The sequence below is a fragment of the Niabella drilacis genome, assembly GCF_900101395.1.
Lineage (GTDB): Bacteria > Bacteroidota > Bacteroidia > Chitinophagales > Chitinophagaceae > Niabella > Niabella drilacis.
Genome location: NZ_FMZO01000002.1, coordinates 430,526 through 488,196, shown reverse-complemented (window position 1 = coordinate 488,196; position 57,671 = coordinate 430,526). Strand labels below are relative to the sequence as shown.

Genomic DNA, 57,671 nt, shown 5'->3' with positions numbered 1-57,671 from the left:
TCGGGATCTTTGCCGACAAAATGATCAGCGTATATGCCTTTATCAGTGTAGGGCTGTTCTGTTCCACACTCTGGCCCTGTATCTTTACCCTGTCCATTGCCGGTTTAGGCAAATTCACCAATAAAGGATCCAGCCTCCTGATCTTCATGATCATGGGCGGGGGCATCGTCAGCCTGCTCCAGGGATGGCTGGCAGCACCCGAGCATCTGGGCATCCAGTATTCTTACTTTGTTGGTGTGGCCTGCTTTGCGTATCTTGCCTTCTACGCAATAAAAGCAAAAGCGGCCCTGAAGCAACAAGGCATCGATTATGATGTCAAAACCTCGGGAAGCGGACATTAAAATGATATAAATCGAAAACGATATGGGAATTTTAGACTTGTCAAGTGAATTGGCGATTGGGATTGATATAGGCGGTACCAACACGAAGTACGGCATTGTGAACCACCGGGGTGAAATTTTGGATAAGGGGGATATAAAAACAGATGCTTTCCCTACCATAGAATCATTTATTGAAGGGCTTTATGAAGCCATGAAACCGATCATCGACAAAAACAGCTCAATAGGCATAAAAGGGATCGGCATGGGTGCCCCCAACGGAAACTATTATACAGGTACCATAGAATATGCACCCAACCTGCCATGGAGAGGTGTGATCCCCATTGCTAAACTGGTAAGCGATAAGTTCGGCATTCCCTGTACCCTTACCAATGATGCCAATGCAGCCGCCATGGGAGAAATGATGTACGGCGCTGCCCGGGGCATGAAAGATTTTATTATGATAACCCTGGGTACCGGAGTAGGCAGCGGCATTGTGGCCAACGGGCTGATGCTTTATGGCCACGACGGGTTTGCCGGCGAACTGGGCCATGTTATTGTGCGCCCGGGGGGGCGTAAGCACTGGAGCACTGGCGCACATGGTTCGCTGGAAGCCTACTGTTCCGCCACCGGTATTGCCATTACCGCTAAAAAGTTAAGAGCTGAAAATATCCATTCCGCACTCAACGACGTTCCGGAGGAAAACCTCGATTCCCGCGCGGTATTTGAAATGGCGGAGAAAGGGGACGAAACAGCAATGGAAGTGTTCCGCTATACGGGCCAGATACTGGGAGAAGCGCTGGCCAATTTCATTATGTTTTCCTCACCGGAAGCCATTATCCTTTTTGGAGGGGTGATCAAAGCAGGCGATTATATTATGAAACCCACGAAAGAACATATGGAAAAAAACCTGCTGCCCATTTTTCAGAATAAGGTCAAGCTGGTATTCAGCGAGCTGAAAGAGGCGGATGCGGCCATCCTGGGAGCCAGCGCGCTTGCCTGGGAAGTTTAATGTATGAAGTTCCGGGGCTAACGGTCCAACTCGGAGCAGTCCCCGGGAACTTTAAACCTGAAACAAAAAACATGGATTATAAAATCCCTCCTGCTACCAGAATTGGGCATGTGCATTTAAAAGTTTCCGACCTACAGCGGTCTCTCGATTTTTATTGCGGGTTGCTGGGGTTTGAGGTCACTACCCTGTATGGCAGCCAGGCAGCTTTTATTGCTGCCGGGGGGTACCATCATCATATCGGCCTGAATACCTGGTACAGCAAGGATGCACCTCCCGCACCCGTAAAAGCACCCGGTCTGTTTCACACCGCCATTCTTTATCCCTCACGGAAAGACCTGGCCAATATCCTGTACCGGCTGGTACAGGCGGGCTATCCGCTTACAGGCGCAGCGGACCATGGTGTATCGGAAGCGTTGTACCTGGATGATCCGGACGGAAACGGCGTTGAGCTCTATTGGGATCGTCCGAAGGATCTATGGCCCCAACAGGCAGACGGCAGCCTTGAAATGTACACACGCCAACTGGACCTGGATCAGCTATTGGCAGAGCGGGATATTTAGGGCTCGACGTTTCATGTCTGAGGTTAGCACCATCTGCACGCCTCGGTGAAGTTTCTTCGGCCCCGGCTTTAAAGTTCAACATCAAAGCGGCGTTTCACCTCTTATTGATCACCCTTCGATTGGAAGCTTGAGATTTGGGTTGCACATTTTTCACTTGATACCCTTTACTATTACCCGTTGCCTACCGGCGCCTGTCAGATGCGGCTTCATACCTGATATGAACCTACACTTCCACATTTCCCCATCTTCAAATTCCCAGGGGAAGGTTTCTGGCTAAACGTAGCTGAAGTTTATGTAATAATAAGCCGGCATCAAAATTATTTCTTTTCACGGTCAGTGAGGACACTGACCGTGACGTGGGCCGTGGTTTCTGTCCTCACAAACCACTAGTAATTACGCATTTTAATAAAATTGATTCCGGTTCATTATAAAAGATGCTGAAAACTGATAACTGATTGACGAGCACGGGTCCGGATACCAGGAGTGGAAGAGAGTCCAACCTGGAACTTTAAACAAAAAAGAGGGCCCCCGCTAAAAATAGCAGAGGCCCGTTGTAACTACCAAACCAAACTACTCTTTTCAATATGCTTTTTAATACCGGCCGCTATTGCGCGGGTTTCCCCTACGGTCATTATACTGGTTATTGTACCGGGTGCCGGACTCCCATTTCCGGAAGATCGCATTAACGATCCGGTCAATTTCTTTTCCTGAGATCCTGCGGCTGTTCACTTCGTCCGATGCCCATCCCTGCATCACTGTTTCATCAGTACGGGCATCGACCATTGTTACCGTGATCGTTCCTTCTTTTGTAGGCACTTCATAATTATCATATCCCATAAACCGGGAAGGATAATACACATTATAAAACCGGCGACTGTATGGGTTATAGAATGTACGGAAGCCCCCCCAGCTATACCTGGAGTCAGACTCCAGCCGTGAACTTCGTTCTACCAGTACATCATAACTTAAAATAACATCCGGATTTCGGGATACCTGCCGCCATCCCATCCCTGATTCCAGGCGGCCCGAAATGGCATCACGGATCTGATTTTCCATCATTGTACTGTTACCGGAACGACCACGACGATCCTTTTTCTCCGCCCATGCAAAAGTGCGGTACCGGTCAAAATTGGCATTGCGGGAAGTTTCCACATGTGCCGATGGGCCACAGCCTGCCAGCACCAGGATCACCGCCGCCAAACTCAAAAATTTTATGAAACGGGTTTTCATTTTCTTTTTGTTTTCTACAAGTAAGACGCTGAAAAGGCCCAATAGATAACAAAGGGCTTGTAAATTATTTGTGAAAAAAAACCGGATGTAAAAGCATTCACAATCAGGCGCTAACTCCCTCTCCCTTCTGACCGGTCCGGTCTTACTTCCCGCACGGAAGAAATCCGGAGCTGCGATACCTCCCGGGGCAATACCGCTTCTGATGAGCCTGTAACAGCAGAAAAGCTGCTGCTGAAGTTTGTCGTAAGTAATACGCAAAGGCATTGCTGCTGATAATATCCCCGAAAAATATAATACAATCTGCTACTTTTGCAGCAACCAATACATTCACTGGTAATTTATAAAAAATGAAAAACCTTTTACTTTCTACCTTCCTCTTTATAGCCCTTCATTCAGGTGCACAATCAAATCTTATCATCAGCCCCAAACAGCCCCGTGCAGGCGATGTCATCAATCTTATTTACACCCCCGGAGGCGACCTTACAGGAACCGGCAAAGTACCCGAAGCCTACGTATTAAAAATGGGCTCCTCCGGTCAGGAAATGGAAGACCTGGTACTAAAAAAGAAAGACGGACGGTACACCGCTGCCATTCAAACCGACACGGCTCAGAACCTGCTGGTTTTTGGTTTTGCTATTGATGAAAAAAAGGACAACAACGCAGACAGCGGCTACCTGGTAACGCTTTATGACGGCAATAAGGTAAAAAAAGGTGCCTATGCCAGTGCTGCCCAGTTCTATAACAACATAGCAGAATGGAAATTCGGGTTGAAAACAGACGCCGGAAAAGCCCGGACCGCCTATGAAAAAGAGATAGCACTATACCCGGAAAGCAGGGAGCCCCTGGTAGTTGGCTACCTTTTTACACTTAACCGTACCGACAAGGAGAAAGCGGCAACCACTGCGCAGGCCGAAATTGAAAAAACATTAAAAGCCGGGCTTAAAACGGAAGAAGATTATACAAAGATCATAAATCTTTATGGGCTATTGCGGCTTCCCCAGCAGCAGGCTTTTTGGGGAAAGCTGAAAAAAGAAAAAATGCCCTCCGGTAAACTGACCCAGCAGGATTATTACGCAAAATTCAATGGGGAAACCAACCTGTCTAAAAAAGAAGCGGTTGTTGATGGGGTATTAAAAGCGGCAGCTTCCCAGAAAGACCCGGACAGCTACAACAGCCTGGTCAATTCTATGCAACGCCAGATCCTTACCGCGTACGCCGCAAAAAAAGACTGGTCCAACTTTAAACGGTATGCGCTCCTGTTCAGAGATGAAAAGAACAAAATAAACACCTATAATTCCGTAGCCTGGAAAATGCAGGAAGACGACGGAAATGACCTTGCTATGGCCGCAGCGCTTTCGAAGGAAACCATCGATTATGGCCGGGGAGATCTGAAAACACCGCGGGACAAAAAACCAAAGATGCAGCTGAAAAAAGAGTGGATGCAGCAAAAAGAAAACGATTATGCCACGTATGCAGACACTTATGGTATGATCCTGTATAAACAGGGAAAATACCAACAAGGGCTCCCCTATGCCCGGGAAGCCGCGCTGACGATAAGTAAAGGAACAAATACGGATAAGAACGGCACTTATGCCCAGCTTGCAGAAAAAGCGCTGCCGGCAAAAAAATACAAACCGGAACTGGAAAAATTTGTAACAGAAGGAAACGCCAATGATCCTGTTAAGGAGGTACTGAAAAGGACCTATATTAAAGAGCATGCATCAGAAACCGGCTACGAGGCCTATATCACCCGGCTGGAACTGGGCGCCAAACAAAAACGGATGGAAGAGCTCCGGAAAATCCTGAAGAATGACCCGGCTCCTCAATTTGCCCTGCAGGATCTTTCAGGGAAAAAGATAACGCTTGAAGAACTGAAAGGCAAGGTCGTTGTAGTAGACTTCTGGGCCACCTGGTGCGGCCCCTGCAGAGCCTCTTTCCCTGCTATGCAAAAAATGGTAGAAAAGTACAAAGATAACCCGGCGGTTCAGTTCCTGTTTGTGGATACCTGGGAAACGGTTGACGATAAGCAAAAAAATGCCACCGATTTTATTGCAAAAAACAAATACGATTTCCACGTTTTGATGGACAATGAAAGCAAGGTGGTTGCACAGTTCAACGTAACGGGGATCCCCACCAAATTTGTGATCGGGAAAGACGGCAATATCAAATTCCAGTCGATCGGCTTTGGTGGAGACGAGCAGCTTCAAAAAGAGCTGGAAGCGATGATTGAGCTGGCAAATTGATCTGTTTTGCTTACCTTAGTTTTATGAGCAACACTGAAAATACACAAACAAACACAGCCGCCGGCAGCCGCAGTTTCATCGGCCTTGCCATTATTGGTATCTGTATTGTACTGGCGGGCTTTATTGTAGCGGGTGCCTACAAATACAAATTCAAAACCCGGCAAACCATCCGGGTTACCGGCAGTGCCGAAAAAGATTTTACCAGCGACCTGATCGCCTGGAATGGAAGCTATAACCGTACCGATTTTGATCTAAAAACGGCTTATGCCCTGCTTAAACAGGATGAAACCAATGTAAGGAATTACCTCACCCGGAAAGGGATCCAGCCGAAGCAGATGATCTTTTCTTCTGTAAAGATCGATAAGATCTTCCGCTCCAATTATAACGAAGAAACCAAGTCCACCACCACTACTTTTGGAGGCTATAATCTTACGCAGAATGTAAAGGTAGAATCCGGCGACATTGCAAAAGTAGAGGCGCTCTCGCGCGAGATCACTGAGCTGATCGAAACGGGGATTGAATTAAACTCCCCGGAGCCCCTGTATTTCTATACAAAACTGGCGGATCTCAAACTGGACCTGCTTGCCAAGGCAGCTGAAGACGCGCGTAAGCGGGCAGAGACCATTGCGAAGAATACCGGTGGTTCTTTAGGGAACGTGGTAAAGGCTAATATGGGCATCTTCCAGATCACCGGGCAAAACAGCAACGAAGACTACAGTTATGGGGGCACATTCAACACCTCATCCAAAAATAAAACGGCCAGCATTACCGTAAACCTGGAGTGCGTGGTAAAATAAAAGAGTGAGCCCCCCTATCGGGGCTTAAAAGTAAAAAGTGAAATGCAATGCATCTCACTTTTTACTTTTATACTGTAAGTTCTATCCCCTCCTGCGCCCTCCGCCGCTTTCCGCATCATTCATACGGATCCTTCTGCCCCGGTAGTTTTTACCATCCAGAGCTTTGATCATAATACGTGCGGAGGCAGCATCTACTTCTACCCAGCTATTCATTTCTTTCATATCGATCCGCCCCAAGTTATCTTTACTCAGACGGCTCATATCCAGGATGAACTGCAGGAAGCTGGCCTTGTAAAACCCGTCCTTTGTACCCAGGTTTACAAATAACCGCTGGTATTGCCCGTTGCCGGCCCCACGTCCGCCCCTGCTGCTGCGTTCCGCAGCACGTGCGCCTTTCCGGTCATCGCCTCCCCTCAGGTTCAGGTCAACCGAATTCTCATAATATTTCAGGAAACGGTCAAACTCCAGGGCTGCTACCCGCTGCAATACTTCTTCCTTGCTGATGTTTTCAAATTTCTCTTCCAAAACGGGTACATAGGCTTCATATTCACCATGACTGATATCGGCCTTTAGCATTTTGTCAATAAAATGAAAAAACTGTTTACGGCACACATCTTTACCGGATGGGATATCGATCTTATTAAACTTCGTATTGATCAGTTTTTCGATCTGCCGCAGGCGGTAAACCTCTTTGGGGGTTACAATGGAAATTGAGATACCGCTGAGTCCTGCACGGCCGGTCCTTCCGCTCCTGTGGGTATAAACTTCGGTATCGTCCGGAAGCTCATAGTTGATCACATGCGTGATGCCCTGTACATCAATACCGCGTGCCGCAACATCCGTAGCAATCAACAGTTCCAGTGATTTCTCCCGAAAACGGGCCATTACCTTATCCCGCTGGGCCTGGGTCAGATCACCATGCAATGCTTCAATATCATACCCTTCCCTGATCAGCTGTTCTGTAATATGCTGGGCATCGGCCTTGGTCCTCGTAAACACGATCCCGTACATGCCCGGGTTAAAATCGATAATACGCTTTAGTGTTTCATACCGGTTTACATGCTGCGTCTGGTAATACTGGTGCGCAATATTGGTATTAGCCGAGTTGGCTTTCCCTACTGTAATTTCAAAGGGATTTTCCATATAGCGCTTGCTCACCTGCCGGATCTCTTTAGGCATGGTTGCGCTGAACAACCAGGTGCTCTGGCGGTTGGGGGTTTCTTTCAGGATAAACTCAATATCATCCTTAAAGCCCATATTCAGCATTTCATCGGCTTCATCCAGCACCACGTAATGAATATCTTCCAGGTTGATCGCCTTCCGTTCTATGAGGTCAATCAAGCGTCCCGGGGTGGCGGCAACGATGTGCGTGCCCCTTTTTATTTCGCGGATCTGCTGGCTGATAGCGGTTCCGCCATATACAGCCGTTACGTGCACATTTTCCTTCTTTTGTTTAAATGCCTCCAGGTCATTGGCTATTTGCAAACACAGCTCTCGTGTAGGGCAAATAATGAGCGCCTGCGGCGATGGAAAGGATTTATCGATCAGCTGCAGCAATGGCAGCCCAAAAGCTGCCGTTTTACCGGTACCGGTCTGCGCCAGCCCGATAAAATCCTTTGTTCCCTGCAATAAAACCGGTATTGCTTGCTCCTGTATCGGAGTGGGTGTTTGAAACCCGATTTGTTGTAATGACTGAAGTAATCCTTCTTCAATCCCCAACGATTCAAATGTAGCCACTAATATATTTTTATAAAATGAGTCCGCAAAGGTATGGCATTTTATGCTGTTCGAGACTTAAAGTATCGGACAGCCTCCCAAAGTGCAACGTTCAATCCCGAACAACACATAAAAAAAGCCACCCGCCTTAAGGAGGATGGCCCTGTTTTATTGCCGAATATAAATGACTTACTTTTTAGCGGCAGTATCAACCGGAGCCGCCTGGTTGGTGTCGAGGTTTACGATGGTGTCATTACTTACTGCGGGAGGAGTAACGCTGGGCGCATCAATGGGCGCCACTGCGGTTGTATCACCACTTTTTTCACCTTCTGCACTGTTATTGCAGGCAGCGAAACCTAAAGAACTGATTGCCAGAACAATAAATAATTTTTTCATTACTTTAAATTTTGAGTTACTGATTTCAGGTTAATACAAAAAATTCAAAAAGGTAACCCCTGCTCCAGCAAAAAAGTTTTTCTTAGTGCCAAAGGGTTACTATTTTTAAAAAAAAGTATTAAAAATCATACAAAGCGTGAAAGAGACGGTCTTAGAACAGGAAATATTGCTACTGAAGGGTTTAGCGCGCAATGATAAGAAGTCAACCGAAGAAATATATAAACAGCATTACAACCTCATTCAGGCTTTGGTAGTCAATAATAATGGTACAGCCGACGATGCCCGGGATATTTTCCAGGAAGCGATGGTGGTACTGTTCGAAAAGGCCAGGTCAGGAACATTTGAGCTTAACTGCCAGATCAAAACCTATTTATACTCAGTTGCTAAACGCTTGTGGCTGAAGAAGCTACAGCAGCAGAGCCGGTTTACTGAGGAGTGGAATGATGCCGGCAGCCTGGTAAGGGTGGATGATGATCTGGAGGCGCATGAGCAAAAAGATCAGGATTATAACCTGATGCATCATTCGATCCAGCACCTGGGCGAGCCTTGTAAAAGTTTATTGGAGGCCTTTTATTTTAAAAAGAAGAGCATGCAGGAAATTGCCGAAGCCTTTGGCTATACCAATTCCGAAAATGCGAAAACTCAGAAATACAAGTGCCTGATGCGGCTGAAAAAAATATTCTTTTCTCAATATAAAAAGTAGTAGGATAATGCATGAGCATGACAATATATTGTTGACCGAGGCGGTAGAACGGTATATTTCCGGGGAAATGACTCCCGATGAGCGTTTACATTTCGAAAATTTAAGAAAGGCTGATAGCGAGATCGACCAGATGGTAGTGACACATACGCTGTTTATGCAGCGCATGAACCGCTACAATGAATGGCAAAAGTTTCATGCTTCCCTTAACGAGATCCACACCGACCTCGCCACCCAGGGAACAATTGATTCACCCGCACGCAAAGGGAAGGCCAGGCTGGCTTACCTGTACAACCGGTATAAAAGAGTGGCTTCCATCGCCGCTTCTATCGCAGGCCTTACCGCTTTACTGGTTTCTGCAATTTTGTGGTCGGTTACCCCCAAGAGCCACAATGCCCAGATCGAAACCCTGAGCAAGAAATTCAGCTCCCTGGAAAACAAATCGCGCAAACAGGCTGAAGAGATCAATAGTCTGAAAAACAGCCACACCCCGGACCCCAAAACGCCGGAGATCACCTATAGTTCGAGAGGTACCAGCTTTATGATCGACAGTAAAGGATTGTTGGTGACCAATGCCCATGTGATCCAGAATGCAACAAACGTGGCCGTGGCCAGCAACACCGGAACCGAGTATTTTGCTGAAGTGGTATATACGGACCCTGTAAGGGATATTGCCTTGCTTAAGATCACCGATAAAGATTTCAAACCGCTGCCACCGGTTCCCTACGGGTTCTCCCGCAAGATGGCCGACCTGGCAGAGCCGGTATTTACCATGGGCTATCCCCGGGAAGATGAAGAGATCGCCTATACCCAGGGCTACCTGAGCGCTAAAACAGGTTTTAACGGCGATACCCTCAGCTGCCAGATACAGATATCGGCCAATCGCGGTAACAGCGGCAGCCCGATCCTGAATAATGAGGGCGATGTAATCGGCATCTTAAACGGACGCCAAAAGGACCAGGAAGGTGTGGCGTTCTTTATCCGCTCAAAAAATCTTTATAACATTCTGAATGAAGTAAAAGGAAAAGGAAAGACCGACACCACTATTCAAAGTGTAAAATTAAATACCAAATCCTCCATTATAAGTCTTAACCGCACACAGCAGGCGAAAAAGATCCAGGATTATGTTTTCATGGTAAAAGTCAGTTAACCGTTTTTAGTCATCAACCAAGACCAAAGAGGGTGTCTCTGATTGAGGCACCCTCTTTATTTGAAGATGTAAAAGCGGAGGTTCCGGTTATTTTACAAAAAAGCTTCTGATAATCGTTTTACTCCTGAAATCATCTCATAATGAACCGGAATCAATTTTATTAAAATGCGTAATTACTAGTGGTTTGTGAGGACACAAACCACGGCCCACGCCACGGTCAGTGTCCTCACTGACCGAGAAAAGAAATAATTTTGATGCCGGCTTATTATCAGCTGCAAAAGAAGAAAACACCTGATATATTTTAATCAGCATACAGGTACTCCCTGTTTTCATTTACGGGCCTGCGGCTCTTATGCCCGGGTACATGCCATTTTTTTTAACAGATCATATCCTCAAACACAGACATTAAAGTCTTTCCATACAAATCCTTATAATCAATGAGCAAAAAACGATCCCCGGTGGCGCACTACAGATGACCGGCTTAATAATGCTATGTACCCCTTACTCTTAAATTTAAAAGGGATCCACATCCGGGATCACCACTACAGACCGGTATCGTTTTTCCTGATGCAACAGGGCCACATGGTAAAGGACATCCTTCTTGCACTGTTCGATCAGCCGCGTACTTCGCGGCAGCTTTAACAGGAGCTCCATCAGGTATTGATTGCGTACTTTATTAATAAGGGGTTCCGAAGGACCGGTGATATAATTTCCATAGCGGTCCTGGAGCCCCGTGGTAAACCAGGTTGCGGCATCGCGTACCACATCCCTGATCTTATTCTTAAATGTAAGCCGGATCAACCGTGTATAGGGAGGATAGCCAAACTGTTCTCTTTTCGGCAATTCATCATCAAATAAAGCCCGGTATTCATGCTGCTGCACCCGCAAAAGCACCGGATGCTCCGGCTGGGTGGTTTGTATCAACACGCTGCCCGTGCCATGTTTCCTCCCTGCCCTGCCGCTTACCTGCTCCATCAGCTGAAAAGCCCGCTCGTTGACCCTGAAATCCGCGAAAGAGAGAATACCATCCGCATCCACAATGCCCACCAGTTCCACATGCTCAAAATCCAGTCCCTTCACTACCATCTGTGTTCCTACAAGGATATCCAGTTTCTGTTGCTCAAAGTTCTGTATCAGCTGGTCATGCGCATGTTTACCCCGCACAGCATCAATATCCATGCGCCCCACCCGGGCTCCGGGAAACAATTCCTGCAACGCCTCCTCTACCCGCTCGGTTCCAAATTGTTTCTGGATAAAATCATGACTGCCACAACTGGGGCAGGTAACCATCAGGGGATAGCTGGTACCACAATAATGACATACCAGTTTGTTATACACTTTATGATAGTTCAGCGATACATCACAATATTTACATTGAGGCACCCAACCGCAGGTATTGCAGCGCTGATAGGGGGTATAACCTCTCCGGTTCTGAAAAAGGATCACCTGTTTTCCCCGCCCAAGAGCGCCTCCGATGCTTTCGGCAAGGGGAGGGAAAAGGATCGTATCCGCAAATTCTTTTGAGCGGTAACGCCGGGTATCCATGATCCCGATCTGCGGAAGCTCAATATTACCAAACCGCTCTGTTAATAGCACCAGCCCGTACTTTCCGTTCAGGGCATTGCTGTAGGATTCGAAGGATGGGGTAGCACTCCCCAGCACCACCCTGCAATCGCTGAATAAGGATGCAAAATAGATGGCTGCATCCCGGGCATGATAACGGGGTGCCGGCTCCATCTGTTTGTAAGAAGTGTCATGCTCCTCATCACAAACGATCATCCCCAGGTCCTGAAAAGGCAGGAACAGCGAAGACCGGGCCCCCAGGATCACTTTCAGCGAGCCATCCCTCACCTTGTTCCAGATCTCAACCCGCTCATTCTGCGAAAACCGGGAATGATACACGCCTATATGTCCCCCGAAATGCCGCTGCAGCCGGCGGATGGTTTGCGAGGTTAGGGCGATCTCGGGCAACATGTAAAGCACCTGTTTCCCTTTGCGGATCTGCTCCTCGATAAGATGAATATAGATCTCCGTCTTTCCGCTGGAAGTAACCCCGTGCAGCAAACAAACATCTTTTTCCTCCAATGCGCTCCGGATGCGCTCCAACGCGGCCGTCTGTGCAACGGAGAGCTTAAAATTGATCCGGATATCCTTCGGCAGCACGCTGATCCGGTCTACTGCTCTTTTTTCCAGTACCAGGATCCCTTTATCCGCAAGTCCTTTAAGCTGGGTATCACTGGCCCCCGTTTTTTTCAACAATGCCTGTTTCGAAATGATCCCCTCCGTTTTTTGAAAATGCAGGTACCCCAATAACAATTCCATCTGCTTTTCGGCACGCTGCAACCGGGGGTCGCTGTTCAGCAACTGCTCCAGGGCGGCCTCGCTATCATAATCAGGATGCAGCAGCACAAAAGTCTCCTTTTTGGGGCTGTAGCTTTCCTTCAGCGACTCCCATACATAGCAGATCCGGCCCTGGATCAGCCGGTTCACCACGGGGTACACATGATTGCTTTCCAGGATCTGCTGCACTTCGGACAGCTTTAGCTCTTTTCTTAACAGCAGTGCTTCTGCCACCAGGAAGGCCTCCGTGTCCAGCTCCGTAAAATCATCACCCGCCTCTTCGTTAAATACCAGTATGGTTTCACTGCTCAGTTTAAAGTGTGCCGGCAGGGCCGCGGCCATTACCTCCCCCTCTGTACACATATAGTAGCGGGCCATCCATTCCCAAAGTTTCAGCTGCGATTCAAACACCACGGGCACAGCATCCAGAACGTTGACGATCTCCTTTGCTTCAAAGAACTCCGGAGGAGTGGTATGCACCCGCTTGATCACCCCTGCATATTTTTTCGATTTACCCAGGTTCACTTCCACCCGGCAGCCGGCAACAGCACTGGCCTTCAGCTCCTCCGGGATCGCCCAGGTATAGTTCAGCGGCAGTGCCAGCGGAATGATCACTTCGGCAAAGTCTGCCATCGCGGCCGGCGGATGATATGGGAGCTCGTTGTTCATACGTTCGTCACTTTATTGGGGCTCCTGCCTTATCCAGGAAACATTGTACTCAACCAGTTTTTGTTCCATCAGGGCAAAAACTTTTTGTTTTAATTGTTCGTGATCCTTTGGTCCCAGCCCGTCTACCGGCACCTCATCCAGGAACACCACCCTGCATCTGCCCGGGTTCAAGGATAACCGTTTTGTATAGGGCATACGGTCGTAGGTGTCCAGGAACAGCACCGGGCGCACCGGCGTACCGGTCTCCAGCGCCAGCTTAAAGGCCCCGTTATAAAAATCTTTCAAAGGCCGCCCGGTTTCATTAAATGTACCTTCCGGGAAAACAAAGATAGAAATCCCTTTATTGATCACCGATCGCAAGATACGGATGCTCTTTGCCCTCCCTGCGGCCGATTTGCGGTCCACGGTAACGATCGCCCGCTTATAGATAAACCCGAAAACCGGTATTGCCCCCATCTCCACTTTGCCCAGGGCACGCATCGGTTTGCGAAAAACCTTCACCATCACCGGTATATCGAGGTAAGATATATGATTCGCGATCAGGATATATTTTTTTTCTTTATCAAATGGGGCCGTAAAGGTTTTTTGCACGCGTATGCCAGCAAGGGCAAACCAGAGATCAGCCCAGGCCGTACAAAGCATATAAATCATATTCCCCCCCCTTATCCTTCCTAAAAATGCCGCCAGGATACAAAGCGGAAAAATAAGCAGCATAATAACGAGGAACACCACTGCCGCATAGATCGTATACAATAGTCGCAACATAGTTCTTAATCCCTCAAAAATAGCTGCTTATGATAAAATAATATGCGGATATTTCTCAACAGCCTCCGAAAACGCCTTATCGGGTAAATTTCCGTAATTTTGCAGCCCTTATGCACAGTGCAAAAACAGTGGCGTTCCACACACTTGGTTGTAAACTCAACTATTCTGAAACTTCCTCCATCTCCCGGTTGATGGAGCGGGAGGGTTTTGAGAAAAAAGAGTTTACGGACGTTGCAGATGTGTATGTGATCAACACCTGCTCGGTAACCGATAATGCCGATAAAGAATGCCGTCAACTGGTGCGCCGCATCCAGCGTAAAGCCCCGGAAAGCCTGGTAGTCATCACCGGCTGTTATGCACAGCTAAAACCCGGGGAAATCGCAGATATTCCCGGGGTGGATCTTGTACTGGGCGCCGCGGAAAAGTTCAATATCGTAAGACATATCCGGGAACTTTCTAAAAATGACGCGGCCAAAATATGCAGCTGCGATATTGAGGAAGTAACCGGCTTTCACAGTTCCTATTCCATTAACGACCGCACCCGCACCTTCCTTAAAGTACAGGACGGATGCGATTATACCTGTTCCTTTTGCACGATTCCGATGGCCCGCGGCAAAAGCCGGAGTGCCTCTATTGACGCCGTTATTGAAGACGCTCGCTCCCTGGCCGCCTCCGGGGCAAAAGAGATTGTGCTCACAGGTATCAACCTGGGCGATTTTGGGAAAGGCCCGGATGGCAATGCTGCTGCGGCCATTACCGGCCGCAGCGAAAATTTTTACAAACTGATACAGGAGCTGGACCAGGTTGAAGGGATCGAACGGTTCCGGATCTCGTCTATTGAACCCAATCTCCTGGGGAATGAGATCATCGAATTTGTGGCCAACAGTAAGCGGTTCATGCCCCATTTCCATATTCCCCTGCAAAGCGGAAGCAATACCATCCTGGGGGCCATGCGCAGAAGATATAAGCGGGAACTGTATGCCGACCGTGTGGGCCACATCAAAACACTGATGCCGCATTGTTGCATTGGGGTGGATGTGATTGTGGGGTTTCCTGGTGAAACGGACGCTTATTTCCAGGAAACCTATGATTTCCTGCACCAGCTGGATGTATCCTACTTCCACGTTTTTACCTATTCAGAGCGGGCCAACACCCATGCGCTTTCCATTCAGCCGGTAGTACCGGTACCCCTGCGGAATGAACGGAACAAAATACTGAGGAACCTGTCCTATATGAAAATGCAATACTTTGAGCAGCAGCACTCCGGTCAAACCCGGAAAGTATTGTTTGAAAACCATAACAAGAATGGTATGATGGAAGGCTACACGGATAACTATATCCGCATCTCCACCCCTCATCGTACCGAATGGGAGAACCAGGTCATTGACTGGAAATTATAGTTTTTGACTGTTGATGGTTTATTCCCATATTTATTTTTATTGATTCCAACCAGTTAGCTACACCCCTTTCCACATTAACATTTTCTTCTTATTTGCTGGTACAGCATGGTATTGTATTTGCTCTTTTTCTGATGAAGAAAAATACTGATAAAGCTCTTTAGACCTTTAGACATATGCCCTGAAACCGTTTACAGGACTGGCTTGTAGCCAATAACGTTTTAATATTTTTTATATTATTTATTAACAAATCCTGTATAACACAATCGACCGATCCGGCGTTTAAGCAAGTAAGTAAACCTTTATTAATTTATATTTTTTATTAAAATTTTAATCATGAAAAGAACTACAAAAACAGTAATGCTGGCGTTAGCCGCAACCGTGATCACAGGAAGTGCCTTTGCCCAGGTGGACAGTACAAAAACAGACTCTACAGTAGTGGCTACGGACTCTACCCAAACAGATAACAAAAAAGAAGATACCGATAAACAAAAAGAAGATACAACAACTACACCCACTCCGCCTCAGGCTTTTGTTGCTCCTTCAGTAAAAAGCAACACCTACGTTTTGGTTGCTACCAACAGGGAACTGATGGGCAACAGGAAAACAGCGATCGAAGCAGAAAAGCAGGAAGCCTGATTAAAAAGAATCCGGTTCGTCAAAAACCACTCTGGGAATCCAGCGTGGTTTTTTTTTATTTTGTAAGTTTGACCGAAGAATGAGAAAATTATGTCTACAAAAATAAAATGCCCGAACTGCCAGCACGAATTTCCGATAGAGGCTGCGCTTACCGATGAGCTGAAAAATGTTATTGAGAAAGAAAAAGACGGCTTGCGCAAACAAATGCAGGACTATAAGAAGAACAAGGATGAAGAAATTGCACAGCTGAAAAAAGCGGCGGAGCTCGAAACGTCCAGGGCCAATGAACAATGGCAGCAAAAACTCAATACAGAAAAACAGTTACTGCAAAAACAACTGGAGGAGCAGCTGCGCAAAAGCATCAGTAACGACTTTGAAAGCCGCATGGGTACTTTGCAAAAAGCCAACGAGGAAAATGAAGAAAAGCTCAAACTGGCCCGGCAAAAAGAGGCCGATTTTTTAAGAAAGGAGCAGGAATTCAAGACCCGCGAAGCCGAGCTGGAGATCACCGTTCAGAAAAAGCTACATACAGAACGGGAAAAACTGACGGAAGAGTTACGACGTATTGAAAACGAAAAAACAGCGTTAAAGGAAAGTGAGTACCAGCTGAAATTAAAAGAGCTGGAAACACAACTGGAACAGCAGAAGAAGCTTGCAGCGGAGATGCAGCGTAAAGCAGAGCAGGGCTCCATGCAGCTACAGGGTGAGAGCCAGGAGCTGGCCCTGGAGGAAATGCTGGCGGCGGCCTTTCCCTTTGACCTGGTTGAAGAAGTAGGAAAAGGGGTTCGGGGCGCCGATTCGATCCAGACCGTCCGCAATAACCTGGGTATTGCCTGCGGCAAGATCATCTGGGAAAGTAAACGGGCTGAAAACTTCGGGGGCGACTGGATCGAAAAATTAAAGGCCGATATGCGCAGCCAGGGTGCAGATGTAGCTGTGCTGGTCACCCGCCGCTACCCCAAAGATATGGAGCGTTTTGGCGAAAAAGAGGGCGTTTGGATCTGCAATTTTAACGAAGCAAAGGCGCTGGCCAGCGTGTTGAGGGATGGCATCATCAAAGTCTTCAATGCCTCTAAAAGCCAGGAAAATAAAGGCGACAAAATGAACCTGCTCTACTCCTACCTTACCAGCCCTGAATTTGCCGAGCAATGGAAAGCCATCCGGGAAGGCTTTTTAAGCATGAAGATCTCGATTCAGAAGGAGCGCGATGCCATGGAACGCCTCTGGAAGGCCCGCGAAAAACAGCTGGAAAAAGTATTGCTGAACGCAACACATATCCGCGGCTCCATCGATGGCATCAGCGGCCTGGAGTCGGTGGACCTGAATTTATTGGGGTATGAGGAGGAATAAAGTAAACGCCCTAACCGCTCTTTACCCGGTTCATACGGTGTCTAAAAGTTCCCCATATAATGCCTGTAATTTCTCCATCACATTTTCTGCAAAATAAGGCTTTACAATTTTCAAAGACAAAGCCCCCATTTCCTTCAACTGTTCCGGATGCTGAACAAAAGAGTCGATTCGTTCCCACAAAGCCGCTTTATCCCCGGGCTCAATCAAAAATCCGTTCCGCCCCTCCTTTACGACCTCAGGTATGCCCCCTACCCGGGTAGCAATCACAGGCTTGCCATAGCTCATAGCCTCCAGGATGGAAATTGGCAGCCCTTCATTATAAGAAGGGAGTACGTAAACATCACAGGCATTCAACAGCTCCTTTTTTTTTGAACCATCCGCCCATCCCACAAACTCGACCATATCCCGCAACTGATACTCATCAATCAATCTTCCTAGCTTTTCAATTTCACCGTTTCCTCCTATATAAAATTTTGCAGCATCTTTTAACGCATCGCGATGCACCCTGATCACCTCTATCAGGTCAAAAACCCCTTTCCGGTTGCCAATAAGGCCAAGAAAAAGAAAAGAAACAGGCAATTTCTGCAAAGAAGCGGACGCGGGGGGGCACGCGGGTTGTTCTACAATATTCTCCAGTATCACGATCTTATTAGGCACAGAGCAATGCTCATAAAACAATTTCCACTGAGGCGAAAGACAAATGATGCAATCAACGTTATTCATACAGTGCCGAAACATCCTTCTCGTAATACCTGTTTTCCGCTGATAAAAATCCTTAAGCTCAGAACCATGACTATGAAAAATAACCTTTCGCTTAAACAGGTACTTTGACAGCAGGAAAACACCATACTTCCTGTAAAAACTGCCTTTTGCCGCACCATGTATATGCACAATACGTATGTTCCTGTTCAAAAGCAATTTCAACACTACCTGGCAGCATGCATATACGTATACAGGCAATGATCCAAGCTTAAATCTTGTTTTTGCCTCGGGGTATGTAGCAACAAAATGGAACGGACAAAAATAATTGCTGTATGCATTTACCACTGCACCAATACCACCACGATAATTTTTATATGCCGGGGCTATGGTAAGTACCCGGGCGGATATCCTTGAATTGATCACTTTTTTATTTCCTTTTGGGTTGAATCACTTTTACGGCACCGCATTCTTTAACATGCTTTTTCATATTGCGTTCCCGCTCAAAACCAATCTATAATTTATTATCACAATCCTTCAGGATGCCTTTAACATCGTATACAATTGCAGGGTTCTTCTTCAGCCTTGCCAAGTCCATTTCCAAAAACTCCTTGTGTGCCACCCCCAACACAATGGCATCGAATTTATCAACGGGCAGCGCTGTTGCGCTTTCGATATTATATTCGCGAAGCACTTCTTCCGGATTCGCCCTTGGATCAACAGTTGTTATTTTAACACCATAATCTGCCAATGCCGCAATAACGTCCACTATCTTTGTATTGCGCACATCCGGGCAGTTCTCTTTAAATGTGATCCCCAGCATTAGTACTTCCGCACCATTCACATTAATCCCCTTTTTGATCATCGTTTTTATTACCTGTGCCGCAACATATTCACCCATGGAGTCATTCAAACGGCGTCCTGCCAGAATAATTTCCGGATGATACCCGTGCTCCTGTGCCTTTTGAGCCAAATAATACGGGTCTACTCCAATACAATGCCCCCCCACCAGCCCAGGTTTGAACGGCAGGAAATTCCATTTTGTACCCGCCGCCGCCAGCACATCCTGTGTATTAATTTCCAGGATATTAAAGATCTTAGCCAGCTCATTCACAAAAGCGATATTGATATCCCGTTGCGAATTCTCGATCACCTTAGCAGCCTCCGCCACCTTAATGGTCGGCGCAAGATGTGTTCCTGCTGTAATTACAGACCGGTAGACCGCATTCACTTCACGACCGGTTTCGGGTGTAGAACCCGATGTGACTTTCAATATTTTTTCAACGGTATGCTCCTTATCACCCGGGTTGATGCGTTCCGGTGAATAGCCCGCAAAAAAGTCTTCATTAAATTTCAGCCCGGATATCTTTTCCAGCACCGGGATGCACTCTTCCTCGGTAACACCGGGATAAACGGTTGATTCATATACAACGATATCTCCCTTTTTCAATACTTTGCCCACAGTTTCCGACGCTTTATAAAGCGGTGTCAAATCCGGGCGGTTATGTTTATCAACCGGTGTAGGTACGGTCACTACATAAAAATCAGCGCCTTCGATATCCGTCAGCTGGTCAGATACAAACAAACCTGTTTCACCCACATGATATGGATTTTCCCCAACCAAAACATTCCGCAGCACATCATGCTCTACTTCAAAAGTCAGATCTTTTCCCGCACGTAATTCTTCGATGCGCCTCCGGTTGATATCAAAGCCAATAACCGGATATTTTGTAGCAAACAAACGGGCCAGTGGTAATCCAACATACCCTAACCCAATAACTGCAATCTTTTTCATACTAATTATAATTGATAATATTAAGTCCTCCTGATCCGATACGCTCACGGGCAATTTATAAATTCCCTGACAGCATCGACCAGACCGGATGACGCCACTTTTCCTATGCGATGCAACGGTTTTAACGCCCCGCTAGCACCTTTTAACACCAGGGACTCCAACTGTTCCGCAGTATATGCCACATTTATATAGCCCATCGCCTCCAGCTTCTTTACAGTGGCCAGCTGATGTTCATTCCTCGTTTCTCTTAGTGAGGCCAGACGGGGGAAAACGATGATTGGCTTTTCAAACTCGAAGGCAGACAGAATCGTCCCCATGCCTGCATGACTCACAATAAAGCTTGCCTTTTTAAATAACTGTTCGAACGTCTTTGGTGGAACAAACCCCAGTACCTCCATATTCTTTACGTTATATTCCGTATCAGATAATTGAGCCACTATCTTTTCGGAAACGCTTCCCGCAAGAATATCCATTGCCTCAACAAGCCTGTCGAACGGTTCATGTGTTCCAATTGTTAATAATATCATGATAATATATTTCCCTGGTATGAAAATTTTGAACTACTTAAATCCTTCCACTGCGTAAGTGCTTTGTGAGCAAAACGCGACGCAATTTTTCCACTTAAAGAAAGGTCTTCTGCGTTGGCGATACTGTCTATCCACAGTGTTCGCGCTCCGCATAGGCGACCGGCGATTATTGCAAGGAGACCGGGCGCCGCCCCGGTAGTAATAATCACATCGGGTTTCACCTCCCGGACAACCCTTATCACCAGGAAAAAAGTGTGTAGGATCCCTAATTTATTCCAACGCGTTGCATTCTGTACAAAATAGAACGGGTGCGGCGCTACCATTTCTCTAAAATTTTCCTTTGTAGACAAAAAGGATACCGTATGCCGGTCAAATGCGGGCATCAACCTCAAAAGCTGTACCCAATGCCCCCCCGCTGACGCAACAGCAAGAATACGTTTACTCATATCTCTATTATTTTATTTGATGCAATACCAATTACTTTCCGCTCCAATCAAACCCGATAAAAAAAACGGATATACAATAAGATCATATACATGCATATTCCTTCAAATAGCCGGATGCGGTTCGCTGAATACTATACAGTTCTTTTACGTGATCACATGCTTTTTCTGCAATAGCCGCTATCCTGTTCCGGTCACCCTTAATGATCTCCTCAAGTTTTTCGGCCAGATCCGATACGTTCCCTTTTTCAAAACAACTTCCATATTTCCCATTCTCAATTACCTCCATCGGCCCCTCGATATCGGAAACCAGAACAGGCGTTTTTGCAGCCATACTCTCAACAATGGTCAGCCCAAAGCCCTCCACAAAAGAAGGCTGAACCAACAGGTCATAATCTTTCAAATGAGTGTAGATATAAGTCCTGTCTCTGAGCCCCAAAAAAGATATCTGAGCATCTAAAGAGCGTTTTTTTACCAGGTCACGCAAAAAATCAAAGGAGGCCCCTTCTCCAATAAAATCGGCATATACATCCTGTATTCCCTTTATCTTCAGGAGATATATTGCTTCTATTAAAACATCCTGCCCTTTTTTTTCCACATCCAGCCGTCCTATCTGAACAATCCTGTACGGGCTTCTTCCACCGATAACCATACCGGCTTTTTTACGCATAATGGATCCTACATCTATGCCATTGCAAACCACGATGGCATTAAAACCGGTCCGTCTTTTCAGATCCTGCGCCACCGCAGAAGAAATAGCATATATCTTTCTATATTTTCCGAAGTGTTTTGATTCTATATCAGTAATATGTAATGTTAACACAGCCTTTTTTCTTAGCCCCGGCCAAAGCAGCCCTGCTACAGGATGCGAGTGGCAATGAACAATATCATATTGATTCCTAAAGATCATCCGGTTCAGCCTGATCACCTTGAATACAGACCGCAACGATTTACTCCCGGCAGCCCGGTTAACCCGGTATAGTTGTACATTGGCAGGTAATTTAGCCACCAGCGACTCGTCTATTTCATCATTGATCACCGCAACAGAAACCTTATGCTGAAGCGATTGCTGCTGCACAATATCCACCAGCATGGTTTCTATTCCTCCCGTTCTCATCGAAAAGAGCAAATGAAGAATATTCATTTATCGATTTTATTTAGTAACATAATCAATCCTTTTTTTCGGCATCCCCGTTTTTCTACTTTAAAAAATAATACAGCGGGAGCTTCTCCCTTCCCTCCGCATCCCATATAAACAACATATGATACCATTCCGTTCTGCTGAGCATATCGGAAAAAACAGGGTATATATAGAAGATCAAACTTACTACACAAAAAAATTGCATATAAACACTATATCTTCTGTAATTTGACAAAACATAATAATAGGAGTAGCCTGATACAATTACGGAGAATAACAAAAACGCACTGCCATATCTGTCCAATATCTCTACCTGTCCGAATATCGGAGCGATGATGATACCAATGGCAAACAGGTTCGCGTCCAGATATCGGATCTTATTCCTTTTCAGCAATTGCGGAATAATATACAAAGGGAAAGAATAGGCCACTATTTTCCGGATCTGTGTGCTCCATCGCAATTCATCTCTCACGCCTATCGACCCCAATTGCCCGTTTATCAGTTCCCCGAAATTATCAGCATAAGAAGTGGACCGCTGATCAAATCCAAAAAAATTAATATACGGTTCCAAAAAACCCAGCAGCTGAATACTACCGAGGTATACAGATACAATCAACAATACCTGGGCTACGACCGGCGGCACTATATTCCTCCTCAGCCAGCACAATGCCAAACATGCTGCTATTAACGGCAGGATACCAACATGAAATAAAACGGCGACAATGCCAGACACCGCGGATTTCAGATAATTACTTTTATGCAAAAAGGCCACAAAGAACAGAAAAAAAGCAATCCCCAAATACCACCGGATATAATTCTCCGCATTATAGGCCTCTATTAAAAAAATCACCAACATATAGGGAGCCGCTCTTCTATAACTTTTCAACAAGAACACAAAGGAATATATAAGCAAAAAACTGCATAACAAAACAAAGCATTGATAAGGCAGCCCTAAATTGAACATGACATTATTTATCAGACCAAATAAAAGTTCATATCCTCCTTCTTTAAGACTCCTCCCCAATTCGTGATAGCGATCAGCGTACAAATTATAATCAATCATTCGCCCGAATCGCAATCCCATGCATATGCAATAGGAAATGATCGGAAAAGCGGCGTACTGCCAATACATTCTTTTACTGGCCGTCCTGGACATTTGCACGCCAAAATAGATCATAACGATAACGTTAAGCAGATTTATCAGCACATAAACAACTCTTACGTGATCGTACATAACCTCTATCTTTTAAATACCCCCTGAATGCATCCCCTGCTGAATAAATACGTCTTCGAATACACCAACAGCAAAAAATCGAACAGGATATAAGGCCGGCAATTCAATGCATATATATACCGGTTAGCAGACAACGAGTATATTGACACCCATCTTTTCAAACTTCTAAACAATGTGTAATAATCCGTCCTCAGTGAATAACCGACCCTGCTAAAATTCTCTATCATCCAAAACGCCAGGTAAGAGAACTCCTTAGCGCTTACGCTTTTAAAAACAATATTATTTCTGTCTCCCCTGCAATAGATATCCAATGCGTTAATAACCTCTCTTTTCCATTGCAGCAATGCCTCGGGCGGGTGTTTTGTACTGGTCAGGCTTCCGTCATTTCTCTTGTAGTACTGATACCCGCAATAATCAATGACCCGGACCGTCCTGCTAACTGTTAAATAATGCAGAATAAAAATCAGGTCTTCACTGAGATGACAATTTTCCAAAAACCGAAGATCATGCGCTTTAACGATCGAGGCCCTGCAACACTTACTCCATGTACTATTCAGTAAAGCTCCCGGCACATTCTCCAGGTAAGCAACCAGACGGTCTTTTTCCCCGCCGTATCCAAAACCGGGCTCCAGTTTCACCCCGACTGTTTTATGATTATATATGATTGCGGCCCCCTGAAATAGCACATCTGCATCCAGGTTCTCTGCATATTGCTGAAGCCAGCATGCATCCACACCGTCATCACTATCAATAAAACACAGCCACTCCCCGGTAGCGTGCTCAAGTCCCAGGTTCCTGGCGGCGCTCACACCCCCATTTTTCTTATGAAACACTTTTACGCGCCTGTCATTCTGCGCATATTCATCACAAATCCGGCCCGATGAATCGCTACTGCCGTCGTTTATCAACAACAGTTCAAAATTGTCAAAGGATTGCTTAAGAACACTATCCAGGCAGGCTTTCAGATACCGTTCAGCATTATAAACAGGTATAATTATAGAAAAAACCGGGGTCATTATTACATTACTATTTTAAATAAGTTCCAAGCATCCGGGCGGCCTTTTCCCTGTACATTTCCAACCTCCCGTTCACCTTCTGCCAATCTATTGTCTGATTTAATAATGAGGCATCGTACTCTCCTACTGATGCCAGCATACGATGTTCCAGATCAAACATCCTCGCAATGGAAGCAAATCGCGCCAGTCCTCTTTCTTTATTGCCCACAACAATAAAAGGCTTATTGAATAATATAGAAAAAGCTGTTCCATGAAAAGAATCCGTAACCACGAATTTCGCATCCATAAATCCCCGTAGCCAGGACGCCACAGGAGGATACCGTCTTTGTCTGATGGGGGCTTTTCTGTTTTGGGTCTGAGCATTTACCGTAAAACAGCGAAATCCTCCGTCAACGGCAATTTTATCCACCAGCTTTTTTTTATCCTCAGAATCATCCAGGATGTACACCATGCAATCGCCCTTACTTTGAGGTACTTGCTCCCGGGCGATTAAGGCCCCGTACTCTTCCTTTTTGATCAGCATCGTCGGATCTATAACATGCTCAGCTTTTACATCAAAATACTGCTTACACAAAGCAACCGCAGAATCTTCCCTTACGGCTACCATATCAAACTTATGTATCAGCATTTTCAGATCCGAAGTAAGCGTTGGATCAAATTGCCAGGCATCAACCCCGAAAGAAGCTGCGTATGCTATTCTCAACTTCGTTTCATCTCTTATAAAGTCCAGAAAATAACTGCTGATATAGGTCTTGGCATACTCCTTACGCCATACCTGGTCGCTTCCAACGATGTAACCATCCAACTCATACTTCCTCAATATTTCGAAATCATCTTTTCCCTTTACGGAACAGGTCCGGGGCCGGATATATTTTCCGATAAAGTGTTCGGAATGCTTGTACACGTTCCGCGACGAAAGGATCCTTTTACCTAAAAAAGGAATAGATCCGATCCCGCTCCGGACAAGCTGTTTCACCTGCGATTGCAGGGTTTTGCTGCCAGGCGCCTCACTAACCAGATTAACAAGAACAGGCTCATGCCCCATATGTTTCAGGTAGCTCATAAGAGCAAACGCCTGCAGATTCCCTCCATAGTTTCCATGTAACGGAAGCGTAAGAATTCCAATTTTCATGATATCTTAAATTTTCTCATTTTGTGGTATACCCTTGTCACAAACCTTAGCCGCTTTAAGGCTTTATTCATTTTCCTGTTAAATACTTCCAGGGAAGAGGCGGCCCGCCACTGCTCCAGGCTTTCACTCCTCGTTATCGACCGTTGCAGCTGAACGATGCTATAAGAAATGGAAATAGGTCTTAAAACCCGTTTCCGGACATACGGCAAAACGCAGCCCTGCAACTTTGCCATCCGTATTCGAAACTTCAAGCCATCCCGCCTGTGAGAAAAACTCGGCCGCTGGGATTCGATGATCCTGCTCTTCGGAGCCGGTTGAACGCAGAGATCATCTCTTTCCATACCCTCCCGGATCAATTGGTCCGCCAGCAATGTCCTGGTAATAATGATACTGTTCCCCATTCCATCTGACCGGCATTCGGGCAACCAGGCATCTCCCAGGGAAATATCAGCCAGCTCCGTTAACACATCGGTGCAAAAATCACAGGCCTTTGATTTAAACAACCCGGATCCCCACATATCTCCGACCCTCGACATCTTCATCTGGTAAAAAGCGCCCCTGCCGTCGTACGCTCCAAAGGAATAGTCAGACGCCGTGCTATTTGCATCTTTTATCCTATACTCCTGGTTACGATAGTCCCCGTCAATCCCCGAACTCTGAGCCAGAAAATCTGTAAAAAAACTGCTTTTCCAGCCACCGCAAATAATCCCGATCAAAAAAGGTATTTTATCCCGCAACTCCGGATAATAATATTGTTTTAATCTTATAGCCTTTATGAAACAAGCCACGCCTGACACGGCCACTTTTCCTTCGATATTGCCGATGTTGATAAACAGATCTTCCAATGTAACCGGAATATATCGTGTCTTCGAGGTCTCCTTTATTTCCGTCTCATTTGAAAACAATTGATAGGCATAACTGCCATTTACTTCCTTTACAATATATAAATGGTCCACAATCCTTAACTGCAGCAGCTGCTCAAAGATATATGTTGCCATTCCTCCGGAAGACGACGTGCTGCGCCAGTTCCGGCTGTACCCGATATAGGTATTTTCAAAACACCCGATCTCAGGATCGAACTGAGCGGCTTCCTTTAAATAAATACCGGCCAATTTATCCTCATCAGCTATTGCATCCTCGGGTTTTGGGTTAAAAGGACAAACCTTCATCGCTTCACCGGGCATATTCCCATGTAATGTAACGGGTTTGAGGAACCCGTACTCATCCCAATCCATTTTGATTACCTGCTCAGATTCTGACACACACAATCCGCATCCGGTACAAAACTCCCCGTTAAAAAGATTCATATTTAATATTTCTTGCGATCTTTTTCCTGGCGAACTTCCTAAGAGATGCCCGCTCCGATCTGGACAGCCCGATGAAAAAGATCAGCACACTTATAATACCTATTAGAAAAAAACTTTCATAAAGCAGTTGTATAAAACTTGCAGCCCTTCCAATACAGGCAGCTGCTACATGCAACACTCCAAAACATAAAAGAGAAACGGCAATCACAGGCCAAAGAACTTCCCTGAAAAAGGTACGGATATTCAATCCGAGCATCCGTCTGAGAAACAGTACTCTAAACACCAAAGTGATCAGAGACAACAGGATTGCAACATACAGGAAATACACAGGATCGGCGTAGGCCTTAAACATGAAGTAGTTAACCGGAAGATTAAAGATCAGGGTCATCCCAACAATCACCTGATACCATTTTATTTTACCAGTAGCCAGAGCCCCCGTGATTAACGGGTAAGAAATACTTTCAATAGTGAGGTTTACCAACATCAGGGTCACAAAAACCTCTGTATATGCCGGAGGGTTTTTCAGCCACCAGGTTAAAACAAAATGAATATTAAACACGACGGGGCATACAAGAATCAGCAGCAAAAAGAATGAGAGTTTTGCACCCTTAAACATAACATATTGCATCGTTTCCCGATCACCACGCCCGTAACTTTTATAGATCTGAGGATTAATTGCTGTTTGAAAATTCTGTACAAAACCTCCGATAGCGCCCTGTACCTGCATCATAATGCCATAAGCCGCATTAACCACGGTCCCGAAAAAGAGGTTCAATAATATATTTACCCCCTGTCCTTTTGCAACAGCGGCAATATTCCCAAAAAGGTTCCAGCCTGAATATGCCAAAAGTTCCTTGTACGCGCCCCTTTCGGCAAACAACTTAAACTTCGTCTCTTTAAAATTACGGACACAGTAAATTTTATATATGGTGGAGACCAGAAAAGCTACTACTACTAAAAGCACTGCATAGGTTTTCAGCTTGTCAAACGAAGATATAAAGAGCAGGTATACGATAATCAATTTCAGCAGCACCTCAACAATGCCTATCAGTGCAAAAGCACTCATACGCTCCCTTGCAATAATAATTGCATTAAAAGGCACCTGGGTGATGGTTATAATACTCGACAACACCGAAAACTGGTACACAAAATTAGCTTCTGCAATCCGGTCGCCCGGTATTACCAGCTTGTGATTAATAAACCAGAGACCTGCTGTTTCGGCAATTAACAAAATCACAAGGGCAATACCAATATGAATAATTAAAGCAGCATTGAACGTCTTATGCAGGCGCGCCCAGTCCTCTCTGCCAATATCTACCGCCAGGAACCGCTGTGTGGCGGATGACATGGCTCCGTTCAGGAAAACAAAAAGCGCCACCACTCCCCCAATTACGCTATAAATACCATAATCATTTACGCCCAATACATTCAACACTACCCTGGAAGTGTACAAACTTACTCCCATGGTCAAAAACATTCTGAAGTAAAGCAGCAGCGTATTTTTTGCTATTTTCTTGTTGCTATTTTCCAAAGCCACATTTAATTAATCTTCGTAAGAATCCCGTTCTGCACTTCGATGTTATTGATCAGTTTCGCCAGCTGTGGATCACATTCAATTGTTTTTTCTTTTCCTGAACCGCCATATACGCCGGCCGGTTTTAACTTCCTCCGTATAATTGCCATAGCCATATCCGTAGCCATAGCCATAACCATAACCATAGCCTCCATAATAACCTTTTCCGGATTTCATATCATTGATCAGAATCTGTATCGATTTCATCTTCTGCTGTCTTGCCAGGTTTCCAGGAATCTGCAACTGGTCCTTGTAGGTATATCCCTGGCGTACAATAAACAGGCAAACATCCGCATAACGCGCCAACAATTGTGCGTCGGTCACCATGCCTACCGGTGGCGTATCGATCAACACATAGTCATAGTGCTGCTTTGCCTCCGTGATCAGTGCCGATGCCCTGGAATGCACAAGCAACTCCGCAGGGTTGGGCGGAACTGCTCCCGCGGGCAGTACATCGATCTTTTCGTGTACCCCGGAGGGAACAATAATATCTGCCATCTTTAATTCCGGGCGTACAACATAGTTGGAAAAGCCTTTATGTTGCACCAAACCCAATTTGGGAATAATACTGGGCTTGCGTAAATCCAGCTCCATTAGCAAAACCCTTTTATCCAATAGTGCAAGGCTCATGGCCATATTCAAGGCTACAAAGGACTTGCCCTCGCCAGACATCGAAGATGTAAACAGGATGGTCTTTCCCCCATTCAGCGAGAATTCCAGGTTGGTGCGTATCGCGCGAAATTGCTCGGAGATCGCAGAACGGGACCCCGGAACCACTACTACCTGTTCGCTCCCCCTGGAATGCGAAATAGCCCCCAGTATGGGCAGTCCTGTAACAGCCTGCACTTCCTCCGTTCCGCGAACTTTTACATTCAGCAGATCTCTCAGATAAAATACGGCAACAGGGAACAACAATCCCAATAAAAGTCCAAAGGCATAAATCATCTTCCGCCTGGGCGCAAAAGGACGCTCTTCCGCTTTTGGAGAATCGATCACTTTTGAATTTGCTACATTGGCCGTTCGGCCAATTGCAGTTTCTTCCCATTTTTCCTGAAGGAAAATATACTGAGCCTGTTTGATCTGCTGCAAACGTGCCAGATCAATAAAGCCTCTTTCTATTACAGGTACTTCGTTCAGCTGGCCATTAAACCTGCTGGCCAGTTGCTGCTGGCTCCGGCGTGCCTGTTCCAGCTGCTTGCGGGTATTGGACAGGTTACTGATCATATCCTGCCGTAGTCCCGCAATTTGCCCGTCGATGTTTTTTACCAATGGATTGTCCTCGGTATTGGACAGCAGCAGCCGCTCCCGCTGCAGGATAAGCTCATTATACCGGGCAGTAATACTGCTAAACGTTGCATCCTGAGGGATTAAAGCGGAAGGCACCACGCGGGGACGGTTCTTATCCTTTAAATAATCTGAAACAATATCCACCGCTGCCAGCTGACCATCAGACAGGGCCAATCCTTTGGTAAAGTCGGCAGCCCCCTCCAGCAGGATCCTGCTTTGCTGGGATATATCCGCCAGTTTCGTTTCCTTTTTATACCCGGAAATGCGATCCTCAACTTCGGCAAGTTCTTCGGTTACTTTTTCCAGGCGGGTACTGATAAAGGCCAGCGTAGAATCAGCAATTACATTTTTATCATTCAGATTGCGCTCCACATACTTATCAATAAGCGTCCGCAATAACTGCTCACCTCTTTTGGGAAGACTGTGTTGCAACGTAAGATCAATAGTTGAAACCTGTTTATTCGTCACTTCCGCAGTGAGCGCTTCCTTCAGATCCCCTACTGCTTTACGTACCGGTGAAATTGTAAATCCATAGTGCTCCGGACCATATTGTTTTCCCGGGTTCCTGCTCACTTTCATCATCCCTGTTCCGGGCAAAAAAAATGTTTCTCCCCATCCAATATAGAACGCTGTATCTGCATTCTGAAGACTCACCCGTCCATTTTCAACAGGAATAATATCGAAGGAACTGGTCTTTTGAATAGAGTCGGGAGCCGTTCCGATAGTAATAGAATAAGGCATCTGTACAACCGGTACCCTATGTACAGCGCCCGTTTTAAAATATGAAATATAGGCCTTCTCCGCCAGTACCATTTCCCGCATCAGGTCCCCGGTTTTTAGTACCTCCACTTCATTATCTACCGAGCTTTTTGCTCCCATAAGCCCGGAGAGTTCGCTGAGGGCCGTATTTTGCAAAAGGCTGCTTCCTTTTTTATCATCGGATACCAGCAGCTTGGCATGGATTTTATAATTAGGCAGGGTGTAACGCAGATAAACAAAAGCCCCTGAAAAGCCTATGAGCCCGCATAACACAAACCAATACCAGTTAGCCCGCACACGGCCAATAAAACGCAATAAAGCCTTATTGTCACGCTGACGCGTTTCCGGCTCAAATTCATCGTCCCAATGAATATCTTTCTGCATACATCATTAATAATCCTGAAATAAATTTTCTACACCGTACCCACCCCGTACAAATGTTACCGGAACCTGGTTAATGCAACAATCAGTACCGATACGATCGAACCTACAATCGCGATGGTCTGCGTGCGTCCTGCATTGTTCGCTGCGGCCTTTGCCTTACCGGGCTCTATATATACCACATCATTCTGCTGCAGGTATAAATAAGGCGATGTAAGCGCCTGCCCATCGTTCAGATTAAAGCGTACCGATTTTTGCTTTCCGCCGGAATCACGCAGCAACAGTACGTTCTGACGATTGCCATAAATGGTAAGATCCCCTGCAAGGCCAAGGGCATCCAGTAACGTAGCCTTCTCCCCATTTATAAAATAGCTTCCGGGCCGGGCCACTTCACCCAGTACCGTAACTTTAAAGTTCATCAGCCGGACACTAACCACCGGATCTTTATAATACTTTGCGGCCTTCGTCCGGATCCATTCTTTTACCTGCTCTGTAGTATACCCGGCTACCTGCAATGAGCCGAGAAGCGGCAGTTCCACCGTACCGGCCGCGCTTACCAGGAAACCATTACCTGGCTGCGACGCTATAGCCCCCCCCGGCGCCCCCTGGGGCCTTACACCGGCGTCCGACAATATTGCAGTGCTGTTATCCAGTGTGCTGACCGTAATCCCCAACAGGTCATCCGGTTTGATCTTAAGGGCCTGGTAATCCACCGTAGGAATCATGCTTCCCCGGGCATAAACCGAACTATCCGCAGGAATATTCCTGAAATAGGGAACCTTTTGATACGTACTGCAGGCAGTAAGCCCGAGGATGAATATCCCAAGCAGCAGCGCGTTTGTGCTTCTGATCTTATACATAAATACAGTCAATATTGCCGTCGCGCATTCAGCTGCAAAATCCGGTATTACCGGACCTGAAGACACCCGGCAACCAATCTGATCGGCTTACCGTGGTTTCAGATCATTTCTTTATGCAGCTTCTTCGCGGAAGCTATTCAATAAAATAACACATGCTAAAATCGAAAACAAAGCAGTGTTTGGAGGGCATTAGTTTGTTTGACGCACCAAAAGTAATAACTTCAAACAACACTACCAACATTCTTTCCGGCTTCCGAAATAAATCAGGGAGATGTTGCCTGAAGCAATCATCTCCCTTGTGCTGTTTATTTTATAAGTTGTTATCTTCTCCGTTCCGTAGACTCATAAACCGGCTTCTTTACATTTTTCTTTTAACAACTCCAGGTTGGTAGCACCGGCCCTGGTCCCTAGTATTTCTCCCCCGGCCGCATTATCTCCCACGGTTGCCGTATTATCTACTTTCACCGCAACATCATTTACATCTTTAACCGTAGACCCCCACACTGCTCTGAAATCATATTTCTTTCCAGGATCCAGCAAAGTGGTAGAAATATACCCGTTTGTTACAATGCCTAATAATTTATATCCCGCTTGTCCATGTATTTTATAATACAGATAGAATGTCGGCAATATATTCACGCGCTGCGCCTGGTTAGGACAACGAACATACAACTGCATCGTGGTTTTAGGATTGCCGGCAACAGGCGAAGCCGCTAAACTGATCGTTTGCAAAGTAGCATTACAGGGGTCGGCGACTACAGTTTCCGAAAGCCCGTTACCATCCGCATCAAAGGTTTTTATAATAACGGCCGCCTTGGGCAGATCATCAAAGCTCAACTCTGATCCGTCAGTTGCTGTTACATTCTTTTGCATCAGTAATTTATCGGCAGCATCATTGGCCTTTGAATATACCTTTACAGTTACCGGGTGCGTAACTCCATTCTTCAGCCAGTCCGCGGTTAATTTTATTTTCAGACTATTATCACATGATTCAACAACACCTCCCGCCATGAACCAGGTAGCATGGGTGCTGGAAAAATTTACAGTAAGCTTGCCACCGGAAGATTGTACCGTAGCATCCTGCTCGTGTTTCCAAATGGGATTATTACTGGAAAAACTAAATACACTCAGCTTGTCACCGCCCTTTACTTTTTGCCCTGTCCCGGGGTGAACAAAGTCAGGGTCAAGACTGATACCCAGATCAACCGGTTTAGAAAAGTTTGTTATAGCAGTACCGTTTAATGTAAAACTCACTTCTGACATACCCCCCGGAAGAAGTGTGCCGGAAGTGGTACCATTGGCCATTTGGATCGCCGGTTGCGTTAAACCGGTTCCGCCCGGGAATATCTCGGCCAGACTTTCCGAACCGGTTTTAGGAACTACCAGGCTCACTTTCAGATCCGTTCCGGAAACCACATTGTTGTTGGCATCCCGGAACTGCGTTCCTGCCGGAATAAGGATCGTGGCGGACTCTGCAGATCCCGCGGGTGGCGGAATATTGACCGTAATATCAGATGCAGGCGTTCCGTTAGCGGCCAGTGCTACCGATGTATTTTTCACCGCCATCTCAGACGACGTTGCAGTCGTATTCAACAATACCACCTTCCGCATAGCAATTTTTTCACTGCCGGTTATCTTAACAGGTATCTGTGCGCCCAGATGGTTTGCCGCCGTAATGGCCACGCTAATGTTCAAAGGCGCCTGTTCGCTAACAATAATATTAGGATCCACCGCTAAAAACAGGAAACCACCGGTAATCTTAAATATTTTTTTTCCCTCTGCATTATAAATTTTCCCGGCATCCGGCCCCGAAACAACAACCGTTGCATTATCCAGTGATGTCCCCGCACTGCTGTTCACCTCCAGGTTCACCACGTTTTTGAAAACATTACTGCTCACCGAAATCTCCAGGTCTTTAAAGGGATTGGTGCAGGCCACAATCATACCAGCCACAGCCAGAAATACCAGTAATATAAACCCAATACGATTCTCTTTCATTATTTGCTTTTTTGTATTCTTTAAAATTTATATGCCACACCTGCCTGCACTACCGGCAGCCATCTGTAATTTTCCAGATTCTTCTGAGCCGTACCTTCCTGGGAAGTATTCTCCGACAAAAGGTTATCAGCCGTTATGTGCACTTCAGGCTTCGACAAATAGTAGGTTCCCAGGTTGGCGTTAAATACAAACCGATTCCCCAAACCCAATCCATGCAATGCAAGTCCCGCATACGGAGCTATCTTTTTCCATTGTACGTGGGCGTCCACTTTCCCGAGATCTTCCTTTTTTATGATCAGATCTCCGTACTGATAGTCGTTTTTAGGAGTGGCTGTAGCATTGGCTTCCATATTATAGAAAGCCGCCACTCCTGCATCGAGATACAACCGGCTCCATAAACCGCCTGAATGGACTCCCCCAAAAGGGCTCCAGCCCGCAATAGCCTGGATGTTACTCAGTTTCTCTTTCATTTTAATATTATATTCATTCTTACCTAAAGTACGCGTAGTTGTATACCCATAAGGGGCATGACTGGCAGCCAAACCAATGATCCAGCGGCGGTGCACCTGGTAACCTGCATTCATACCAAAACCCTGCGTGCCGGCATGAATGCCCGCGGAGAACCGCAATTCATTGCCGGCTCCGGCCCCACTTTCTTTTTGCGCCTGTGCCACTATAACGCCCAAAATGAAAAAAGATAAAATCGACAGTCGTTTCATTTGTTACTCGTCTTTAAAAAATGTTTATAGAATAATTTTTAGTACTGCTAATACGCGTTCTTTTCTCCCCGCATCATGTTCCAGACCGTTAAAAATATGATCTTGAGATCCAGCAGGAAGTTCCAGTTTTCTACATACGTAATATCATGCTCCACCCGTTTTTCCAGCTGCCACAGTTCATTGGTTTCCCCTCTGAACCCGCTCACCTGTGCCAGCCCGGTAATGCCCGGTTTAATATAGTGACGGACCATAAAGGTGCTGATCACCTCGGTAAATTTTTTTGTATGCGAAAGCATATGGGGTCTTGGTCCAACAATAGACATATCCCCTTTTAGCACATTGATAAACTGTGGAAGTTCATCCAGACTGGTTTTACGTAAGAATGCACCGATCCTGGTGATCCGGGCGTCTCCCCGGGTTGCCTGCACACTATCTGCAGCAGCGTTCACCCGCATGGTCCGAAACTTAAAGCATTTGAACACGGAGCCTCCCCTCCCCGAACGATCCTGCACAAAGAATACAGGGCCGCGGGACTCCAGTTTGATCAACAGGGCTACAATGGGGATCAGCCACGATAAAACAAATACACAAACCAGGAAGGAAAAAGCAAAATCGAAGACATCTTTTACCAGGGAGCTGCCCTCTTTCTCCAGCGGTTCGTTCCGGACGCTCAACACCGGGAAGCTTCCGATATTACGCATCACTACAGATTTCCCAACACTCAAAAACTCCGGTAAAAAGCGGGTCCGGATCATAAAATTTTCAGCCCGTTCACAAAAGCGTTTTACCTCATCCACACCCAGCGCCGACAAACTGATCACAGCTTCTGACTGGGCATGCATATTGCCCACTACGTCGAGCTGCCGGTAGCTTCCCAGGTAAGTAAGCGGTAGACTTTCCAGCTCATGTGTATGATAGTATCCTACGCAATGATAGCCCAGGTAACGTTCTTCATTCATCTGCCGCATCACCTCCTGCAGGGAATCAGAGCCCCCGATAAATACGACGTTCTGAACAATCCCTCCTTTTTCCCTGCAATACTTGCGTACAGAAAAAAAGCATAACCGGCTTAGAAGAATATAGCTGATAAAGAACAGGAGATAATTAAAAATAAACAATACAATTTCGCGGGGAAATAATACATTAAAAAGTGTGCACAGATAAACACAACAGGAGCAGATAGAATAATACACAAACACCTTTAGCGTATCGGAAAACACAACGGTCGATTCCTTGAAAAAAAGGTTGCTATAACAATTAAAATAATCAGTAACCCCACACCAGGTGATCCCCTGAAGCAACAGTGTAGACAGTATTACCTGAAGGCCAATATTGATTGACATCATTTTTACTAACAGGTAAATTGCCAGTACGGTCACATCTAAGATGATCATAGACTTTGTGATCCGCTTTACAAATGGTAAATCTAAATGTATCATTTTGCCAGTATTTCTTAAACAGTTAATGAAAACATATATACCTTCCGATCATTTGATCTTTACCTACAGTCAGACGGCCAAACAAAAAACATTACAGCCAGTATCGTAATGGCCACAAAGCTCCCCGGCACACTTTGAGCGCACCTGTTTAAGGCCCGTTACAGGCAGTAGGGAAGGTGCAGGCATACGAAAGCCGTTGCGGCACAGCGCTCCTGCATACCATTCCCCACATCATAAAATCCTGGCAAAAAATTGCGTTGGTTTTTGAGGGCTATTCAAAAATACAAATGCGCAAAATTACCAGCGTACATTAAATGTACATAGACGAACTACTCCGTTTTGTTCACCTGGTAAAGTCAATATCTCTTTATTCTAATTTCTGTATCCGGATGTTGTTGTAACAAAGAGGGCTTATTTCTTGCTACATAGCAGTATTCTTATAATGTATCCGAATACAATGCAAATATAAACCCTGCTTCAATATCGTAAAATGGTAAAAGAGTAGTATTCTCGATCCAACCTTTTATATGCTGTGGTCCACAATGCATTTGTCGCTTAGGTATTCTGAATATACCGGTTCATACTATCCTTTACCTTTTTGATCGCTTCAGACCTTGAGTTCACCTGCAGCTTTTCATATATATTCCGGATATGGGTGCGTACCGTTTCAACGCTGATAAAAAAGTGGGCTGCGATTTCCTTGTACCGGTGCCCCTTCGACAGCTGCAGCAGTACCTCATTCTCCCGCAATGAAAGTTTCTCGGACTGCAGCCCGGGTGCGGGAGCGGCGAAGAGCCGATCAATAACTTTTCTTGCAACCATGCTATTCATAGGAAATCCCCCGTTATATACGTCCTTCACAGCTTCAGCCACTGCGGCAGTATCCGTATCCTTAAGAAGGTATCCGGATGCACCGGCATTCAACGCACTGAAAATGGCAGTATCCGCATCATCGTTTGTCAGCGCGATACATTCCATTTTTGAATAGCGCCCCTTCAACAACCCCACTACTTCCACACCCGAAATACCCGGCAAATGAATATCAAAAAGCAGTACATCAACCGGCTGCTTATCTATCCCGGAAAGTGCCGACTCTCCATCCTTAAACGTACTTACCAGCTCTATCTCAGCCTCCCTGTTTAACAAAGCAACAAGTGCATTACCGGACAGTTCCTCGTCTGCTAAAACGGCTACTTTTATCCTTCTCATATTAAACAGTATTATACAAATGCAGCATTATCATTTCAGACAAACAGCAAAAGGATCAAAAAGAAAATTTACTGAAAGCGACAGGACCATTCCTGAACGCCGCATCCCTGCGGCAAATTGTAAGTTCACGCATATATTTTGGTTGCATTTTATTTATCTATATCATAACCGGTTTGCGCTTCGTAATATCGAAAACACAAAGCATCGGGAGGGCCTTAACCATTCAGTTTCCGAAACGTCCTGCTATTAAAGGGCAGTTAAAGACGGTCGTTTGGAGCAACTGGTCATTGCCGTATTTTATCGAAACAAACCACCCGCTCCTCTGCGCAGATCAACCAAAAAAACTATGGATCTACCCGGAAGTCCCGCATTAAGAATTATTCAAAATGCGTCTTCTGCTTTTATGCATCTTTCTATCGGGGTAGCTACGCAGTATTGAGGGCTATAGTCATCTTATATAAAGCCTTAGATAATGAACCGGTATACCTGGTTGCGTCATCTTCGACCTTTTGACTGGTGGCAAATTTAGGTCAATATTTTCAAAAATACAGGTAGTAAAATAGTAGTAACTACTACTTAATTACCATTATTGTAATTTTCATACCGCCAAACCCGCGTCAATTAAGGCTTCCGCCTATATCCATGCAGATATGCCCTATATGTTTTTACCTTGTTGTACAACAGGATCAGGGCACTTTATCAAATGACACAATTGTAACGGCAGCCTGACCGGGGTTTGCAGTAGCCTTTAAATAGATCCGGCCATCGGAGGTGCTGTTATAAGTGGCCCCGGGAGCAAGCAGGCTCCTCATCGCTTCATTTACCTTGCCGGCATAGGTAGATTGTGTGCTGGCCGTTATGGCCCCGTTCAGCCTTCCATAATCGAGCTCTTTTTTACTGGCCACAATTGCGATCTGGTCCCGGGTACCCTGGTTATCGGCTTCCAGGGACTCCGACTTCGGAAATAACCGGTATCCGGTAATACCGCAATAAGGTGAATGTTTGGACACGGTTTGCCCCGGCTTCAGGTAGGGAAACAATACATAACTGCTACCATCAGTTTCCTGTCCAAAAATATAGATATAACATTCTGTTGTATTCTTTACCTCCATCTTAAAACGGGTACCTGCTTTTATGGGAGCCACTGTCTGGAAGGTATTGGCGCCTGCTGCTTTTAATTTAATATACTGCCTGGTACTGTTATCCACCAGCCCCACATTGCATTCCAGCGGCATCGCCGCCACATTGGCATTTTTGGGCAGCGGATCGATGCCATAGGCTTCCCGTACATAATTCTGAAAGTCGCCATAGCGTATCCAGGCGATACCATTGGATCCCCATTGCGGTGTCCAGCTGTTCATGATCTGAAAGGCACCGCCGTATTTGCGGTCGTCGTACCCGATCACACACATAGCATGCCCCCCCATACCCACCTGGGCCTGATCCATTCCCTGTGGCTGCCACAGGTCCTTCCCCATCATATCCTGCATAAAGCTCTGCCCCACCATCATGCCGATCACAACCGGCGCATCCTTGGCCAGGTGCTCTTTTATAGCCCGCACACTGATCTGGTTTAAATTATCACCCTGTGTAAGTCTTGTAAAACCATGGATGGTGTGCTGGCGCCCTTCCTGTACCACTGCACCATCGGGTGTTCTGCTGCAATCCTGATCGTCATAAGGATAGTTGCGCAATGCAACGCCACCGTTTGCTTTCATCGCCTCCATGGCCCGTTGTATATACGAGCCCTGGCAATCGGCTCCCAACCGGATCTGGTTATACAGGTATGAGGGGCTGAACGCAATATTATTGGGGTCCTGCCCGGTTGCCGCAGCCGTCAGGATCGTTTGTGCCGCATAGGCACTGCTCCAGGCCACACAACTTCCCTGCTGCCCCTGGTCGCCCCGCTTTGGTGCAAAACGCAGAAGGGAAACAGCTTCCGGCAGCGGATTTTTCCCGTTATTCTCCTCCAGACCTTCATAAATATGGGCCTTATTAAACTCATTGGGATTGTAGCTGTACCCGCTTTGAGAAAACAGCTGTTGTGCGGCATCACTCAGGCCGCCGATATTACCGCAACCGCCACGTCCACCCAAAAAATAAACAGCGGCGGCAATTACAACCAATACAATAATTCCCTTTCCCCTGAACAGCCCCAGCAGTAAGGGCAGGAGTCCAAACAGTCCGCCTCCACCGCCGCCCGGACCAGAACCACCTCCACCGCGGTCATCATTAAAATCATTATCCCCGCTGTTCGGATCATCCGTCATTCTGATTGGCATAAGCTAAATTTTGTATAAAAATAGTGCGCAGTTTGGAAATAAGCAGCATAAATTTGGTCTTCAGCTATCAAAAAACAGGAATCAGCTAAAGGTGAAAGGCTGATAAAACGAGAGGCTGGATCATACCAGCTTGACCTTTCCCCCGGTTTTTACAGCTTTGTAGATCGCATCAATGATCACCAGGTCACGGAGGCCTTCCTCTCCATCTACAGGGATTACCGGCTTCCTGCCATCAAGAATAATGGCAGCCATCTCATCCATCTGAACCGCTTGTTGCGGACGGTCAGTTGTCAGCTCCAGCGGGCCTTTGTTGGTACGTCCTTTAATAGGTCCGTAACTGGATGCGGGCTGCAGCTCAGCAAACCCTTTCTCACCGTTCAGGAAAAAGCGGTCAAGGTTATTCATATTATAAGAAGAAAGGCAGGAAGCGGTTACCCCGCCGGGGAATCCCAGCTGAAACGTAATTGTTTCATCTACGCCTTCTTTAAATTTTACCCGGTCGGTCTTCGTCTCCTGTGCCGTTACCCATACCGGCTCTTCCCCTACCATATACCGGCAGCCATTTAACGCATAAATGCCAATATCCATAAGAGCCCCTCCTCCCGCAAGTGCTTTATTAAGCCTCCACTGCGTGGGATCACCGATCCGGAAACCGGACAGTCCCTGAAAAAACTTAACCGCCCCTAGCTCTCCTGCCATACGCATCCGGTGTATTTCCAGTGTAAGTGGTTCAAAATGCATCCGGTAGCCCACCAGCAATTGCTTCCCCGCCTTTTTACAGGCAGCCACCATTTCCCGCCCTTCTTTTGCATTCAGTCCCATCGGTTTTTCGCAGATCACATGTTTCCCCGCTGCTGCACAACGGATCACCTGATCATGATGCAATGCATTGGGGGTAATGACATAGACCGCATCTATATCCGGGTTATTTTTGACGGCATCAAAACTTTCATAATTATACCGGCTGTTTTCCGGTACTCCGTATTTTTCGCCCCAGCTTTTCAGTTTTTCGGGTGTACCACTGATAAGACCTGTGATTTTTGCGCGCCTGGATTGTTGCATAGATTCCGCAACACGGCTGGCATATCCCCCCAATCCCATTAAGGCCACCCGCAGTACCGGCCCCCCGGCTACCGGTGCTGCTGTTAAAACAGACCGGGCATTCAACCCATTGAATGCATAAACACCCAGGGCTGATAGCCCCATTGTCTGAAGGAAATTCCGGCGTGTACTCATGTAATCATCGTTTAAAAGATTCGGAAAACCACAATATCGCCGGTGGACTGAAGGGCCAGGGCGATTCGTTATCCCGTTATATTTTTTGCAAGCTTTAAGGCTTTTTTCAGCTGTTCTTCCTGGGTCAGCTTCGTATTATCAATTACAACGGCATCTTCAGCCCGACGTAACGGGCTTACTTCCCGGTTGGAGTCGATGTAATCACGCATCTGTATATTCTCAGCCACTTCTTCAATCGTTATATTGGGATTCTTTTCCACCAGTTCCCTGAATCTTCTTTCAACACGCACCGCGTTGTCCGCGGTCATAAATATTTTCAGTTCGGCTTTGGGGAAAACCACCGTTCCGATATCCCTTCCATCCATAACAATGCCTTTCTTCTTCCCCAGCTTTTGTTGCTGCGCCACGGCAAATTCCCTGACGGATCTTATAGCTGCCACTTCGCTCACTTTTTCGGCAACAATAAGGTCACGGACGAGGTACTCCACATTTTCGTCGTTAAGGTAGATCTCCACATTTTCATTCTGTTCGTTCAGCCGGAAATCCAGTTCAATGTCTTTTAAAGCCTTCTTAACTGCTTTCTTTTCATTCCAGTCTACATGATTCCGCAGAAAATAAAGGGTAATGGCCCGGTACATCGCCCCACTATCTACATAGATATACCCCAACTCCTTGGCCATCTGTTTTGCCAGAGTACTTTTTCCACAACTGGACCACCCGTCTATCGCTACAACAATTTTTTTCATCTTACCAATTGTACCTCCTGAAAACACAGGATCCCACCAGAATAAATTCACTGGCAAGATACAATTTTATTAAAGGAAAATTGTGGCTTTTAGAATAAATTTGCATCCGGTACTACATTTAAAATCTTATTCGTATATTCAGACAAACCTTCTACTATGATCGTAAAACAGATCTCCTATTTTTTTTCCGCATGTATGTTCCTGTTCCTGATATCCTGTAATGACGGAACAGATAAAACACCTCCTGCGGGCACAGACGCCGACAGCGTTGCTACAACCAGCGGGGTAGTTGTACGGGAGCTTCCGCATGTAAAAACGGAGCCGGTTGAATATGAAGACGGGATCAAGACTTTTACCAGTATAATGGCTTATGACAGCGCCAATGCGGGCAGAAAACCTATTGTACTGATCATCCCCGAATGGTGGGGAGTTACCGACTATATAAAGGAGCGTGCTAAACAAATTGCGGAACTGGGCTATTTTGCACTGGTTGTAGATATGTATGGCAATGGCAAGATACTGGATAACCCTAAAGATGCCGGCAGCGAGGCCATGAAATATTATAAAAACCCACAGCTGGCACAGGAGCGTTTTGATAATGCGCTGGCCATCGCAAAATCCTACCCGCAGGCAGACACCTCAAAAATTGCAGCCATCGGGTATTGCTTCGGAGGTTCAATGGTATTGAATATGGCGCGTCTTGGCGAAAACCTGAAGGGTGTTGTAAGTTTTCATGGCGGACTGGAGAATAACGGCATCACAGCCCGAAAGGGGAGCATCATACCCTCCATCCTGGTTTTGAATGGCGATGCTGATTCTTTTGTTCCTGTAAGCACTGTTAATGAGTTTAAAAAGGAAATGGAGGCGGCCAATGCCAATATGCAGTTCATAGGGTATCCGAACGCCAAACACGCTTTTACAAACCCGGGAGCAACCGCCACCGGCGAAAAATTCAAGATGGACATCAAATATGATGAAGCCGCCGACAAAGCTTCCTGGGAGGAGATGAAAAAATTCCTGGAAAAAGTGTTTTCCTGAGCAGGCGCCTGGAATTTGAAGCCAGGCGGGGCTTGGGGCAATAGACAATGGTGAATAGGCGATAGATCTCCGAATACGAAACGAACTTAAACTTCAGACGTTGAACTGAACCCGGAATTTAAAACTAAGCAAGATACGCTCCTGTAACCTTATCTCCATCCACTTCCACATAGATATGATCCTGTAGCGTGGTGGCCAGGGAAATACCTCTATAATCCGGTGTAATGGGAAATAATGTATGGGTCCGCTCCACCAGTACCAATGTCTGGATCCGGGCAGGATGGTAATCCAGGAACGGCTTTAGCGCATAAAGCAGGGTTTGGCCGCTATTGGTCACATCATCAATCAGGACGATCACTTTACCGGTAAAGTCCATCTCCCTGCTAAGTGTTACCGCCTCCGGTTTCTTCTTATTCAGCCTCAGGGTCAGCAATTCCGTAGGGATCCTGCTATTTTTCTGGATCCGTTGCCGGATATTTTTAGCCAGCACCACACCATTCTCCTCGATCCCCACTAAAATCAGGCTTTCCGCCCCCAGGTTGTTCTCAACCAGTTCCAATGCCAGCCGCTGCAGCTTCTTCTCCACCGTCTCTGCATTCAATAAATATTTTTTCACCTGCTGTCTGTTTGATTTTTACGTTCAAAATGCCTTTACTTATAAAGGAAGCCGTAAATTAGCACTTTGTAACTGAATGCTCATGCAAATTGCTCAACAAATTTTATTTGTCCTTTTATTTATTCTCGCTGTTGTATTTTTCTCAAAAAAAATAAAGCAGATACGCCGCAACATCAACCTGGGGCGGGATGAGGTCATCAATGACCACCCGGATCAGCGCTGGCGGAATGTTTTGCTGCTGGCCCTGGGACAAAAAAAGATGTTCCGGAACCCGCTGGTAGGCGTGCTGCATTTTTTTGTCTATGCCGGGTTTATCATCATTAATATTGAGGTCCTCGAGATCATCCTGGACGGGGTGTTGGGTACCCACCGGCTGTTTGCCGGCCTGCTCGGAGGTTTTTATACGTTCCTGATCAATGCGTTTGAGCTCCTGGCACTGGCGGTACTGACCTTCTGTGCCGTTTTCCTGATCCGGAGAAATGTGCTGAAGATCCGGCGGTTTTTAAGCAAAGATCTCAATGGCTGGCCCCGCAGTGATGCCAATTATATCCTGATCACAGAGATCGTGCTGATGGCGCTGTTCCTTACGATGAATGCCAGCGATACCCTGCTGCAATCCCGCGGGGCCACCCATTTCACCGGAAATTTTATCGTATCACAACATCTTCAGCCGTTGATCAGCGGACTTTCTGATGGGGCACTGGAATTGCTGGAGCGGGCCTGCTGGTGGCTGCATATTATTGGCATCCTGGCTTTTTTAAATTACCTGCCCTACTCCAAACACCTGCATATCCTGCTGGCATTCCCCAATGCCTATTATGCACGGCTTACTCCCATGGGAGCAATGGAGAATATGCCTTCCGTGCAAAACGAGGTATTGTATGCCATGCAGCCCGAGCTGGCACCGGCCGATGCGGCCCCTCCTGCCCGTTTTGGGGCAAAAGACATTACCGACCTGAGCTGGAAAAACCTGCTGGATGCTTACAGCTGCACGGAATGCGGGCGTTGCAGTGCCGCCTGTCCTGCAAACAGCACGGGCAAACTGCTGTCTCCCCGTAAGATCATGATGGATACCCGTGATCGTGCCGAAGAGATCGGGAAAAGCATCAACCAGCATAAAGAGTGGAAAGAAGACGGTAAAAGCCTGCTCCACGACTATATTTCTGTAGAAGCATTAAGAGCCTGTACCACCTGTAACGCCTGCGTACAGGAATGCCCCGTGAGCATTAACCCGCTCGACATTATTCTTCAGCTGCGCCGCTACCTGGTAATGGAAGAAAGCAATGCCCCGCAGGAATGGAACAACATGTTCAGCAATGTGGAGAACAACTTTGCTCCCTGGAAGTTCAGCCCCGACGACCGGGATGCCTGGGCACAGACGATGTAATTGTCCCACTCCTCCCCCGTTCCATGATCCGGAAATGCCTCATATCGCTGCAGGGGCACCAACGCAACTGCTCATCCGAACGTATTATTTTCTGATGCTCTAAAATATTATCCGCCATAACTCATATTTAAAAACAAGTTATGGCGGATAATTAGAGGCACGCATGAACGAAACAATCATGGCAGGGAAGAAGAAATCCGCACACTGCAACGGCTGCTGGAATCCCGGGAACCGGAGCTGCTGGCCATCTATGGAAGGCGAAGAGTTGGTAAAACCTTTCTGGTCAAAACATTCTTTAAGCCCCATATGATCTTTAGCTGCAGTGGTCAGCTTGAAGGAAACACAGCGCAGCAACTGCTCATTTTTGCAAAACAGCTGGCTTCAGCTTTCCACAGCGAAAAAACAAAACGCCTCCCTCAAGCTGGCAGGAAGCCTTTTATCAATTGCGGGATTGTATCGATACACTAAAAGAGAAAAAGAAAAAAATCATTTTCTTTGATGAGCTTCCCTGGCTGGACAGCCACAAATCGGGGTTTCTTTCCTCCTTTGGTTATTTCGGGAACATGTACGCTTCCCGCCGGGACGATCTGCTGGTGGTCATTTGCGGCTCCGCTGCCTCCTGGATACAAACAGGGACCCACACAGATCCCGGGGCCCAGATCGACCTGCTGATTGACCGGGCAGACCGCCGTATTAACATCTGTGAGATCAAATTTTCCCGGGCTGAATTTTCGATTGATAAACGCTATGCCGCAGAACTGGCAAATAAGTTAAACGTATTCAGGGAACGCACCCGAACACGCAAAATGGTGTTCATTACCATGATTACAACCAATGGTGTAAAGCAAAATGATTACTATACCAATCTTGTTGAAAATAACCTTACGATGGAGGCACTGTTTCAGTAAGCCTGAACGCCCCGTCAGTCTTTCTGCTCCGTTTCATGCAGCCTGGCGCTGATATCTTTCTTTTTTACAAACATCCGCCAGGCCTGGATCAGGGCGGTAACCACAAATACCCCCCCGATAATATAGTTCATCACTGACTGATTGTTCTGGATCTTATTAGCGATCAGCCGGCCACCAAAAATAAATATACAGTTTCCCAGCAAGGTACCCAGACCAATTCCCACAATATAAAAATTATAATAAGACGCTTTAGGTTTCAGCACATTCTTAGTAAATAATACTGTGCTCCACCCAAACCAGAACGGGATCTGCACCGGGTTTACAGCGCTCATGGTAAGCCCCAGCAAATAAGAAGGCAGGTTATTGTTGAGTATGATGTTTTTTCCCTGTGAAGGATGCATGGCTGCATACAGGCTGGAAACAGCAAGCGCTACGATGATGAGCAGCGTCAGCCATTCCAGCAACCGGAAGATCTTTTCCTGCTTACGCACCCAATCCATCGCCACCAGCGAAAGACGTACATAAACCATCTCCGCAGTTAGCGATCCCAACGAAAAGAGCAGGGCATTTTTTACCGTTTGACTGATCGCTATCTGCATGGCTGCAATATTTAACGTTCCCAACGGCAACGATCCCAGGAAACTGACCAGCATCCCGGTAAAAAAAATACGTATCAACCCTCCGCGCTGTTGTTCAGTCACAGTAGATCATTTAATTTTTGCCGGCAAGCATCGGCACAAATGAAAAGTTATCAAATAATTCCTCGTTTACGGTTCCGTCAGCCTGTTTATGAAGCCGTCGCATCTGCTGTACATTGCCGGCCCCTACCGGGATCACCATCATACCTCCCGGCTTCAGCTGTTCTATCAGCTTTTGAGGAATCTCCGGAGCCGCCGCCGTGATGATCACCCGGTCAAAGGGCCCGTAAGTAGGCAATCCCTGGTAGCCATCTCCATAAAAAAATTTTATGAACGGGAACTGTTTCAGATAGGTGAACTTCTTGTTTTCCTCGAACAATTTTTTCTGACGCTCTATAGTAAACACTTTTAACCCCATTTTGGCCAGTACTACAGCCTGGTAGGCACTGCCGGTACCAATTTCCAGCACTTTCTGCCCGGGCACAGTTTCCAGCAGCTGCGACTGGTACGCAACCGTATACGGCTGTGAGATCGTTTGCCCCTCCCCTATGGGAAAAGCACGGTCTTCATAGGCCACATCATCAAAGGCTGAATCCAAAAAGAAATGACGGGGAATGGCGTTCATAGCTTCCAGCACCGTTTCATCTGTGATCCCCTTCTCCTTAATTACATCGATCAGCTTTTTCCTTAATCCCTTATGCCTGTATGTGTCTTCTAACGTCCTCCTCATAAGTGTGCAAATGTAAAAAAGCGTACGCTATTTGTTACAGATATCTGCTAAATCTTATCCCCATCAACCAGAAGAAACCAGATTCCCTGTTGCGTTCTGCACCGGTTATCCGTTGGCAACGGTGAAATGTGCATGGTTTATGTAATTTTACAACAATGCGCATCTATCAATAAACGTTTTTATATGAAAATTCAGAGCGGCGGCATATTTTTATTACTGAGCATCCTGTTTACCTGTATGAAATCAAACGCACAAACCATCAAAAACTACGAAGCAGACTGGAAGACCGTTGAAAATCATATCAGCAAAGGGCTGCCTGCATCTGCACTCAATGCGGTAAAAGAGATCTACAAGCGGGCAAAAGCGGACCGCCAGGATGCGCAACTGGTAAAAACACTTGTTTATATGAACCAGCTCCAGAACGAGAACCGTGAAAATAATGAACTGGCCAGTATCACAGAACTGGAAAAGGAGATAACGGAAAGCAAAGGCCCCGTAACGGCGCTGCTCAACAGCTACCTGGCCGGGGTATACCAGTCCTACTTCAACCGCAGCCGCTACAAGCTCTATAGCCGTACGAATACCTCTGGTTTCCAGAAATCTGATCCGGCCACCTGGACCATCGACGACTTTACACAAAAGATCAGCGGTCTTTACCTGCAATCATTAAAGGATGAAATACTGCTGCGCCAGGTACGACTGGCAGATTACGACGCTCTTATCGAAAAAGGGAATGCCCGGTATTTACGTCCCACGCTGTACGACCTGCTCACCTTCCGGGCACTGGATTATTTTAAAAGCTCAGAACGGTCGGTGACCCGGCCGGCTTATGCATTTAAGATCAGCCAGGAGGAGGCATTTGCACCGGCGGCAGACTTTGTTACCGCCCGGTTTAACACCCGGGACTCATCGTCTTTAGCCCTTAACGCCTTGCAGCTCTATCAAAAGCTGCTCCTGTTCCACCTCCGCGATACAAAACCAGATGCCCTCATAGATGCAGACATCAGCCGCATCCTGTTTGTTTATCAGAATGCGGTTCACCCCGATAAAGAAACGCTGTACTACCAGGCCCTGCAAAAAATAGCGGAAAAATATACTACCCTCCCGGCGGCACAGCAGGCCCGGTTCCTGATGGCGCAATGGCATTACAGCCAGGCGCAGTTGCCCAACAACAATAAAAATCCGGAGAACCGGGATATGATGCGCGCGCGCAATATCCTGGAGCAAATCGTAAGCAACCCGGAAAACAGCGAAGGCCGCGTAAATGCAAACAACCTGTTACAACAGGTTAAACAACCCGAATTCAGCTTCCAGATGGAAAGGGTTACGCTGCCGGATGCACCATTCCGGATACTGGTATCTTACAGGAACATACCCCATATTTACCTGCGCGCCATAAAAGCTACAGAGGCACTAAAGGCTTCGATAACAGATCGCGACGGGAAAGAACGATACTGGAACATGCTGAGATCCGCAAAACCGGTAAACGAATGGCAACAGGCCCTGCCGGCAGCTGATGATCATAAACACCACAGCGCAGAGATCAAGGCCGATGGCCTCCCTGCCGGGGAATATTATATCGTCACATCGCTCAGCAAGGATTTCTCAGAAGAAAAAAACATTCTTGCATTTCAACTGGTGTATATCTCCAACATCAGCTATGTGAATAATAAGAATGACTATTTCGTTCTGAATCGCAGCAGCGGTCAGCCCCTATCGCAGGCCCATATTACCGTGTGGCAAAAAGAATACGACTATAAATCAAGCTCATACAAAAACATTGAAATTGATGAGGTAATCTCCGATAAAAACGGGCATTTTTCTTTTAACGCCCCGGATCCAGAAACCCAGGCAAAGATCAGAAGAGGCGGCAGTTACCTGCTGGATATTACCTACGAAGGCGAACGCTTTTTTATGGATGAAGCCTATAATGGCTATTATTATTATAATGATTATGAAACCATAGACCGGAAAAAACGAAATACCGTTTTCCTTTTTACGGACCGGAGTATCTATCGCCCGGGGCAAACGGTATATTTCAAGGGCATTGCGGTAAGTTATGACCCGGTGGCAAAACGATCGGCGATCCTTCCCTCCTTCAAAACAACGGCCACTCTTTATGATGCCAATCATCAGAAAATTTCAGACCTGGAGGTTACAACCAATGAATTTGGCTCCTTTAGCGGAACATTCAGGCTGTCGGAGGGAGGTTTGAACGGTAATCTCAGTATTTACACCACCCTCGGCTCCACATCTTTTAAAATGGAAGAATACAAACGTCCTACCTTCCATACGGATTTTGACAAGATGAAGGGTACGTATCAATTAAATGACACCATCCGGGTTACCGGTATCGCAAAAGCTTATGCAGGGAATGCCGTAGATGGTGCAAAAGTCAGCTACCGTGTGGTACGCCAGGCAAGATTCCCCTACCCCTGGATCTTAGCCCGCTACTGGTGGCCCGTCAATCCACAGCAAACGGAGATTGCACAGGGCGAAACCACAACCGGCGCTGACGGAAAGTTCACTGTAAATTTCAATGCCCTCCCGGATCTTACCATTGACCCGAAGATGGAGCCCGTATTCGATTACAGGGTTTATGCAGATGTAACCGATATAAACGGTGAAGTGAGAAGCGGTGAAAAAAGGATCTCCGTAGGTTACAAATCATTACTGTTAAAGACCACCATCCCGGGACGGTTAACAGCGCAGCAGCTAAGGACCTTATGGATCCGCACGGAAAATATGGAAGGCGGATTTGAAAAAACCGATATCCGGGTGACCATAACCCGTCTTACACCCGAGCCCCGGTTATTGAGAAGCCGTTTATGGGAACAGCCTGATCAATTCGTAATGAACCGGAAAGACTATATAACTTATTTTCCGAATGATATCTACAGTAACGAGCAAGACCCTGCAAACTGGCCGCAGGATAAAGAAGAACAATCCCAATCAGGGCCAACCGACTCAACCGGAAAATTCATTCTTGCTGCTGCAAACACTCCTCCGGGCTACTATGCAATAACCATCACCACAAAGGATAAAGACGGTAAGGAAATAAAAGATATCCGGTACGCAGAGGTATACGAACCAAACCAGCAACGCCCGGCCTACCCGCAATACCTCTGGACAATTGCACCGGATGCCATCGAACCAGGTCAAAAAGCTACGATCCGGATCGGCAGCTCAGCACCGGATGTCTTCCTGGTACAGGGACTATACAAGAGGAAAACAGCCTATACCTATACTACACTCCGGGGTGAGATTAAAAAATTTGATTTCAGCGCAACGGAGGCGGACCGGGGTGGCTATGGCGTCAGCTATATGTTTGTCAAAAACAACCGTATTTTTAACAGCGACCATACCATCATGGTTCCCTGGAGCAATAAGGCGCTCAACATTACTTATGAAACCTTCCGCGACAAAACCCTGCCAGGTGCAGCGGAAAAATGGAGTGTACAACTGAGTGGTCATAAAGGAGACAAAGTTGCTGCAGAGTTGCTGGCCAGCATGTACGATGCGTCTCTTGACCAGTTCTCCCCCCATCAATGGCAGCTCCCGGCTATTTGGAACACAACATACCATCACAGCAACTGGAATACAGGATCCAACTTCAGTACCGTATATGCCCTTGTTAAACAAACCCTCCTTTTCGATCACCAGAGTTTTGACAAGCAGTACGACCAGTTATTTAAACCGTTCTTTGAAGGAATGAATGCGAATGGATGGGGCGGCCCGATTGGAGGAGTAGCCATGAACCAGGCAGCCCTGGATGAAGTAGTGGTGGTCGGTTATGGCAAACAGAAAAAAAGTGCTATTACCGGATCTGTAAGCCGCATGCAGGCACTGCCTGCTCCGGTGGCAGCTGCTGGCAAAGGGATCGTGGAAGAAAAAAAGCAGGCAGCGGAGGTTGAGCAGGATCAGCCAGAACCAGCACCCGAAACACAGATCCGGAAGAATTTTAACGAGACCGCCTTCTTTTTTCCCGATCTCAAGACCGATGCCAAAGGCAATATCCGCTTTAGTTTTACCATGCCCGAGGCGCTCACCCGCTGGAAGTTCCAGGCCCTGGCACATACCAAGGACCTGGCCATGGGTTATTCATCCAAAGAGATCATTACCCAAAAAGAATTGATGGTTCAGCCCAATATACCCCGGTTCCTGCGGGAAGGAGACAAAATGGAGCTGAGCAGCAAAGTAGTCAACCTCTCCTCAAAAGAAGTAACCGGCATTGCCACCCTTCAGCTATTTGACGCGGCAACCAATGAACCGGTAGACGGCTGGTTTAAAAATGTTATCCCACAGCAATATTTTACCGTAGCAGCAGGGCAAAGTGAGGCTGTTAGTTTTCCTGTTGAAGTCCCTTATCAGTTCAGCAAGCCGGTTACCTGGCGGATTGTTGCAAAAGTGACCGGAGATAAAGGAGCTGCTGCTTTAAGCGATGGCGAAGAAAACATGCTTCCCGTACTTACCAACCGTATGCTGGTTACCGAAACCCTGCCGCTACAGGTTCGTGGCTTCGGATCTAAAAAATTCAGTTTCGACAAACTGCTCCGGAGCGGCAGCAGCGAAACACTTACCACACAGGCGCTCACTGTAGAGTACACCTCCAACCCGGCATGGTATGCCGTACAGGCATTGCCTTACATGATGGAGTACCCTTATGAATGTGCCGAACAGACCTGGAACCGCTACTATGCAAATTCGCTGGCAACCCTCATTGCCAATAGCTCGCCGAAAATCAAGGCGATCTTTGACACCTGGAAAGCCCGCGACACTGCAGCATTGCTGAGCAACCTGCAGAAGAACCAGGAATTAAAGGCCGTGCTGCTGGAAGAAACACCCTGGGTATTGCAGGCGCAAAGCGAAACACAACAGAAAAAGAACCTTGCGCTCTTGTTTGACCTGGTGCGCATGAGCAGTGAGCTGAACAAGGCATACAATAAACTCAGCCAGCTGCAAAGTTCCAACGGAGGCTTTGTCTGGTTTAAAGGCGGCCGTGACGATCGGTACATAACCCAATACATCCTTACCGGCATCGGGCATCTCAAAAAAATAAATGCGACCGAAAAATCGCAGTCGCAAAAACTGGACAATATTGTAAGCAGGGCCATACCCTACCTCGACGGGAAAATAAAAGAGGAATACGACGCGCTTATCCGGCAGGATGTAAAACTGAATGAATATATTCCTTCCTATTACGTGATCCAGTACCTGTACATGCGCAGCTTCTTTGACCAGATCAACATTGCGCCCAATAACAGGAAGGCCGTTGCTTATTTTACCGAACGGAGCGCCCAAACATGGAGTAAAGCCAACAAATATATGCAGGGTATGACAGCCCTGGCCCTGTACCGCAAAGGAGATGCGGCTACCTCCAAAGCCATTTTAAGATCATTGCAGGAAACAGCCGTCAACAATGAAGAAATGGGTATGTATTATAAAGATGCCGGCCGCAGTTGGTGGTGGTATGACGCACCTATCGAACGGCAGGCATTGATCATTGAAGCTTTTGAAGAAATTTCAAAAGATAAAAAAACGGCTGACGATCTAAGGACCTGGTTGCTCAAAAATAAACAGACCAACCATTGGGAAAGCACGAAAGCTACAGCAGAAGCCTGCTATGCTTTATTGTTACAGGGAACCCAATGGCTAACCATCAGCCCGGAAGTAACCATTGACCTTGGGGGACTTAAAGTAGCATCTGCACTGGAGAAAACAGAAGCCGGTACCGGGTATTTCAAAAAGATCATCCCCGGGGAAAAAGTGCGTCCGGCAATGGGGAATGTTAATGTATCGGTAACAGCACCAGCGGGCTCACCCACCCAGGGAAGCACCTTACCCACCTGGGGGAGCCTTTACTGGCAGTATTTTGAGGACCTTGATAAGATCACGTTTGCTGAAACGCCCCTGAAGCTCAATAAAAAACTATTTATTGAGACCAACAGCGACCGGGGGCCGGTATTAACACCCATAGCCGAGGGCGTTGTGGTAAAAGTAGGTGACAAGATCAAGGTTCGTATTGAACTGCGGGCAGACCGGGATATGGAGTATGTGCACATGAAGGATATGCGGGCCAGTAGTTTTGAACCCACTAATGTGCTCAGCTCCTATAAATGGCAGGGCGGACTGGGTTATTATGAAACTACAAAAGATGCCAGCACCAACTTCTTCTTTGGTTACCTGCCCAAAGGGACCTACGTTTTTGAATACAGCCTGTTTGCCACGGTAGCCGGCAATTTCAGCAATGGCATCACCAGTATCCAATGTATGTACGCGCCGGAGTTTACTGCACATAGTGAGGGAATAAGGGTCAGCATAGCAAAGTAAATCAGACCGGTACTGTGAATATTTTTAATAGGTGAATAGTACAATAGAACGAACACCGGAATATAGAAAAAAAATATGCTGAATCTGAAAAAAATGCATCATATTGCTATCATTTGCAGCGATTATGAGCGTTCAAAAAAATTTTACACAGAGATCCTGGGATTTGCGATACTACAGGAAGTATACCGGGAGGAACGGGATTCTTACAAGGCGGATCTTGCCCTTAACGGTCAATACCTTATTGAGCTGTTCTCTTTTCCAGCACCACCGGTACGCCCTACAAGACCTGAAGCCAGGGGGCTCCGGCACATTGCCTTTGAGGTAACGGACATAGAAGCGGCTCTTCATCAGCTACAGACAAACGGCATCCCCGTTGAACCCCTTCGGTTAGATGAATACACGGGCAAGAAATTCACGTTCTTTTTTGACCCCGACGGGTTGCCGGTCGAACTCTATGAGCAGTAGCGGCATATTATTAAAAAATCAATAACCAATCATGCTAATGCAAAAATTATATTTACTGGCGGCACTCTTCGCAATCACCTATGACGCTGATGCCCAAAAGATAAAGGTCAATGTCGGTCCTGAGTTCCTCCACTCCTTTAATCATGACCCCGGTTTTTGGGGTGCCGGCGTTTCTGTACAGGGCGAAGTATGGGTAAAGGAACGGTTGGGCCTGGGGTTAAATACAGGCTTTTTAAGATTTGCCAGCACCCGGCCCCTGATACCAGCAGGTACCATCACCTATAATGCGATTCCGGTACTGGCCGTGATCAAATATCCCCTGCCCCTTGTTAAAAACTTATACGGACAGGATGCCATGGGTTATACCTTTGCCACCGATGTGCATTACCGCAATAACGGTGAAAAGGTACCAGGAGGCTTTACCTATTATTTTTCCCTGGGATATGAATTCGCCAAACATTTTGACGTGGCGATAAAGGTTGGCCGTTCGCGGTTTGATAAAAAGGACCGCCCTGTCAATGTGAACGAGCACAATTTGGGGCTGAAACTGGCTTATGTTTTTTAAACGGTTTCTCACTGTTAATCCATACCAATGATGAATAACGATCTGTATCAGGAAGACATAAAACAAATAAAACAGCAATATGCCTGCCTTGATCTTACGGACGATCAGGCAGCATTCCTGCTACGCCATCAAAATGAGCCATACCCTACCCATACCGAATATTACCTAAACACATGGGAACATCACGACTATGAGGATCATATATTTCAAAAGATCCTTAATACGGCGCAATTCGATCATTACCTGGAAAGGCGCGAAGCCCGCTTAGCCACTCACATAGCCTTCCTGAAGCAGCAGGATGAAGAGATAAAGCGTAATATTGAGTATAAAAAGCAGCTGCTTTCCTACTATTGCCACACATATGTTCCGCAACTGCTGCAGACCCGGTTACAATATCCCAACCCTTTTTTTGCTCACAGGTCAAAGATCCGGTACATTAAGGAAGAATACAGCAATTGCTGCAAAGTATGGAAGTTACGCGTTACGAGCCAGCATTTCAGAAACTGCCGTAACTACAGTCCACAACTTTTTGAATTGCACATGCTCGATTTGCAGTTGCTCAATATCATGCCCGATTACCAGCAATTTAAGGCGGACGCTGATATGCCAACACAAACGACACTCACCTTCCTTCTGGATAAATCCCGGTGCTATTTAGCCGATTTCATCAGTTTTTTTGATCAAAAGGAAGCCGAGGAAACCAGGACAAAGAAAGATGCTGCCATTGCGGTTTTTGGAAAAGCTGCAACAAGTGGCTGGCATATAGAACCCTTGCCCGAATCTAACGAAGAACGGAGCAACCGGCTGCTGTTTCTGCTTTTAATGATTGAAAAAGTTCCGGACAACGGGCAGGCCAACTCCTGCTATTGATCCGATCCCAGCTGTTTCCGGAAATCAATGTTCAGCAGGTACTGTTCCTCAACCGGTATGATCTTCCTTGAGTTTTTGTTTATATCCTTTCCTTCTTTTGTCCACAGGAACGGGTAAAAATTAAACACCTTGTCGCCTTCCAATTTTGCCACTTCATTTCTCCAGCCCGTCCAGCGATGGCCTTCATAGAACCGCTCCAGGTCGCTGTTAAAACAAAAATTCAGAAAATCGGTATAGCCGATATCCAAGGGTTCATATTCCAGGTTATCCGGAGAGAAATAATATATTTTTCCCGCATCTTCACCCAGTGCCCCGCCATTCAGCAGGAAGAATCCGCCAACAGCATCATCCGCGATCAATAAAAATGAAGGAGGTACACCGTAGTCTTTAAATGCTTTGCCCTTGTTCCAGCCCGGCAAGCTGCGTTTTAGTTTTGCACTCCCCGATCCCAGGATCCGGATCCAGCCATCATCGATCAGCAAGCCGCCGGTTTCATAAACTACGGCCCCCATGGGGGAACGCGTTGTTACCTGCAGTTTTACCAATGCGTCTTTTGCGTTGGCGGAATCTGCCGGTAAAACCTCTACCTTATTTTTTGCATTTTTGATCCAGTCCTGAACCAGGGGCCAGGCGGGATCGGAAGTATTGATCAGTTCATTAACAGGTTTCATATTTTTTTGAGCGGTTGTGGTTTCCGTAATCATGATTAGTGCCACCACCAACAGAAGCCGCGTAACATTATGTGTTTTTACCATAAGTGTACATTATACGATTGGATTACTGTCTTTATCTGGTGCCGGCACTAAAATAGCATATTTATCTTGTTGAAAAAACACATCATCATCTACCAGGCCAGGTCCTGCGGAACGGCGATATTCCACCGGCAGTTTCAATTGCCTCGGGCATCCGGGCACTTTATTACACCACCACACATGCATATTTCGATCCGCCTGTCAGGTTTCACTAAACGAAACCGCAACCGTATCCCTGCCCGCCAGATCACCGGTGGTAAACGGAGGCGTGCAATACGGCCGGGCTGGATGTTCAAGCAGCAGCGCCATTTCAGTGGAAAAACCAAGTTGATACCCCATCTGATCCACAGTTGTCATAAAAACATGATCATATTCCCGGTCAGCATCCGGAACAAACAAGAGCACCTGTTTGCCGGCGCTTTCTGCAGTCATCCACAGATCCGTTAGCCGGGTGGTGGTCCAGCCCATGGCATAAAAGCGCCGGTTATATCCTTTGGGGTAATTCAGATAATTTATAAAAGAGCAAAAGATGTCAAACGAAACATCATACGGAAAGGTTATGGCAAACTGCTGGTCCGTTATTCTTGTCACCACTGGTATCACCTGCAGCATTTCCCGGTTATGCCACCCGCAAAAATCCCGGATGATTCGTTTTATGAGGTCTTCATGCATCCCCTCCGCAACAATCAGTTTATCATTGGGAACTTTATCTTTAGGCAACATCCCGTCAGAGGCTTCTCCTTGCTCTGCCCTATCCCGCATGCGCCGGGTCCTCAACTCCAGCCGGTCAAAGATCAGCAGCAAGGTAATCATCAAGATGATGGCCAGGATCAGGTAGGGATGTTTCATATAAACGATACACTGTTTTGGTAAAATTACTGTTATCCCATCAACTTCTGAATGGATAGTGAAAACAGCAGACGAATCACCTTTTTCATTATCGGATACTTTGCAGTTCAATTTCAACCGCGAGGAACGTTAGGGCTTCGCAAAGGCCACAAAGGCATCCAATAGCACCATCCCTTCATTGCGGGCTTTGCGGATTCTTGGCGCACTTTGCGTTAAAAAACAACGAACAAATCATCTTTTATTACCGGATACTTTGCAGTTCATTTTCAACCGCAAGGAATGCAAGGGTTCCGCGAAGGCCGCAAAGGTATCCAATAGCACCATCCATTCATTGCCGACATTGCGGATTCTTGGCGCACTTTGCGTTAAAAAACAACGAACGAATCACCTTTTCTTTATCGGATACTTTTGCAGTTCAATTTTCAACCGCAAGGAACGCTAAGGTTCCGCGAAGGCATCCAATAGCACAATCCCTTCATTGCGGGCTTTGCGGATTCCTTGCGCACTTTGCGTTAAAAAACAACGAACGAATCATCTTTTATTACCGGATACTTTGCAGTTCATTTTCAACCGCAAGGAACGCCAAGGTTCCGCGAAGGCATCCAATAGCACCATCCATTCATTGCCGACATTCCGGATTCTTGGCGCCCTTTGCGTTAAAAACAATCCGAAAAATGTGATGCACCCCGTATTACACTTAATACCGATATTGAGCAACAAAAGGCATCACTTTCCATTCTTCCAGTTCCACCATTTCAGTTTATCAGCTTCCCGCATATGCGGAGGAGTGTCTGTAAAATAAACCGCGCAACGGAACACATAGAGCAGGCATCGGTCCTGTGTGCAGCCGGCAAACCGGTTCGACTCATTGTAAAGCCGCTCAGGATCCCGGCCTTTCAGATCTTCAATGCGGCGGATGCCAATATTATATAAATCGGTGGCAATCGATTTTCCGACCCCTGGTATCCGGGTCAGCTCTTTTATGATCGATGATCTTTCCATTGTTATTGCAAAATATTGTCTCAATAAAATCGCTGTGCGAAACCTTCCAGCGCTATTTCTTTATGTAGGGCTCCATGAAAACCCGGTCCTTATTAGCATTGATGAAATCCATACTCCTTTTAAAGTCTGATCGGATATTAAGAGTGAGATACTTTATCCAGTCAAAAACGGTTTCCTCCCGGTAATAAGCATACAGTGCCAAAGCATATCCCCAGTCTCGTTGTTTTAAGTACCCCTGGCTACGGTGTCCATATCCCTCAAATGATTTATATTCTTTAAAAGCTGCATTTGCGCTGAAGATGCCGAACCCAAAGATCACCGTTGTAAGATCGGTCAGCTCTTCATCATTAAAATCCAGTCTTTTTTCGCCCAATATTTTTATATGTGAGAATTCATGCGCAATGGTAGCCACCAGGCTTTCCGGATCGTTCAGGTTCCTTTTCTCAATCAGGATGTC

The 57,671-nt window shown here is 46.5% G+C and carries 49 protein-coding genes (2 of these 49 running past the window's edge); 17 read left to right on the top strand and 32 right to left on the bottom strand.

Annotated features, from left to right (window positions below):
• The 3 genes from BLS44_RS05460 to BLS44_RS05450 form a co-directional block, all read left to right on the top strand.
• Window positions 1-341, top strand: the end of a protein-coding gene (locus BLS44_RS05460; RefSeq protein WP_090389020.1) for an MFS transporter. 1,150 nt of this gene lie to the left of the window's left edge; 341 of the gene's 1,491 nt are visible here — the last part of the coding sequence; the start codon falls outside the window, past its left edge; its stop codon occupies window positions 339-341.
• 22 nt (window positions 342-363) lie between these two features.
• Complete coding sequence (locus tag BLS44_RS05455; RefSeq protein WP_090389019.1) at window positions 364-1,329, top strand: ROK family protein; 966 nt, start codon at window positions 364-366, stop codon at window positions 1,327-1,329.
• Window positions 1,330-1,400: 71 nt separating this feature from the next.
• The gene (locus tag BLS44_RS05450) at window positions 1,401-1,889 is read left to right on the top strand and encodes a VOC family protein (RefSeq protein WP_090389184.1); all 489 of its coding nucleotides are present in this window, start codon (window positions 1,401-1,403) and stop codon (window positions 1,887-1,889) included.
• Window positions 1,890-2,480: 591 nt separating this feature from the next.
• Here BLS44_RS05450 and BLS44_RS05445 read toward each other — a convergent pair.
• Window positions 2,481-3,119, bottom strand: a complete 639-nt coding sequence (locus BLS44_RS05445; protein WP_090389183.1) for a DUF4136 domain-containing protein — start codon at window positions 3,117-3,119, stop codon at window positions 2,481-2,483.
• Between the two features lie 347 nt (window positions 3,120-3,466).
• On the opposite strand from BLS44_RS05445, the gene BLS44_RS05440 reads away from it, so the two are divergent.
• Complete coding sequence (locus BLS44_RS05440) at window positions 3,467-5,362, top strand: TlpA family protein disulfide reductase (RefSeq protein WP_090389018.1); 1,896 nt, start codon at window positions 3,467-3,469, stop codon at window positions 5,360-5,362.
• Between the two features lie 23 nt (window positions 5,363-5,385).
• Complete coding sequence (locus tag BLS44_RS05435) at window positions 5,386-6,159, top strand: SIMPL domain-containing protein (protein ID WP_090389017.1); 774 nt, start codon at window positions 5,386-5,388, stop codon at window positions 6,157-6,159.
• Window positions 6,160-6,240: 81 nt separating this feature from the next.
• On the opposite strand, the gene BLS44_RS05430 is transcribed toward BLS44_RS05435, so the two are convergent.
• Both BLS44_RS05430 and BLS44_RS05425 read right to left on the bottom strand, forming a co-directional pair.
• Window positions 6,241-7,896, bottom strand: a complete 1,656-nt coding sequence (locus BLS44_RS05430; RefSeq protein ID WP_090389016.1) for a DEAD/DEAH box helicase — start codon at window positions 7,894-7,896, stop codon at window positions 6,241-6,243.
• A 168-nt stretch (window positions 7,897-8,064) separates the two neighbouring features.
• Window positions 8,065-8,271, bottom strand: coding sequence for a hypothetical protein (locus BLS44_RS05425; protein WP_090389015.1), 207 nt, complete (start codon window positions 8,269-8,271; stop codon window positions 8,065-8,067).
• A 136-nt stretch (window positions 8,272-8,407) separates the two neighbouring features.
• Between BLS44_RS05425 and BLS44_RS05420 the strand changes: the two genes are divergently transcribed.
• Window positions 8,408-8,974, top strand: coding sequence for an RNA polymerase sigma factor (locus tag BLS44_RS05420; RefSeq protein WP_090389014.1), 567 nt, complete (start codon window positions 8,408-8,410; stop codon window positions 8,972-8,974).
• A gap of 7 nt (window positions 8,975-8,981) precedes the next feature.
• Window positions 8,982-10,121, top strand: a complete 1,140-nt coding sequence (locus BLS44_RS05415) for a S1C family serine protease (protein WP_090389013.1) — start codon at window positions 8,982-8,984, stop codon at window positions 10,119-10,121.
• A 513-nt stretch (window positions 10,122-10,634) separates the two neighbouring features.
• Here the strand turns inward: BLS44_RS05415 and priA are convergent.
• Both priA and BLS44_RS05405 read right to left on the bottom strand, forming a co-directional pair.
• Window positions 10,635-13,130, bottom strand: a complete 2,496-nt coding sequence (gene priA / locus BLS44_RS05410; RefSeq protein WP_090389012.1) for a replication restart helicase PriA — start codon at window positions 13,128-13,130, stop codon at window positions 10,635-10,637.
• Window positions 13,131-13,142: 12 nt separating this feature from the next.
• Window positions 13,143-13,895, bottom strand: coding sequence for a lysophospholipid acyltransferase family protein (locus BLS44_RS05405; RefSeq protein WP_090389011.1), 753 nt, complete (start codon window positions 13,893-13,895; stop codon window positions 13,143-13,145).
• Window positions 13,896-14,005: 110 nt separating this feature from the next.
• Here BLS44_RS05405 and mtaB point away from each other — a divergent pair, with 110 nt between their 5' ends.
• From mtaB to BLS44_RS05390, 3 genes are all read left to right on the top strand, one after another.
• Window positions 14,006-15,295, top strand: coding sequence for a tRNA (N(6)-L-threonylcarbamoyladenosine(37)-C(2))-methylthiotransferase MtaB (gene mtaB / locus BLS44_RS05400; RefSeq protein WP_090389010.1), 1,290 nt, complete (start codon window positions 14,006-14,008; stop codon window positions 15,293-15,295).
• Window positions 15,296-15,628: 333 nt separating this feature from the next.
• A complete protein-coding gene (locus BLS44_RS05395) occupies window positions 15,629-15,931 on the top strand; it encodes a hypothetical protein (protein WP_090389009.1) in 303 nt (100 codons plus the stop codon).
• Window positions 15,932-16,021: 90 nt separating this feature from the next.
• Window positions 16,022-17,281 carry a DUF2130 domain-containing protein gene (locus BLS44_RS05390; protein WP_090389008.1) on the top strand — a complete coding sequence of 420 codons (1,260 nt, stop codon included), beginning with the start codon at window positions 16,022-16,024 and terminating at the stop codon, window positions 17,279-17,281.
• Between the two features lie 30 nt (window positions 17,282-17,311).
• Here the strand turns inward: BLS44_RS05390 and BLS44_RS05385 are convergent, their stop codons facing one another.
• The 19 genes from BLS44_RS05385 to cmk form a co-directional block, all read right to left on the bottom strand.
• Window positions 17,312-18,406 (bottom strand): glycosyltransferase family 4 protein, encoded by a 1,095-nt coding sequence (locus tag BLS44_RS05385; RefSeq protein WP_090389007.1) that lies wholly within the window; start codon window positions 18,404-18,406, stop codon window positions 17,312-17,314.
• 88 nt (window positions 18,407-18,494) lie between these two features.
• Window positions 18,495-19,775, bottom strand: a complete 1,281-nt coding sequence (locus BLS44_RS05380; RefSeq protein WP_090389006.1) for a nucleotide sugar dehydrogenase — start codon at window positions 19,773-19,775, stop codon at window positions 18,495-18,497.
• 44 nt (window positions 19,776-19,819) lie between these two features.
• A complete protein-coding gene (locus tag BLS44_RS05375) occupies window positions 19,820-20,302 on the bottom strand; it encodes a glycosyltransferase (protein WP_090389005.1) in 483 nt (160 codons plus the stop codon).
• Window positions 20,299-20,748: a glycosyltransferase family protein gene (locus BLS44_RS05370; RefSeq protein WP_090389004.1), complete on the bottom strand. Its 450-nt coding sequence runs from the start codon at window positions 20,746-20,748 to the stop codon at window positions 20,299-20,301. Before BLS44_RS05370 ends, BLS44_RS05375 begins: the two co-directional genes overlap by 4 nt.
• A gap of 82 nt (window positions 20,749-20,830) precedes the next feature.
• Window positions 20,831-21,889, bottom strand: coding sequence for a glycosyltransferase family 4 protein (locus tag BLS44_RS05365; protein ID WP_090389003.1), 1,059 nt, complete (start codon window positions 21,887-21,889; stop codon window positions 20,831-20,833).
• 55 nt (window positions 21,890-21,944) lie between these two features.
• On the bottom strand, window positions 21,945-23,018 hold the full coding sequence (locus BLS44_RS05360; protein WP_262492842.1) for an EpsG family protein: 1,074 nt from the start codon (window positions 23,016-23,018) through the stop codon (window positions 21,945-21,947).
• Window positions 23,019-23,125: 107 nt separating this feature from the next.
• Window positions 23,126-24,136, bottom strand: a complete 1,011-nt coding sequence (locus BLS44_RS05355; RefSeq protein ID WP_090389001.1) for a glycosyltransferase family 2 protein — start codon at window positions 24,134-24,136, stop codon at window positions 23,126-23,128.
• Window positions 24,137-24,146: 10 nt separating this feature from the next.
• Window positions 24,147-25,268: a polysaccharide pyruvyl transferase family protein gene (locus BLS44_RS05350; RefSeq protein WP_090389000.1), complete on the bottom strand. Its 1,122-nt coding sequence runs from the start codon at window positions 25,266-25,268 to the stop codon at window positions 24,147-24,149.
• On the bottom strand, window positions 25,265-26,575 hold the full coding sequence (locus tag BLS44_RS05345; RefSeq protein ID WP_090388999.1) for a Coenzyme F420 hydrogenase/dehydrogenase, beta subunit C-terminal domain: 1,311 nt from the start codon (window positions 26,573-26,575) through the stop codon (window positions 25,265-25,267). Before BLS44_RS05345 ends, BLS44_RS05350 begins: the two co-directional genes overlap by 4 nt.
• Window positions 26,562-28,112 carry a lipopolysaccharide biosynthesis protein gene (locus tag BLS44_RS05340; RefSeq protein WP_143019665.1) on the bottom strand — a complete coding sequence of 517 codons (1,551 nt, stop codon included), beginning with the start codon at window positions 28,110-28,112 and terminating at the stop codon, window positions 26,562-26,564. Before BLS44_RS05340 ends, BLS44_RS05345 begins: the two co-directional genes overlap by 14 nt.
• A gap of 75 nt (window positions 28,113-28,187) precedes the next feature.
• Window positions 28,188-30,578 carry a GumC family protein gene (locus BLS44_RS05335; protein WP_090388997.1) on the bottom strand — a complete coding sequence of 797 codons (2,391 nt, stop codon included), beginning with the start codon at window positions 30,576-30,578 and terminating at the stop codon, window positions 28,188-28,190.
• 56 nt (window positions 30,579-30,634) lie between these two features.
• Window positions 30,635-31,435, bottom strand: coding sequence for a polysaccharide biosynthesis/export family protein (locus BLS44_RS05330; RefSeq protein WP_090388996.1), 801 nt, complete (start codon window positions 31,433-31,435; stop codon window positions 30,635-30,637).
• Window positions 31,436-31,777: 342 nt separating this feature from the next.
• Window positions 31,778-33,433: a hypothetical protein gene (locus BLS44_RS05325; RefSeq protein ID WP_090388995.1), complete on the bottom strand. Its 1,656-nt coding sequence runs from the start codon at window positions 33,431-33,433 to the stop codon at window positions 31,778-31,780.
• A gap of 20 nt (window positions 33,434-33,453) precedes the next feature.
• Complete coding sequence (locus BLS44_RS05320; protein WP_090388994.1) at window positions 33,454-34,152, bottom strand: hypothetical protein; 699 nt, start codon at window positions 34,150-34,152, stop codon at window positions 33,454-33,456.
• Between the two features lie 47 nt (window positions 34,153-34,199).
• The gene (locus tag BLS44_RS05315; protein ID WP_090388993.1) at window positions 34,200-35,591 is read right to left on the bottom strand and encodes an exopolysaccharide biosynthesis polyprenyl glycosylphosphotransferase; all 1,392 of its coding nucleotides are present in this window, start codon (window positions 35,589-35,591) and stop codon (window positions 34,200-34,202) included.
• A 555-nt stretch (window positions 35,592-36,146) separates the two neighbouring features.
• Window positions 36,147-36,800, bottom strand: a complete 654-nt coding sequence (locus BLS44_RS05310) for a response regulator transcription factor (protein ID WP_090388992.1) — start codon at window positions 36,798-36,800, stop codon at window positions 36,147-36,149.
• A 686-nt stretch (window positions 36,801-37,486) separates the two neighbouring features.
• Window positions 37,487-39,082, bottom strand: a complete 1,596-nt coding sequence (locus BLS44_RS05300; RefSeq protein ID WP_245729108.1) for a C1 family peptidase — start codon at window positions 39,080-39,082, stop codon at window positions 37,487-37,489.
• A gap of 120 nt (window positions 39,083-39,202) precedes the next feature.
• Window positions 39,203-40,318 (bottom strand): Gfo/Idh/MocA family protein, encoded by a 1,116-nt coding sequence (locus BLS44_RS05295; RefSeq protein WP_090388989.1) that lies wholly within the window; start codon window positions 40,316-40,318, stop codon window positions 39,203-39,205.
• A 68-nt stretch (window positions 40,319-40,386) separates the two neighbouring features.
• Window positions 40,387-41,064 (bottom strand): (d)CMP kinase, encoded by a 678-nt coding sequence (gene cmk, locus BLS44_RS05290; RefSeq protein WP_090388988.1) that lies wholly within the window; start codon window positions 41,062-41,064, stop codon window positions 40,387-40,389.
• A 156-nt stretch (window positions 41,065-41,220) separates the two neighbouring features.
• Here cmk and BLS44_RS05285 point away from each other — a divergent pair, with 156 nt between their 5' ends.
• Complete coding sequence (locus BLS44_RS05285) at window positions 41,221-42,102, top strand: dienelactone hydrolase family protein (RefSeq protein ID WP_090388987.1); 882 nt, start codon at window positions 41,221-41,223, stop codon at window positions 42,100-42,102.
• Window positions 42,103-42,226: 124 nt separating this feature from the next.
• Here the strand turns inward: BLS44_RS05285 and BLS44_RS05280 are convergent, their stop codons facing one another.
• Window positions 42,227-42,718, bottom strand: a complete 492-nt coding sequence (locus tag BLS44_RS05280) for a phosphoribosyltransferase family protein (RefSeq protein ID WP_090388986.1) — start codon at window positions 42,716-42,718, stop codon at window positions 42,227-42,229.
• Window positions 42,719-42,794: 76 nt separating this feature from the next.
• Between BLS44_RS05280 and BLS44_RS05275 the strand changes: the two genes are divergently transcribed.
• Window positions 42,795-44,105, top strand: coding sequence for a 4Fe-4S dicluster domain-containing protein (locus tag BLS44_RS05275; protein ID WP_090388985.1), 1,311 nt, complete (start codon window positions 42,795-42,797; stop codon window positions 44,103-44,105).
• Between the two features lie 138 nt (window positions 44,106-44,243).
• On the opposite strand, the gene BLS44_RS26920 is transcribed toward BLS44_RS05275, so the two are convergent.
• Window positions 44,244-44,459: a hypothetical protein gene (locus tag BLS44_RS26920; protein ID WP_245729106.1), complete on the bottom strand. Its 216-nt coding sequence runs from the start codon at window positions 44,457-44,459 to the stop codon at window positions 44,244-44,246.
• A gap of 89 nt (window positions 44,460-44,548) precedes the next feature.
• On the opposite strand from BLS44_RS26920, the gene BLS44_RS26915 reads away from it, so the two are divergent.
• Window positions 44,549-45,013 (top strand): hypothetical protein, encoded by a 465-nt coding sequence (locus BLS44_RS26915; protein ID WP_245729105.1) that lies wholly within the window; start codon window positions 44,549-44,551, stop codon window positions 45,011-45,013.
• A 14-nt stretch (window positions 45,014-45,027) separates the two neighbouring features.
• Here the strand turns inward: BLS44_RS26915 and BLS44_RS05260 are convergent, their stop codons facing one another.
• Complete coding sequence (locus tag BLS44_RS05260; protein ID WP_090388983.1) at window positions 45,028-45,714, bottom strand: LysE family translocator; 687 nt, start codon at window positions 45,712-45,714, stop codon at window positions 45,028-45,030.
• A gap of 10 nt (window positions 45,715-45,724) precedes the next feature.
• Entirely contained in the window at window positions 45,725-46,381 is a 657-nt protein-coding gene (locus BLS44_RS05255) for a protein-L-isoaspartate(D-aspartate) O-methyltransferase (RefSeq protein ID WP_090388982.1), read from the bottom strand.
• Between the two features lie 183 nt (window positions 46,382-46,564).
• Between BLS44_RS05255 and BLS44_RS05250 the strand changes: the two genes are divergently transcribed.
• The 4 genes from BLS44_RS05250 (at window position 46,565) to BLS44_RS05235 (ending at window position 54,611) form a co-directional block, all read left to right on the top strand.
• Window positions 46,565-52,711, top strand: coding sequence for an alpha-2-macroglobulin family protein (locus tag BLS44_RS05250; protein ID WP_090388981.1), 6,147 nt, complete (start codon window positions 46,565-46,567; stop codon window positions 52,709-52,711).
• A gap of 75 nt (window positions 52,712-52,786) precedes the next feature.
• On the top strand, window positions 52,787-53,176 hold the full coding sequence (gloA2, locus tag BLS44_RS05245; protein ID WP_090388980.1) for an SMU1112c/YaeR family gloxylase I-like metalloprotein: 390 nt from the start codon (window positions 52,787-52,789) through the stop codon (window positions 53,174-53,176).
• A 37-nt stretch (window positions 53,177-53,213) separates the two neighbouring features.
• On the top strand, window positions 53,214-53,741 hold the full coding sequence (locus BLS44_RS05240; RefSeq protein WP_176954318.1) for an outer membrane beta-barrel protein: 528 nt from the start codon (window positions 53,214-53,216) through the stop codon (window positions 53,739-53,741).
• A 27-nt stretch (window positions 53,742-53,768) separates the two neighbouring features.
• Entirely contained in the window at window positions 53,769-54,611 is an 843-nt protein-coding gene (locus BLS44_RS05235) for a hypothetical protein (protein ID WP_090388978.1), read from the top strand.
• On the opposite strand, the gene BLS44_RS05230 is transcribed toward BLS44_RS05235, so the two are convergent.
• The 4 genes from BLS44_RS05230 to BLS44_RS05215 all read right to left on the bottom strand — a co-directional run.
• Window positions 54,605-55,282: a DUF2625 domain-containing protein gene (locus tag BLS44_RS05230; RefSeq protein ID WP_090389181.1), complete on the bottom strand. Its 678-nt coding sequence runs from the start codon at window positions 55,280-55,282 to the stop codon at window positions 54,605-54,607. The two genes, BLS44_RS05235 and BLS44_RS05230, sit on opposite strands and share 7 nt — an antisense overlap.
• Window positions 55,283-55,564: 282 nt before the next feature.
• Window positions 55,565-56,212 (bottom strand): hypothetical protein, encoded by a 648-nt coding sequence (locus BLS44_RS05225; protein ID WP_090388977.1) that lies wholly within the window; start codon window positions 56,210-56,212, stop codon window positions 55,565-55,567.
• Window positions 56,213-56,938: 726 nt separating this feature from the next.
• A complete protein-coding gene (locus BLS44_RS05220) occupies window positions 56,939-57,214 on the bottom strand; it encodes a helix-hairpin-helix domain-containing protein (protein ID WP_090388976.1) in 276 nt (91 codons plus the stop codon).
• Window positions 57,215-57,266: 52 nt separating this feature from the next.
• Window positions 57,267-57,671: the 3' portion of a hypothetical protein gene (locus tag BLS44_RS05215; protein WP_090388975.1), read on the bottom strand. The gene runs 378 nt beyond the window's last position; only the last 405 of its 783 coding nucleotides appear in the window; its start codon lies off the right edge, out of view; its stop codon occupies window positions 57,267-57,269.

What these genes read in the sequence shown, in the direction of transcription:
- cmk (WP_090388988.1), bottom strand. Translation starts at nt 41,064, where the DNA reads ATGAAAAAAATTGTTGTAGCGATAGACGGGTGGTCCAGTTGTGGAAAA.
- BLS44_RS05275 (WP_090388985.1), top strand. Translation starts at nt 42,795, where the DNA reads ATGCTCATGCAAATTGCTCAACAAATTTTATTTGTCCTTTTATTTATT.
- BLS44_RS05315 (WP_090388993.1), bottom strand. Translation starts at nt 35,591, where the DNA reads ATGATACATTTAGATTTACCATTTGTAAAGCGGATCACAAAGTCTATG.
- BLS44_RS05220 (WP_090388976.1), bottom strand. Translation starts at nt 57,214, where the DNA reads ATGGAAAGATCATCGATCATAAAAGAGCTGACCCGGATACCAGGGGTC.
- BLS44_RS05380 (WP_090389006.1), bottom strand. Translation starts at nt 19,775, where the DNA reads ATGAAAAAGATTGCAGTTATTGGGTTAGGGTATGTTGGATTACCACTG.
- BLS44_RS05285 (WP_090388987.1), top strand. Translation starts at nt 41,221, where the DNA reads ATGATCGTAAAACAGATCTCCTATTTTTTTTCCGCATGTATGTTCCTG.
- gloA2 (WP_090388980.1), top strand. Translation starts at nt 52,787, where the DNA reads ATGCTGAATCTGAAAAAAATGCATCATATTGCTATCATTTGCAGCGAT.
- priA (WP_090389012.1), bottom strand. Translation starts at nt 13,130, where the DNA reads ATGAACAACGAGCTCCCATATCATCCGCCGGCCGCGATGGCAGACTTT.
- BLS44_RS05320 (WP_090388994.1), bottom strand. Translation starts at nt 34,152, where the DNA reads ATGAAACGACTGTCGATTTTATCTTTTTTCATTTTGGGCGTTATAGTG.
- BLS44_RS05255 (WP_090388982.1), bottom strand. Translation starts at nt 46,381, where the DNA reads ATGAGGAGGACGTTAGAAGACACATACAGGCATAAGGGATTAAGGAAA.
- BLS44_RS05330 (WP_090388996.1), bottom strand. Translation starts at nt 31,435, where the DNA reads ATGTATAAGATCAGAAGCACAAACGCGCTGCTGCTTGGGATATTCATC.
- BLS44_RS05355 (WP_090389001.1), bottom strand. Translation starts at nt 24,136, where the DNA reads ATGACCCCGGTTTTTTCTATAATTATACCTGTTTATAATGCTGAACGG.
- BLS44_RS05435 (WP_090389017.1), top strand. Translation starts at nt 5,386, where the DNA reads ATGAGCAACACTGAAAATACACAAACAAACACAGCCGCCGGCAGCCGC.
- BLS44_RS05440 (WP_090389018.1), top strand. Translation starts at nt 3,467, where the DNA reads ATGAAAAACCTTTTACTTTCTACCTTCCTCTTTATAGCCCTTCATTCA.
- BLS44_RS05250 (WP_090388981.1), top strand. Translation starts at nt 46,565, where the DNA reads ATGAAAATTCAGAGCGGCGGCATATTTTTATTACTGAGCATCCTGTTT.
- BLS44_RS05360 (WP_262492842.1), bottom strand. Translation starts at nt 23,018, where the DNA reads ATGTATTGGCAGTACGCCGCTTTTCCGATCATTTCCTATTGCATATGC.
- BLS44_RS05390 (WP_090389008.1), top strand. Translation starts at nt 16,022, where the DNA reads ATGTCTACAAAAATAAAATGCCCGAACTGCCAGCACGAATTTCCGATA.
- BLS44_RS05295 (WP_090388989.1), bottom strand. Translation starts at nt 40,318, where the DNA reads ATGAGTACACGCCGGAATTTCCTTCAGACAATGGGGCTATCAGCCCTG.
- BLS44_RS05425 (WP_090389015.1), bottom strand. Translation starts at nt 8,271, where the DNA reads ATGAAAAAATTATTTATTGTTCTGGCAATCAGTTCTTTAGGTTTCGCT.
- BLS44_RS05350 (WP_090389000.1), bottom strand. Translation starts at nt 25,268, where the DNA reads ATGAAAATTGGAATTCTTACGCTTCCGTTACATGGAAACTATGGAGGG.
- BLS44_RS05455 (WP_090389019.1), top strand. Translation starts at nt 364, where the DNA reads ATGGGAATTTTAGACTTGTCAAGTGAATTGGCGATTGGGATTGATATA.
- BLS44_RS05450 (WP_090389184.1), top strand. Translation starts at nt 1,401, where the DNA reads ATGGATTATAAAATCCCTCCTGCTACCAGAATTGGGCATGTGCATTTA.
- BLS44_RS05310 (WP_090388992.1), bottom strand. Translation starts at nt 36,800, where the DNA reads ATGAGAAGGATAAAAGTAGCCGTTTTAGCAGACGAGGAACTGTCCGGT.
- BLS44_RS05415 (WP_090389013.1), top strand. Translation starts at nt 8,982, where the DNA reads ATGCATGAGCATGACAATATATTGTTGACCGAGGCGGTAGAACGGTAT.
- BLS44_RS05225 (WP_090388977.1), bottom strand. Translation starts at nt 56,212, where the DNA reads ATGAAACATCCCTACCTGATCCTGGCCATCATCTTGATGATTACCTTG.
- BLS44_RS05235 (WP_090388978.1), top strand. Translation starts at nt 53,769, where the DNA reads ATGATGAATAACGATCTGTATCAGGAAGACATAAAACAAATAAAACAG.
- BLS44_RS05365 (WP_090389003.1), bottom strand. Translation starts at nt 21,889, where the DNA reads ATGAATATTCTTCATTTGCTCTTTTCGATGAGAACGGGAGGAATAGAA.
- BLS44_RS05395 (WP_090389009.1), top strand. Translation starts at nt 15,629, where the DNA reads ATGAAAAGAACTACAAAAACAGTAATGCTGGCGTTAGCCGCAACCGTG.
- BLS44_RS05345 (WP_090388999.1), bottom strand. Translation starts at nt 26,575, where the DNA reads ATGAATCTTTTTAACGGGGAGTTTTGTACCGGATGCGGATTGTGTGTG.
- BLS44_RS05230 (WP_090389181.1), bottom strand. Translation starts at nt 55,282, where the DNA reads ATGAAACCTGTTAATGAACTGATCAATACTTCCGATCCCGCCTGGCCC.
- BLS44_RS05445 (WP_090389183.1), bottom strand. Translation starts at nt 3,119, where the DNA reads ATGAAAACCCGTTTCATAAAATTTTTGAGTTTGGCGGCGGTGATCCTG.
- mtaB (WP_090389010.1), top strand. Translation starts at nt 14,006, where the DNA reads ATGCACAGTGCAAAAACAGTGGCGTTCCACACACTTGGTTGTAAACTC.
- BLS44_RS05375 (WP_090389005.1), bottom strand. Translation starts at nt 20,302, where the DNA reads ATGATATTATTAACAATTGGAACACATGAACCGTTCGACAGGCTTGTT.
- BLS44_RS05405 (WP_090389011.1), bottom strand. Translation starts at nt 13,895, where the DNA reads ATGTTGCGACTATTGTATACGATCTATGCGGCAGTGGTGTTCCTCGTT.
- BLS44_RS05325 (WP_090388995.1), bottom strand. Translation starts at nt 33,433, where the DNA reads ATGAAAGAGAATCGTATTGGGTTTATATTACTGGTATTTCTGGCTGTG.
- BLS44_RS05240 (WP_176954318.1), top strand. Translation starts at nt 53,214, where the DNA reads ATGCAAAAATTATATTTACTGGCGGCACTCTTCGCAATCACCTATGAC.
- BLS44_RS05300 (WP_245729108.1), bottom strand. Translation starts at nt 39,082, where the DNA reads ATGCCAATCAGAATGACGGATGATCCGAACAGCGGGGATAATGATTTT.
- BLS44_RS05335 (WP_090388997.1), bottom strand. Translation starts at nt 30,578, where the DNA reads ATGCAGAAAGATATTCATTGGGACGATGAATTTGAGCCGGAAACGCGT.
- BLS44_RS05370 (WP_090389004.1), bottom strand. Translation starts at nt 20,748, where the DNA reads ATGAGTAAACGTATTCTTGCTGTTGCGTCAGCGGGGGGGCATTGGGTA.